The organism is Kribbella jejuensis, from assembly GCF_006715085.1.
GTDB lineage: Bacteria > Actinomycetota > Actinomycetes > Propionibacteriales > Kribbellaceae > Kribbella > Kribbella jejuensis.
On sequence record NZ_VFMM01000001.1, the window covers coordinates 3277118 to 3332675 of the forward strand.

The 55558-nt window shown below is 68.7% G+C and carries 56 protein-coding genes and 1 riboswitch (2 of these 57 cut by a window edge); of the genes, 25 read left to right on the forward strand and 31 right to left on the reverse strand.

Annotation, left to right across the window (positions count from 1 at the left end; translation table 11 throughout):
- Both FB475_RS16160 and FB475_RS16165 read right to left on the reverse strand, forming a co-directional pair.
- Positions 1-662 carry the beginning of a YhgE/Pip domain-containing protein gene (locus FB475_RS16160; RefSeq protein WP_141856849.1) on the reverse strand. 1402 nt of this gene lie to the left of the window's left edge, so 662 of the gene's 2064 nt are visible here — the first part of the coding sequence; the start codon lies at positions 660-662; its stop codon lies beyond the left edge, outside the window.
- Positions 659-1357 carry an ATP-binding cassette domain-containing protein gene (locus tag FB475_RS16165; protein WP_141856851.1) on the reverse strand — a complete coding sequence of 233 codons (699 nt, stop codon included), beginning with the start codon at positions 1355-1357 and terminating at the stop codon, positions 659-661. Before FB475_RS16165 ends, FB475_RS16160 begins: the two co-directional genes overlap by 4 nt.
- Positions 1358-1413: 56 nt before the next feature.
- On the opposite strand from FB475_RS16165, the gene FB475_RS16170 reads away from it, so the two are divergent.
- Positions 1414-2025: a TetR/AcrR family transcriptional regulator gene (locus FB475_RS16170; protein ID WP_141856853.1), complete on the forward strand. Its 612-nt coding sequence runs from the start codon at positions 1414-1416 to the stop codon at positions 2023-2025.
- Here FB475_RS16170 and FB475_RS16175 read toward each other — a convergent pair.
- Positions 2006-3538, reverse strand: a complete 1533-nt coding sequence (locus FB475_RS16175) for a molybdopterin-dependent oxidoreductase (RefSeq protein WP_141856855.1) — start codon at positions 3536-3538, stop codon at positions 2006-2008. The genes FB475_RS16170 and FB475_RS16175 overlap by 20 nt on opposite strands.
- Before the next feature lie 119 nt (positions 3539-3657).
- Complete coding sequence (locus tag FB475_RS16180; RefSeq protein WP_238332174.1) at positions 3658-4038, reverse strand: MarR family winged helix-turn-helix transcriptional regulator; 381 nt, start codon at positions 4036-4038, stop codon at positions 3658-3660.
- Between the two features lie 367 nt (positions 4039-4405).
- Here FB475_RS16180 and FB475_RS16185 point away from each other — a divergent pair, with 367 nt between their 5' ends.
- The 3 genes from FB475_RS16185 to FB475_RS16195 all read left to right on the forward strand — a co-directional run bounded on the left by FB475_RS16185 (position 4406) and on the right by FB475_RS16195 (position 7087).
- Positions 4406-5437, forward strand: coding sequence for an ABC transporter ATP-binding protein (locus FB475_RS16185; RefSeq protein ID WP_141856856.1), 1032 nt, complete (start codon positions 4406-4408; stop codon positions 5435-5437).
- Between the two features lie 77 nt (positions 5438-5514).
- Positions 5515-6285, forward strand: coding sequence for an ABC transporter permease (locus tag FB475_RS16190; protein WP_141856858.1), 771 nt, complete (start codon positions 5515-5517; stop codon positions 6283-6285).
- Positions 6278-7087, forward strand: coding sequence for an ABC transporter permease (locus FB475_RS16195; RefSeq protein WP_141856860.1), 810 nt, complete (start codon positions 6278-6280; stop codon positions 7085-7087). The genes FB475_RS16190 and FB475_RS16195 overlap by 8 nt, the downstream gene beginning before the upstream one ends.
- 36 nt (positions 7088-7123) lie before the next feature.
- On the opposite strand, the gene FB475_RS16200 is transcribed toward FB475_RS16195, so the two are convergent.
- Together FB475_RS16200 and FB475_RS37195 are read right to left on the reverse strand one after the other, a co-directional pair.
- Complete coding sequence (locus tag FB475_RS16200; RefSeq protein ID WP_238332290.1) at positions 7124-8029, reverse strand: transposase; 906 nt, start codon at positions 8027-8029, stop codon at positions 7124-7126.
- Positions 7948-8211, reverse strand: coding sequence for a hypothetical protein (locus FB475_RS37195; RefSeq protein ID WP_202878345.1), 264 nt, complete (start codon positions 8209-8211; stop codon positions 7948-7950). The genes FB475_RS16200 and FB475_RS37195 overlap by 82 nt, the downstream gene beginning before the upstream one ends.
- 309 nt (positions 8212-8520) lie before the next feature.
- On the opposite strand from FB475_RS37195, the gene FB475_RS16205 reads away from it, so the two are divergent.
- Together FB475_RS16205 and FB475_RS16210 are read left to right on the forward strand one after the other, a co-directional pair.
- A complete protein-coding gene (locus FB475_RS16205; RefSeq protein ID WP_141856862.1) occupies positions 8521-9348 on the forward strand; it encodes a DUF8175 domain-containg protein in 828 nt (275 codons plus the stop codon).
- Entirely contained in the window at positions 9348-10670 is a 1323-nt protein-coding gene (locus FB475_RS16210; RefSeq protein WP_141856864.1) for a hypothetical protein, read from the forward strand. The genes FB475_RS16205 and FB475_RS16210 overlap by 1 nt, the downstream gene beginning before the upstream one ends.
- A 173-nt stretch (positions 10671-10843) precedes the next feature.
- Here FB475_RS16210 and FB475_RS16215 read toward each other — a convergent pair whose 3' ends face one another.
- Positions 10844-11488 (reverse strand): GNAT family N-acetyltransferase, encoded by a 645-nt coding sequence (locus FB475_RS16215; protein WP_141856866.1) that lies wholly within the window; start codon positions 11486-11488, stop codon positions 10844-10846.
- Positions 11489-11540: 52 nt separating this feature from the next.
- Between FB475_RS16215 and FB475_RS16220 the strand changes: the two genes are divergently transcribed.
- The gene (locus FB475_RS16220) at positions 11541-12467 is read left to right on the forward strand and encodes a hydroxymethylglutaryl-CoA lyase (RefSeq protein WP_141856868.1); all 927 of its coding nucleotides are present in this window, start codon (positions 11541-11543) and stop codon (positions 12465-12467) included.
- 196 nt (positions 12468-12663) lie between these two features.
- Positions 12664-13428, forward strand: a complete 765-nt coding sequence (locus tag FB475_RS16225) for a helix-turn-helix transcriptional regulator (protein WP_238332175.1) — start codon at positions 12664-12666, stop codon at positions 13426-13428.
- Between the two features lie 14 nt (positions 13429-13442).
- On the opposite strand, the gene FB475_RS16230 is transcribed toward FB475_RS16225, so the two are convergent.
- Positions 13443-14138 carry an EcsC family protein gene (locus tag FB475_RS16230; protein ID WP_141856872.1) on the reverse strand — a complete coding sequence of 232 codons (696 nt, stop codon included), beginning with the start codon at positions 14136-14138 and terminating at the stop codon, positions 13443-13445.
- Positions 14139-14294: 156 nt separating this feature from the next.
- Between FB475_RS16230 and aat the strand changes: the two genes are divergently transcribed.
- Positions 14295-14960: a leucyl/phenylalanyl-tRNA--protein transferase gene (gene aat / locus FB475_RS16235; RefSeq protein WP_141856874.1), complete on the forward strand. Its 666-nt coding sequence runs from the start codon at positions 14295-14297 to the stop codon at positions 14958-14960.
- Here the strand turns inward: aat and FB475_RS16240 are convergent.
- Entirely contained in the window at positions 14953-15639 is a 687-nt protein-coding gene (locus tag FB475_RS16240; protein WP_141856876.1) for a TetR/AcrR family transcriptional regulator, read from the reverse strand. The genes aat and FB475_RS16240 overlap by 8 nt on opposite strands.
- Positions 15640-15751: 112 nt before the next feature.
- On the opposite strand from FB475_RS16240, the gene FB475_RS16245 reads away from it, so the two are divergent.
- On the forward strand, positions 15752-16219 hold the full coding sequence (locus tag FB475_RS16245; protein ID WP_185759270.1) for a nitroreductase family deazaflavin-dependent oxidoreductase: 468 nt from the start codon (positions 15752-15754) through the stop codon (positions 16217-16219).
- On the opposite strand, the gene FB475_RS16250 is transcribed toward FB475_RS16245, so the two are convergent.
- Positions 16216-18003, reverse strand: coding sequence for an ABC transporter ATP-binding protein (locus FB475_RS16250; RefSeq protein WP_141856878.1), 1788 nt, complete (start codon positions 18001-18003; stop codon positions 16216-16218). The genes FB475_RS16245 and FB475_RS16250 overlap by 4 nt on opposite strands.
- On the reverse strand, positions 17990-19690 hold the full coding sequence (locus FB475_RS16255) for an ABC transporter ATP-binding protein (protein ID WP_238332176.1): 1701 nt from the start codon (positions 19688-19690) through the stop codon (positions 17990-17992). Before FB475_RS16255 ends, FB475_RS16250 begins: the two co-directional genes overlap by 14 nt.
- Before the next feature lie 160 nt (positions 19691-19850).
- On the opposite strand from FB475_RS16255, the gene FB475_RS16260 reads away from it, so the two are divergent.
- Positions 19851-20909: an adenosine deaminase gene (locus FB475_RS16260; RefSeq protein WP_141856882.1), complete on the forward strand. Its 1059-nt coding sequence runs from the start codon at positions 19851-19853 to the stop codon at positions 20907-20909.
- Between the two features lie 17 nt (positions 20910-20926).
- Here the strand turns inward: FB475_RS16260 and FB475_RS16265 are convergent, their stop codons facing one another.
- The 6 genes from FB475_RS16265 to FB475_RS16290 all read right to left on the reverse strand — a co-directional run bounded on the left by FB475_RS16265 (position 20927) and on the right by FB475_RS16290 (position 26100).
- A complete protein-coding gene (locus FB475_RS16265) occupies positions 20927-21694 on the reverse strand; it encodes an ABC transporter permease (protein WP_141856884.1) in 768 nt (255 codons plus the stop codon).
- Entirely contained in the window at positions 21691-22671 is a 981-nt protein-coding gene (locus FB475_RS16270; protein ID WP_141856886.1) for an ATP-binding cassette domain-containing protein, read from the reverse strand. Before FB475_RS16270 ends, FB475_RS16265 begins: the two co-directional genes overlap by 4 nt.
- A gap of 147 nt (positions 22672-22818) precedes the next feature.
- A complete protein-coding gene (locus FB475_RS16275) occupies positions 22819-23514 on the reverse strand; it encodes a PadR family transcriptional regulator (protein WP_141856888.1) in 696 nt (231 codons plus the stop codon).
- 54 nt (positions 23515-23568) lie between these two features.
- Positions 23569-24582 carry an acyltransferase family protein gene (locus FB475_RS16280; RefSeq protein WP_185759271.1) on the reverse strand — a complete coding sequence of 338 codons (1014 nt, stop codon included), beginning with the start codon at positions 24580-24582 and terminating at the stop codon, positions 23569-23571.
- A 148-nt stretch (positions 24583-24730) separates the two neighbouring features.
- Positions 24731-25147 carry a GNAT family N-acetyltransferase gene (locus tag FB475_RS16285; protein ID WP_141856892.1) on the reverse strand — a complete coding sequence of 139 codons (417 nt, stop codon included), beginning with the start codon at positions 25145-25147 and terminating at the stop codon, positions 24731-24733.
- On the reverse strand, positions 25147-26100 hold the full coding sequence (locus tag FB475_RS16290; protein WP_141856894.1) for a GlxA family transcriptional regulator: 954 nt from the start codon (positions 26098-26100) through the stop codon (positions 25147-25149). Before FB475_RS16290 ends, FB475_RS16285 begins: the two co-directional genes overlap by 1 nt.
- Positions 26101-26182: 82 nt before the next feature.
- Between FB475_RS16290 and FB475_RS16295 the strand changes: the two genes are divergently transcribed.
- Positions 26183-26446, forward strand: a complete 264-nt coding sequence (locus tag FB475_RS16295; protein ID WP_141856896.1) for a hypothetical protein — start codon at positions 26183-26185, stop codon at positions 26444-26446.
- On the opposite strand, the gene FB475_RS16300 is transcribed toward FB475_RS16295, so the two are convergent.
- Both FB475_RS16300 and FB475_RS36790 read right to left on the reverse strand, forming a co-directional pair.
- Positions 26434-27603: a DUF418 domain-containing protein gene (locus tag FB475_RS16300; RefSeq protein WP_141856898.1), complete on the reverse strand. Its 1170-nt coding sequence runs from the start codon at positions 27601-27603 to the stop codon at positions 26434-26436. The two genes, FB475_RS16295 and FB475_RS16300, sit on opposite strands and share 13 nt — an antisense overlap.
- A gap of 81 nt (positions 27604-27684) precedes the next feature.
- Positions 27685-27825 carry a hypothetical protein gene (locus FB475_RS36790; RefSeq protein WP_185759272.1) on the reverse strand — a complete coding sequence of 47 codons (141 nt, stop codon included), beginning with the start codon at positions 27823-27825 and terminating at the stop codon, positions 27685-27687.
- A gap of 102 nt (positions 27826-27927) precedes the next feature.
- Between FB475_RS36790 and FB475_RS16305 the strand changes: the two genes are divergently transcribed.
- Together FB475_RS16305 and FB475_RS16310 are read left to right on the forward strand one after the other, a co-directional pair.
- Entirely contained in the window at positions 27928-28785 is an 858-nt protein-coding gene (locus FB475_RS16305) for a DNA-formamidopyrimidine glycosylase family protein (RefSeq protein WP_141856900.1), read from the forward strand.
- Positions 28786-28796: 11 nt separating this feature from the next.
- Complete coding sequence (locus FB475_RS16310) at positions 28797-29237, forward strand: DUF2871 domain-containing protein (protein ID WP_141856902.1); 441 nt, start codon at positions 28797-28799, stop codon at positions 29235-29237.
- On the opposite strand, the gene FB475_RS16315 is transcribed toward FB475_RS16310, so the two are convergent.
- Positions 29214-30047: a hypothetical protein gene (locus FB475_RS16315; RefSeq protein WP_141856904.1), complete on the reverse strand. Its 834-nt coding sequence runs from the start codon at positions 30045-30047 to the stop codon at positions 29214-29216. The two genes, FB475_RS16310 and FB475_RS16315, sit on opposite strands and share 24 nt — an antisense overlap.
- A gap of 110 nt (positions 30048-30157) precedes the next feature.
- On the opposite strand from FB475_RS16315, the gene FB475_RS16320 reads away from it, so the two are divergent.
- Positions 30158-30481 carry a rhodanese-like domain-containing protein gene (locus FB475_RS16320; protein ID WP_141856906.1) on the forward strand — a complete coding sequence of 108 codons (324 nt, stop codon included), beginning with the start codon at positions 30158-30160 and terminating at the stop codon, positions 30479-30481.
- Positions 30482-30530: 49 nt separating this feature from the next.
- Here the strand turns inward: FB475_RS16320 and FB475_RS16325 are convergent, their stop codons facing one another.
- Genes FB475_RS16325 through FB475_RS16335 form a run of 3 tightly spaced genes read right to left on the reverse strand, consistent with a single transcriptional unit; the run spans position 30531 to position 33389 of the window.
- Positions 30531-31670, reverse strand: a complete 1140-nt coding sequence (locus FB475_RS16325) for a sensor histidine kinase (RefSeq protein ID WP_141856908.1) — start codon at positions 31668-31670, stop codon at positions 30531-30533.
- Position 31671: 1 nt separating this feature from the next.
- Positions 31672-32832, reverse strand: coding sequence for a sensor histidine kinase (locus FB475_RS16330; protein WP_141856910.1), 1161 nt, complete (start codon positions 32830-32832; stop codon positions 31672-31674).
- Between the two features lie 26 nt (positions 32833-32858).
- Positions 32859-33389 (reverse strand): hypothetical protein, encoded by a 531-nt coding sequence (locus FB475_RS16335; protein WP_141856912.1) that lies wholly within the window; start codon positions 33387-33389, stop codon positions 32859-32861.
- Positions 33390-33545: 156 nt separating this feature from the next.
- Between FB475_RS16335 and FB475_RS16340 the strand changes: the two genes are divergently transcribed.
- From FB475_RS16340 to FB475_RS16350, 3 genes are all read left to right on the forward strand, one after another.
- A complete protein-coding gene (locus FB475_RS16340) occupies positions 33546-34205 on the forward strand; it encodes a response regulator (RefSeq protein ID WP_141858012.1) in 660 nt (219 codons plus the stop codon).
- Between the two features lie 84 nt (positions 34206-34289).
- Entirely contained in the window at positions 34290-37610 is a 3321-nt protein-coding gene (locus tag FB475_RS16345) for a phosphodiester glycosidase family protein (RefSeq protein ID WP_202878347.1), read from the forward strand.
- A 10-nt stretch (positions 37611-37620) separates the two neighbouring features.
- Entirely contained in the window at positions 37621-38526 is a 906-nt protein-coding gene (locus FB475_RS16350; protein WP_141856914.1) for a S66 peptidase family protein, read from the forward strand.
- Here FB475_RS16350 and FB475_RS16355 read toward each other — a convergent pair.
- Genes FB475_RS16355 through FB475_RS16365 form a run of 3 tightly spaced genes read right to left on the reverse strand, consistent with a single transcriptional unit; the run spans position 38498 to position 43862 of the window.
- Positions 38498-40276 (reverse strand): S9 family peptidase, encoded by a 1779-nt coding sequence (locus FB475_RS16355; RefSeq protein WP_238332177.1) that lies wholly within the window; start codon positions 40274-40276, stop codon positions 38498-38500. The genes FB475_RS16350 and FB475_RS16355 overlap by 29 nt on opposite strands.
- A 50-nt stretch (positions 40277-40326) precedes the next feature.
- A complete protein-coding gene (locus FB475_RS16360; protein ID WP_141856916.1) occupies positions 40327-42105 on the reverse strand; it encodes an ABC transporter ATP-binding protein in 1779 nt (592 codons plus the stop codon).
- Positions 42102-43862 (reverse strand): ABC transporter transmembrane domain-containing protein, encoded by a 1761-nt coding sequence (locus tag FB475_RS16365; RefSeq protein ID WP_141856918.1) that lies wholly within the window; start codon positions 43860-43862, stop codon positions 42102-42104. Before FB475_RS16365 ends, FB475_RS16360 begins: the two co-directional genes overlap by 4 nt.
- Positions 43863-44024: 162 nt before the next feature.
- Here FB475_RS16365 and FB475_RS16370 point away from each other — a divergent pair, with 162 nt between their 5' ends.
- Positions 44025-45431: an MFS transporter gene (locus tag FB475_RS16370; protein WP_141856920.1), complete on the forward strand. Its 1407-nt coding sequence runs from the start codon at positions 44025-44027 to the stop codon at positions 45429-45431.
- On the opposite strand, the gene FB475_RS16375 is transcribed toward FB475_RS16370, so the two are convergent.
- Complete coding sequence (locus tag FB475_RS16375; protein WP_141856922.1) at positions 45418-46431, reverse strand: GTP pyrophosphokinase; 1014 nt, start codon at positions 46429-46431, stop codon at positions 45418-45420. The genes FB475_RS16370 and FB475_RS16375 overlap by 14 nt on opposite strands.
- A 149-nt stretch (positions 46432-46580) precedes the next feature.
- Here FB475_RS16375 and FB475_RS16380 point away from each other — a divergent pair, with 149 nt between their 5' ends.
- A complete protein-coding gene (locus tag FB475_RS16380) occupies positions 46581-47774 on the forward strand; it encodes an ATP-binding protein (protein ID WP_141856924.1) in 1194 nt (397 codons plus the stop codon).
- A gap of 62 nt (positions 47775-47836) precedes the next feature.
- On the opposite strand, the gene FB475_RS16385 is transcribed toward FB475_RS16380, so the two are convergent.
- Positions 47837-48790 (reverse strand): hypothetical protein, encoded by a 954-nt coding sequence (locus FB475_RS16385; protein ID WP_141856926.1) that lies wholly within the window; start codon positions 48788-48790, stop codon positions 47837-47839.
- Between the two features lie 109 nt (positions 48791-48899).
- On the opposite strand from FB475_RS16385, the gene FB475_RS16390 reads away from it, so the two are divergent.
- The 4 genes from FB475_RS16390 (at position 48900) to FB475_RS16405 (ending at position 52700) form a co-directional block, all read left to right on the forward strand.
- Entirely contained in the window at positions 48900-49739 is an 840-nt protein-coding gene (locus FB475_RS16390) for a DUF3152 domain-containing protein (RefSeq protein WP_238332178.1), read from the forward strand.
- Between the two features lie 30 nt (positions 49740-49769).
- Positions 49770-50579: a hypothetical protein gene (locus FB475_RS16395; protein ID WP_141856928.1), complete on the forward strand. Its 810-nt coding sequence runs from the start codon at positions 49770-49772 to the stop codon at positions 50577-50579.
- The gene (locus FB475_RS16400; RefSeq protein WP_141856930.1) at positions 50576-51235 is read left to right on the forward strand and encodes an alpha/beta fold hydrolase; all 660 of its coding nucleotides are present in this window, start codon (positions 50576-50578) and stop codon (positions 51233-51235) included. The genes FB475_RS16395 and FB475_RS16400 overlap by 4 nt, the downstream gene beginning before the upstream one ends.
- A gap of 18 nt (positions 51236-51253) precedes the next feature.
- A riboswitch (TPP riboswitch) is annotated at positions 51254-51370 on the forward strand.
- Positions 51366-52700, forward strand: a complete 1335-nt coding sequence (locus FB475_RS16405; protein WP_141856932.1) for a purine-cytosine permease family protein — start codon at positions 51366-51368, stop codon at positions 52698-52700. It overlaps the preceding riboswitch by 5 nt.
- On the opposite strand, the gene FB475_RS16410 is transcribed toward FB475_RS16405, so the two are convergent.
- Positions 52642-53859: a cation:proton antiporter gene (locus tag FB475_RS16410; protein ID WP_141856934.1), complete on the reverse strand. Its 1218-nt coding sequence runs from the start codon at positions 53857-53859 to the stop codon at positions 52642-52644. The two genes, FB475_RS16405 and FB475_RS16410, sit on opposite strands and share 59 nt — an antisense overlap.
- 5 nt (positions 53860-53864) lie before the next feature.
- Positions 53865-54569: a flavodoxin family protein gene (locus FB475_RS16415; protein ID WP_141856936.1), complete on the reverse strand. Its 705-nt coding sequence runs from the start codon at positions 54567-54569 to the stop codon at positions 53865-53867.
- A gap of 99 nt (positions 54570-54668) precedes the next feature.
- Here FB475_RS16415 and FB475_RS16420 point away from each other — a divergent pair, with 99 nt between their 5' ends.
- Positions 54669-55349 (forward strand): class I SAM-dependent methyltransferase, encoded by a 681-nt coding sequence (locus FB475_RS16420; RefSeq protein ID WP_141856938.1) that lies wholly within the window; start codon positions 54669-54671, stop codon positions 55347-55349.
- Between the two features lie 92 nt (positions 55350-55441).
- On the opposite strand, the gene FB475_RS16425 is transcribed toward FB475_RS16420, so the two are convergent.
- Positions 55442-55558, reverse strand: partial view of a methylated-DNA--[protein]-cysteine S-methyltransferase gene (locus tag FB475_RS16425; protein WP_141856940.1) — the final stretch only. It continues 450 nt past the right edge of the window; 117 of the gene's 567 nt are visible here — the last part of the coding sequence; the start codon falls outside the window, past its right edge; it ends in the stop codon at positions 55442-55444.

Here is a 55558-nt window from a genome sequence, read left to right on the forward strand (position 1 = left end):
AGCTGCTGCTGTGCCGTGTTGAGCTGCTGAGCGCCCGTCTGCAGCTTCGTGACCCCGGCAGCTGCGGAGGTGAGCCCGTTCTGCAGCTTGGCAGCCCCTGCGGCCGCATTGCTCACCTGCGTGTGGATGGTGTTGTAGCCGGCCAGCAACTGCGAAGCGGCCGTCTCACTCACCTGTGACGCCACGGTCTTCGTCACCTGCGCGACGACCTGGTTGGCGATGGTGTGGGCGATGTAGTTGTTGGCGTCGTTCGTGAGCAGCTCCAGCTCCGCCTGCCGTGGCTTGAAGTCGGCGCTCGACGCCAGGTCCGACGAGAACGTCTTGGGCAGCACGAGCGCGAACTCGTACTTCCCGTCCGACACGCCCTGCGTCGCGTCCGCACGGTTCACCTGATGCCAGTCGAAGCTCTTCGACTTGACCAGTTCCTCCGCCACCTGGGGGCCGACGTCGAGCTTCTCGCCGGTTGTCAGCGTCGTACCCTCGTCCTCGACGACGACCGCGGTCGGAATCTTGTCGAGCCGGCCGTACGGGTCGTGGTTCGCGTACAGGTACAGGCCGCCGTACAGCACCGGCACCAGCAGCAAAGCGACCACGGCCAGCTTGGGCAGCCGTCCGGCCGTCAGACGCCGCAACTCACTCAGGGCCATCCGCAGCGCGGTCACGCCTCTGTCTCCTCTTCGTCCTCAATGGCAATAACCGGCTCAACAGGCGCGATCGGTGCAACCTGTACGGGGTCAGGCTGGTCCGTCTCACCCATTCGCGCAGCCTTGATGTCCAGCAACCGCGCAGACGCGTCAGCGCACGTGATGATCACGCCGTACCCCTGGGCCGCCAGTCCGCGCCCCAGCTCGAACCACTCATGCGGGTCACCGCCATGCCGATCAGGCATGCACAGAATGACCACCTGTACGTCGGGACGCGCGATGGTGAGCTCCGTGAGCAGTCTCGTCCGGACGGCGACCGGCAGGTGCTCGAACCGCTTGTCGGCGTGCTCCGCGGCGTCATGCTCGTTCAGCCACTCAAGCACGGCCTTACGCCCAGCCTTGCGGCCGGCGATCGCGAGCTCCTCGCCGACAACGGTCTGCACGGGTAAGGCGTCGTCCGGCTCGGTGATGCCAGGAGCGTCGACAACGGCGACCCGGCGCCGCAGTACGGCGGGGTCGGTGCTGCCGTCGAGCCGGACCCGTCCGGTGTCGGACTTGAGCCGCCCGGACAGCCCCAGCGCCGCGGCGACGTGCCCAGGGCCCGGATAACCGGTCAGCAGCACCACCTGGTGATCCGCGACCGACACCGACGTGGCAAGCAGCATCGGTGCGTGCGGTCCACGCACGCTGATCCCGGTGGCCTCGAGCTCCATCCTGCATCCCCGTTCAATACGGTTGTGTATTCAATACAGAACTGTATCCTACTCCTATGGAACCTCCCAAGCGGCGTCGTTCGAACACGCGGGCCCGGCTGCTCGAGGGCGCCCTCGAGGTGTTCGCCGAGCGCGGCTTCCACGGCGCGTCCGTGGAGGACATCTGCGAGCGGGCCGGGTTCACCCGCGGCGCCTTCTACTCGAACTTCGGGTCCAAGGACGAGCTGGTGCTCGCGCTGTTCCAGGCCACCACCGACCGGTTGCTGGAGCAGATCGAGGCGCTGCTCCCGGAGCTCGCGAGTCAGCCCGGATCGCTGCTGGACGCCGTACTCGGCCTGCTCGACGAGACCGTCCCGGACCGACGGCAGTGGCATCTGATCTCGGCGGAGTTCACGCTGCACGCGCTGCGCGATCCGGACGCGGCGCAGGCGCTGAACAAGCAGCGGGCGATGTTCCGCGAGAGCCTGACCCGGTTGGTCGAGCAGATCACCGAGACGAGTTCGCTCGAGCTGACCGTCCCGGCGGAGCAGTTCGTCCGGATGGTGATCGCCGTCCATGAAGGTGCGCGGTCGCAGAGCCTGCTGGAGCCGGACGAGGTGCCGGCCGGCTCGCTCGAGCACACGTTCCTGCCGATGGTGCTGGCGGCGGTCAGCCGACCTTCACGCTGACCGTGTGGAGGCCGGTCGCGCCGTTCGGGGCGGGATCGGCCGAGGACTCGACCTGTGGATTGCCCTGTGCGTCGAACGCCCGTACCTGCAGCAGATGCATGCCGTGCGGCGCGTTCCAGGTCCAGTGCCACTGCCGCCAGGTGTCGACCGACGGGTCCGTGGCGAGCGTCGCTTGTTGCCAAGGGCCCCCGTCAACGCGGACCTCGACCTTCGAGACGCCGACGTGCTGGTCCCAGGCCACGCCGGCCACGGTCACCGGGCCCGCCGGCACCTTCTTGCCACCAGGTGTGTCGATCCGCGACGACAACTTGATCGGTCCCTGCGCCGACCAGCCGCGGAGGGTCCAGTACGCGTCGAACTTGTCGAACCGCGTCACCTCGATGTCGACCAGCCACTTCGTCGCCGAGACGTAGCCGTACAGCCCGGGTACCACGATCCGCACCGGGAATCCGTGCTCGACCGGCAACGGCTGGCCGTTCATCGCGAACGCCAGCATCGCCTGCCGGTCGTCGAGCAGCGTCGGCAGCGGCGTACCGGCGGTGAATCCGTCCTGCGACGACGACTGGATCGCGTCCGCGCCCTTGGACGGCCCGGCCTCTTCGAGCAGGTCCTTCAGCACCACGCCGGACCAGAGCGCGTTGCCGATCAGATCGCCGCCGACCTCGTTGCTCACGCAGGTCAGCGTGACCCACTTGTGGATGACCTGGCGCTTCAGCAGATCGTCGAAGGTGAGGTTGATTTCGCGGTCGACCATGCCGTGGATGCGCAACTTCCAGTCCGCGGGGACGATCTGCGGTACGGACAGCGCGGTGTCGATGCGGTAGAAGTTCGCGTTCGGCGTGGCCCACGGTACGGCGCCTTCCGCCTGCACGCCGGCCGGCGGGGCGAGACTCGGAGGCTGCGGCAGCGTGAGCTGTTTGCGGGCGTCGGCGACCGCGGCGCGATTCCCGCCGACGACCTTCCCGAGTACGGCGACCGCGGCCGATCCGATCGCGACACCTCCGGACAGTTGCAGGAACCCGCGGCGGCTGACCGCGTCGTCTGGGAAATTCACGAGTGGCTCGAGTCTGCGGCTGAACAGGCGCAGGACGAGGAGCGCGGTGATGCCGGCCAGTGCCGATGGGAGGAAGCCGGTCTGCCCGGAGTCCGCGCGGGTGAACGCTGCGGCGACCGCGATACCGCTGAGCACGATCGTGATCAGCGCGCCGGCCCAGTACCGCCGTACGGCGAGGATGCCGCCGACCGCCGCCACCACCGCGATAACGATCAGAATGCCGACCCGGAGCGCGGTCTTGTCGTGGGTGCCGAACCAGGAGATCGCCAGGTCCTTCAGCCACGGCGGCACCCGGTCGATGAAGGCCGAACCGATCGCCACCACCGGCGTCTGCGGCGTACCGAGAAGTCCGGCCGCGAGACTGCCGACCGCCAGCCCGGCCAGGGCGGCCAGGATGCCGCCCGCCGCCCCGCGCCAACGAGTGCCACCAGCAGCCTTGGGGTCAGCCTGTTGCTTCACTTCTCAACCATCGCGCGACGGGGCGCCCGACACCAGTCGAGCGCCCCAACCGTTAGTCGCGGGTAATACGTGTAGTTCGGTTGTTGCGGGTAGCACGTGTCGTTCGGTTGTCGTGCTGGTCAGATCCGGTCGGGCGTGATCGGCCCCAGACCCGGGCGGCCGTTCGGCCACCGTCGGGCGTTGTCGCGGACCCGGCGGAGCTTGCCGAGAACGAGGTCGCGGTCGTCCGCCAACTGGGACATCCAGAGGCTGTCGATCTCGAGCAGGTGATCCGGCAGCGCTTCACGCAACCGCCGCTTCCCCTCCTCGGTCAGGACGGCGAACGAGCCGCGGGCGTCGTCGGGGCAAGGCTCCCGGCGAACCAGGCCGAGGTTCTCGGCACGGTCGACCAGTCGGGTGATGCCACCAGTGGTGACGGTCAGCTCCCGGGCAAGGGAGGTCAGACGCTGCTTCTCCCCGTTGCTACGGGCCAGCCGCAGCAACAGTTCGAACATTGCCATTTGCAGTCCACTGCGCTTCAGGGAATGGCGCATCAGGTGATCCAGCTCGGCCGCTGCTTCTCGCAGCAACCCGTAGGCCGTCAGCACGTCGCTTTCCCATGGTTCGGCAGCGCGAGTGGGTTCTGCATCGGCGAGCGCTAGGGGCGAGCAAAGCGAAGGCGCGATGGTCATGGGCGGACTCTATTAGCTGACCAGTTCACTTCGCTACACGGGGTGACCTTTCGGCTACTCATCGACCCGGAACCGTAAATCTTCTGAGCGTAGCGGGGCCGCTCGATCAAATCCGGTCTAGAACGGTGAAATTCGAACTGCGGGGCCGCCGCGACAGTGGGAGGATAACCGTTCGCGCTCACTGGGGAGGGTACGGATGGCAGTGATCGAGGCGGCCGATCTGGTCAAGGAGTTCAGCCGGCCCGCGGTCCTGCCGGGCAGGCTGCCGCGGCTCCGGGGGTTGTTCAGCACCAAACGCGACACCACCCGCGCCGTGAACGGCGTGAACTTCGAGATCGAGCCGGGCGAACTCGTCGGCTACCTGGGCCCGAACGGCGCGGGCAAGTCGACGACGATCAAGATGCTCACCGGGATCCTCACGCCGACCTCCGGCGTCTGCCGGGTGGCCGGGCTCGAGCCGTCCCGGGACCGCGCCCGGAACGCCCGCAACATCGGCGTCGTCTTCGGCCAACGAACCCAGCTCTGGTACGACCTGCCATTACGCGACTCCTTCGAAGTACTCGCGGATCTCTACGACCTGGACCGGACGACGTACCGAAAGCGCGTCGGCCTGTTCACCGAACTGCTCGACCTGTCCGAGTTCCTGGACACGCCGGTGCGATCGCTGTCGCTCGGCCAGCGGATGCGTGGCGATCTGGTCGCCGCGATGCTGCATGAACCGTCCATCCTGTTCCTCGACGAGCCGACCGTCGGCCTGGACGTGGTCGCGAAGGCCCGACTGACCGAGTTCATCGCCGAGACCAACCGGACCCAGGGCACCACGGTGGTGCTGACGACGCACGACATGGAGGACGTCGAGCGGCTCTGCCAGCGAATCATCGTGATCGACTCCGGCGCCGTCCTGTACGACGGCGACCTGTCCCGCCTGAAGGAACGCTTCATGCCCCACCGCTTCCTCGTCCTCACCCTGTCCGAACGCACCCCGGCGGTACGCGGCATCCGTCGGGGCGTGGACATCCCGTTTGCGACTGAGGTGGAGGCCGACGCCGTTGGCGCGGTGCTGCCGCACCCGGAACGCAGCGTCGTGCTGCGTTTCGATCCCCGGGAGGTCACCACCCCGGAGCTGGTCGCCCGGGCGTCGCAGGTCTACCAGATCGACGAACTGTCGATCGTCGATCCACGGCTCACCGACGTGATCTCCCAGCTGTACGACGGACTGCTGACGTGACCACGGCAGCCCAGCGCGGAGCGGCGCAGAGCCGACAGGCGCCGACCAGGGCGGCTCAGGTCAGAGCATTCCGTGGCATGACCCGGGCCGGCACCCGGTCCGTCCTGATCTACCGCGGGGACCTGATCACCGGAGCGGTCACCCTTGTCATCCAGGTCGTCCTCGCGATAGCGGTCTGGCGGATCGTGTACAGCGGACGTGGGCCGGTCAACGGCGTGGACGCTCGTACTGCGGTCGCGTACGCGGCGATCGCGGCGTGTCTGCAATCGGTACTCCTCCCGTGGCAGTTCTCGTCGTTGCCGATGCGGATCCGGAACGGTCAGATCGCGACCGACCTGACCCGGCCGCTCGGACTGATCTGGCAGGTCCTCGGCCAGAACTTCGGCGTACTGCTCGGCCGCCTGCCGCTCGGGGCGATCGGTCTCGCGGCCGCGGCGGTCATCGGCGCGCTGATGCTTCCGCCGGGCTGGGGTGCGTTCCTCCTCTCGCTCGTGGCGACGGCAGGGGGTGTCGTGGTGGCGATGCTGTGCAACCTGATCGTGTCGATGGTGACGTTCTGGACGTTCGAGGTCAGCGGGCCGCTGATCGTCTACCGGTTCGGGAGCGCGTTCCTCTCGGGGTCGCTGATTCCGTTGTGGTTCATGCCGGGGTGGCTGCGGTCGTCGGTCGAGTGGCTCCCGTTCCAGGCGCAGGTCTACACGCCGGTGTCGATCTACCTCGGCCGGACCCGGGGCGGCGAGGCGCTGGCGCTGGTCGCCGTACAGCTGGCTTGGGTTGTCGTGCTGGCGCTCCTCCTCGAACTGGTGTGGCGGCGGGCACGCCACAAGGTGGTGGTGCAGGGTGGCTGAACAGTCGTGGGTGCGGCAGTACGTGATCCTCCAGCGCGCCGCATTGCGTGCGCAGTTGCAGTACCGGGTGAACTTCTGGACGACTCTGATGGGCGGTGTCGCCTTTCAAGGCACCCAGTTGCTGTTCCTCGGCGTCCTCCTCGCAAAGTTCGGTGTGATCGCGGGCTGGGGCTTCCCGGAGGTCGCCTTCGTGTTCGCGATGCGACTCGCATCGCACGCGCTGTACGTCGTTCCGTTCGGGGCGTTGATGTTGACCGACGAGATCGTCCGCGACGGCGAGTTCGATCGGGTGCTGTTGCGACCGGTGAACCCGTTCCTGCAGCTGATCACCCGGCGGTTCTCGCTGATGTCGCTCGGCGACGCCCTGCTCGGTGTCGGCGCGCTGATCATCTTCAGCCGGCAGGCACCTGTCGACTGGGACGCGGTCAAGCTCGCCTATCTGCTGCTGGCGGTGCTCGGCGGCGGCCTGATCGAGACCGGCATCGCAACCTTCTTCTGCGGCCTGACCTTCGTCGTCACCTCCACCTTCTCGCTGCGGATCTTTGCCGACAGCTCGATCACCCAGTTCTCCGGCTACCCGCTGACGATGTTCGGCCGCACGACCTTCTACGCCTTCTGCACCGTCTTCCCGATGGCGTTCATCTCCTTCCTCCCGGCAACCGTCCTGCTGAACCGCACCTCCGAAGTCCCGCTGCCCACGTGGCTGACCCTCGCCTCCCCACTGGCCGGCCCCGTCGTGCTGGCGCTCGGCTATGCGTTCTTTTCCAAGATGATGCCGAGATACACGAGCCCCGGGAGCTGAACTTCGGCGCCTGATGCTCCTATAGACCCGGAGCCGTCAAGTCTGGGTTGTGAGCGCTTGGGTGATGAGGGGTAGGAGTTCGCGGCAGAGGTTGCGTTTGAGGCAGCGGATGACTTCTTTGGTGGTTTTGCCTTCGGCGCGTCGGCGGGCGACGTAGGCGCGGGTGGGCTGGTGGTGGCGCATGCGGACCAAGACGATGGTGTGCAGGGCGGTGTTGGCTTGGCGGTCGCCGCCGCGGTTAAGGCGGACGCGGTGGGTGCGGCCGGAGGCGACGGGAACCGGAGATGCCCCGCAGACGGCCGCGAAGGCGGCGTTGCTGTGCAGTCGGTGGGGGTTGTCGCCGGCGGTGGTGAGGAGTTGGCCTGCTGTTTCGGGGCCGAGGCCGCAGCGTTCGAGCAGGGCCGGTGCGGCCTGGTGGGTGAGAGTGCGCAGTTGGGTGTCGGCGTCGGTGACTTCCTCGGTCAGGTGCTGGCAGCGGCGGGCGAGGCGGCGCAGCGCGGTCTTGGTGGCTTGGACCGGGTCGGTCAGATCGGTGGTGGGGCGTAGTGCGGAGGTGGCGTGGATGAGTTGGTCGGTGGTGAGGCCGGCGAGTTGTCCGCGTAGTGGTTCCGGCGCGGTGGTGACGAGCTGGCGCAAGGTGTTGATGGCGGCGGTCCGGGCCTTGATCGCGCCGGAGCGGGTGGTACGCACGACGCGAATGGACTCCACGATCCCCGTACGGGTCTTCGGTGTGCCGGTCGCGGTGCCGGCCAGGACCGCTCGGGCGGCGGCCTCAGCGTCGATCGGGTCGGACTTGCCGCGGCGGCGGCGGTTCTGCCGGTTCGGTCGTGACACCTCCACCACCCGGACGTGTTCGGAGGTCAGCAGCCGGGCGAGGCCGGCGCCGTAGCTGCCGGTGCCCTCGACCCGACCACGGCAAGGTCGCCGAAACCCCTCAGCCAGGTCAGTAGCTGCTTCTCCCCGGCGTTGGTGGCCGGGAACTGGGCATGGGCAAGCAGTCGGCCGAGGTGATCCAGGCAGGCGGCGGTGTGGGTGTCTAAGTGGGTGTCGACCCCGCCGACGACTTCGCCTGATCCGGCGATGTCGGTGATGTCGAAGTGAGTAACGCCGATCGGGTCTGTCATCGTAGAGACAGCCGTCCTTCCGTTGTGCGAACCGACACGGGACGGCACGCACCGCCGGTCCGGGCGGACAGCACATGGACGGGCCTCTGCGACAGGCTCCTATCAGGTCACGTTCCGTCCGGCCGGTGCGTGCAGCTCGCCGGCCGGAGACGGATCAGCCCGAAGTCAACCCCTGTTGCCGGTGACGGTGGATAACTGAGTCATCCGGCCAGCGAACCCATCATCCATGTGGATAACTTCCGCGGCGGTCGGACGATTTTTGCCACCCTTGATTCGCGAGGTCATGGACCACCGGATCGGGGAGCCCGAATGAGCAAGGACAGCAACCAGAAGTCGCCGTACGGCGCCGGCTTCATCGCCGCCTGCATCGTCGTCGGGGCGGTCCTCGTCTGCGGTGCGCTGATGCTCATCGGCGGCCGGACGTCACCAGCCACGACTTCCTTGGACCGCGCCCAGCCCAACGCCGCGGAACAGACCCAGCCCGCGGGGCAGTCTCAGCCCGCCGGGACTCAGCCTGCGGGGACTCAGCCAGGGGCCGTCGAGCCCGTGGGGCCTGCGACTCCGGACGGTTCGACCGCCGCCGGGCGCCCGCGCAGCGGCACCGGTTGCAACCTCCCGACCGGTGATCAGACAGTGCCCGTCAAGCCGCCGGCGGTGGACGGCTGGGACGTCAGCCGGCGGGTCGTCGTACCCCGCTCGTCGACGTACGGGCCTGCCGTCACCGACTCCGACGGGTTCCGCCGGTGCTTCGCCCACTCGCCGACCGGCGCGGTCTATGCCGCCTACAGTGCCTTCGCGGCACTGTCCGATCAGGAGGTGGGGGTTGCCGCCGCGCGCAAGCTGATGGTTCCGGGACCCGACACCGACGCGCTGATCCGCGAGCTGCAGTCGGAGGACTCGTCGAGCGGGTACCCGGTGACGCAGCTGGCCGGGTATCACCTGATCGACACCGGTCCGGACCGCGTGGTCCTGATGCTCGCCACGCCGGTCCAGTCCGCCTACGCGAGCCTCACGCTCACCCTGATCTGGCACGAGGGTGACTGGCGGCTGAAACCGCCCGCAGTCGGCGATCCGGTCGGTGCACCGTTCGCCCAGCACCGTGACCTGTCCGACTTCGTTGCCTGGAGTGGTGTCTGATGTGCGGAAAGCTGGCGATCACCTGCCACGTCGAAGAGGCAATCCAGTCGGTAGCGACCAGTGCGATGGACCAACTCCAGGCTCAGGTGACCGCGGGCGCGCTCAGCACGCTGGACTCGATGACCTTCTGGCTCCGGCCGGGTACGCCCGCTCTTGCCGACCAGCACGACCGGGCGACCGGCACGGTCCAGTTCCTGCAGGGCAGCCTGCTGAGCGTCACCGCTGCCGTGTTCGCGATCGCGATCATCATTGCCGGCATCCGGATCGCCTGGGAGCAGCGGGCACAACCACTGCAGGAGCTGCTCAAGGCGATTCTGACGTTCGTCGTGGTGGGTACGGCCGGGGCCGCCACGATGCAGGTGCTGTCGGCCTGGTCGGACGGGTTCTCGGTCGCCATCATCGACCAGGCGGGCAAGGACCTGTCGCTGGCCGCGGCCTTCGGTGGCTCCGTCAGCGGTGATGGTCAGGCCCAGAGCCTGGTCGCCGACGGCATGCCGGCGCTGCTCGGTATCACCACCGGAATGAGCGTGATCCTCGCATCGTTGATCCAGATCGTCCTGATGCTCGTGCGGTCAGCGTTGCTGGTGCTGTTGGCAGGGGCGTTCCCACTCGCAGCCGCGGCGACGAACACCGAGATCGGGCGGAACTGGTTCAAGAAGTTCTGCGGCTGGTCGCTGGCCTTCATCGCCTACAAACCGGCGGCGGCGCTCGTTTATGCGGCGGCTCTCAAGGTGGCCCACGACCCCGCGATGAGCGCGGGCGACGCCGTGGTGCGGGCGATGACCGGGATGATGATGCTGCTGCTCGCGATCTTCGCGCTGCCGGCGTTGCTGCGCTTCATGGTGCCGGTGACCGCGGCGGTGGCGGGTGGCAGCGCGGGCATGGGCAGTTCCGTCGCCGACCCGGGCGGACTCGCGAGCGGTGCGGTCAGCGTCGGCAGTTCCGGCGCCGGGTTCGGCACCAGCCGTGGCGGCGGGAGTTCAGCCGGCGGCGCGACTGCGGGGGGCACCGGTGGAGCGACCGGCGGGGGTGCGACCGGTGCGACTTCGGTCGGTGCAAAGGCAGCGGGTGCGGCGGGTGCTGTGGCCGGCGCGGCAGCCATCGGCCTCGCCGCAAGCCGGAAGGCGGCCGGTGGTATAGCCGGTGCAGCGTCACACTCCGCCGGTGAGTCAGGCGGCGGTTCGATCACACCGCCGTCTGCCAGTGGACCAATGTCCCGCCGCCCAAGCCCCCGTACCTCGAGCTCCAACCACCGCAGCAATCCCCACCCATCAACCGAGCACCGCACCTCAGAACCCACCAGCCCCACCGGCAGCTGGTGACTGAGCGCCGGACTCCGGAATCCGCTGGCCCGACTGATAGCTGGTGACTCAGCACCGCACTGCGGAACCGCCGGCCCCAGCGCAGTTGGTGCCGGGGGCCGGTTTCCCCAGGGTTTTCCACAGGTGTGGATTTTGGGGCTGGTGGCAACAATCTGTTGATTGTTCATGCGGAGTTACTTGATGAGCAGGGCTTCGGAACCTATCGGCTTGTAGCCGGCCGCGAGGAACGTGCGGAGAGAGGCCGCGTTGCCGGGCGTGATCTGGGCCCAGATCGACGCAGTGCTGGGGATCAGGGCGCGGGCGGCCAGGGCCAGGCGGCGGCCGTGGCCTTGGAGGCGGGCGTTCGGGGGTACTTCGATGGCGCACTCGAGACGGTCCGCCAGACCGCGCCCGGTGAGGACCATGCCTTCGTGGGCGTCGACGTATGCCCGGACGTCGTCGCGGTAGCGCCATGCGCGGTCGACTCGAGGATGGGCGAGGTCGTGCAGCTCGGTGAGGCCGGCGGTCGCGGCGGTGCGTTCGGCCTCGTCGGTGAGCGCGGGCGCGAGCAGCATCGCGTCGAGCGCGCTGACCCGGCGGCCGGTGAGCTTCTCGAGGGCCGAGAGGAACGGCGGGTTCGTCGGGGCGGACAGGTCGCCGGGCGGTAGGTGCTCCGCAACCCACGCCGGGTCGACGTCCGCGGCGATCACGATGTGGCCGGTGAACGACACCACGCAGTACTCGCGGTCGGACGGCGGGGGTACGACGGAGACGCTGAGATCCGGGGGTGGGAACGTGCCGTGTTCGGCGGCGCGCAGAATGGCAGCGAGAGTTGTCATCAGGAGCATTGTCGCGGAGATCCCGTGGCGCGCTCGCAGAGGAGGCGGCAGGATGCGCGAACCGCAGCTGGTCACGGCCGAGGGGTTGCCCGAGCGGGTCACGATCTACGAGGTCGGTCCCCGGGACGGGTTGCAGAACGAGTCGGCGATCGTCGACGTGGCGGTCAAGGCGGAGTTCATCAATCGGCTGGTCGACGCGGGACTGACCACGATCGAGACGACCAGCTTCGTGCACCCGAAGTGGGTACCGCAGCTCGCCGACGCGGCCGAGCTCCTCGAACGGCTCGACCTGCCCGAAGGCGTCCGCGCCCCGGTGCTGGTGCCGAACGAGCGCGGGCTCGATCGCGCGCTGGCGGCCGGTGTCCGGGAGATCGCGATCTTCGCCAGCGCGACGGAGACGTTCGCGGGGAAGAACCTCAACTCGACGCTGGACGATCAGTTCGCGATGTTCACGCCGACGATCGAGCGGGCGCTGGGCGCCGGGCTGGCGGTCCGTGGGTACGTGTCGATGTGTTACGGCGACCCGTGGGAGGGCGACGTACCGATCGATCAGGTGGTCAAGGTCGGCGCGCGGCTGGTCGAGCTCGGGTGTCACGAGCTGTCCCTCGGCGACACGATCGGGGTCGCGACGCCGGGTCAGGTGAGCGCGCTGATCGAGGCGTTCGGTGCGGCCGGGGTGCCTGTGGACAAGCTTGCGGTGCACTTCCACGACACCTACGGGCAGGCTCTCGCGAACACCCTCACCGCGCTCCGCGAAGGCGTCACCACGGTCGACAGCTCCGCTGGCGGCCTCGGCGGCTGCCCGTACGCCGAGAGCGCCACCGGCAACCTCGCCACCGAAGACCTCCTCTGGCAGCTCGACGGCCTCGGCATCCACACCGGCGTCGACCTCGAAAAACTCGTCACCACCAGCACCTGGATGGCCGAACAACTAGGCAAACCGTCACCCAGCCGAGTGGTCCAAGCCCTGGCCGGCTGACCGCTGCCTCGCCCCTGCCCTTTCCGCTTCAAGTCTATCGATTCCCGCTTCACCTCAGCTCTGGTTATCCACAGGGTTGTAAACGGGTGAAAGTGTCGGTGGGGTGGGGGAAGCTGGGTGGGTGAGTGCGCAGCGGGTTGAGCTTGGGGAGTTTTTGAAGGCGCGGCGGGGGCGGGTGGCGCCTGAGGATGTCGGTTTGCCTGGGGGTGGGCGGCGGCGGACGCCTGGGTTGCGACGGGAGGAGTTGGCGCAGCTCGCCGGGGTCGGCGTCACGTGGTACACGTGGCTCGAGCAGGGGCGGCCGATCAACGTGTCGGGGCAGGTGCTGGACGCGGTCGCGACGACGCTCGGGTTGACGCCGGTCGAGCGCGAGCATCTGTACCGGCTGGCTGAGGCGACACCGATGCGGCTGCCGCGGACGACGGACTGCGCGAGTGAGGCGGTGTTCGAGGAGATCGTCGAGGCGCTCGATCCGCTACCGGCGGTGATCACCAACACCCGGTTCGACATCGTCCGGGCGAACCGTGCGTACAACGACCTGTTCCACGACTGGCACCGGCTGCCCTGCATCCACAAGAACCTGCTCTGGTGCATCATCACCGAGCCGACCGCCCGTGAGCAGCTGCTCAACTACGACACCGAGGTGCCGTACCTGGTCGGCCGGTTGAGGTCGGCCTACGGCGAGCACGTCGGCGACCCGGACTGGGAGACCGACCTCGCGCGGTTGCGCTCGATCTGTCCCGAGTTCGATCTGCTGTGGTCCAAGCACGAGGTGGCGGCCTGTACGCCGCGGGTACGCCGGATCGCCAACCCGGACGTCGGCGAGGTACGCCTCACGATCACCGAGCTGGCCGTGTCCGCGCACCCGGACCTGCTGCTGTTCATCGAGTCCCCCGCCGATGAGGAGACCCGCGCCAAACTCCCGCTGACCCGCCGGGAGGCCACGGCCCGACAGGTCTGACCTACCGGGAGCTGCTACTGCTCGATCGGGCGGCGGATTCGGCGGACTAGGCTTTTGTCGGCGAATTGGCCGACTCGGTAGGTGGACCAGCCGTCGACGCCGGCGCCGACGGCGCCGCCGAGGAGCGGGACGCGTCGGGTGATCGTGAGTGCCATCCGCTTGCCGCTGATCCGGCCGATGAGCTCGGCCACGACCTCGCCCGACACCTGGCGGTCGAGCTCCGGGTCGAAGACCGGGGCGGTCGCGATCGCCAGCGGCGACGAGACCAGGCTCGACTTCCGGAGCCGGTCGGTGACGCCCTCCTCGCCGAGCAGGCAGGTGATGACGGCGGTCCGGACCCGGGGGTCGTCCAGGTCGTACCCGCGCAGGTGGGCGATCGCCGCCACCATCCGGCACTGCACGACCGCGAGACCGGTCAGGTTCGCGGGCAGTGCGACCGGGAGCGTGACGAGACCGCCGATGCTGGTCGCGAACCCCTGGACGCCGGCCAGCCGGATGTGCTGGTCGATGACCGCGTCGATGGCGAGCGTGACGTCGCCGTCGCAACGCTCCAGCTTGGTGTCGGCGATCCGCTCCGCGCCCGGGAACCGCTGGTACCCGTCGATCGCGACCTCGAGGATCTGGCGCAACACGCCGCCCGCTGCTGTCGGGGCGAACCGCTGGGCGGCGGGCGCGAGACTACTGGCGACGAACCTGGCTACTCCGGCCACGGTGCTCCTTCCCGCCCGGCCCCACGCGTCAGAACCCGGACGTGTTTCAACTGTACGTGTCTCCCACCCCTACGCCACTCGGGACAAACCCTTGGTGTCCCCCGAGGGTGTGCCCTACGCCGGACCGAGCGACATGCCCTAGGTGAGAATGGATGCGTGCCGATCGAACCTGCTCCGTCTCAGTGGGACTTCCCGCCGGTTGGTGTGGCGGGGGCCAGTGACGTGGTAGCGGGCGGTGCCGATCTCGCCCCGGGGACCGTGCTGGCGGCGTACCGGCGGGGGCTGTTCCCGATGCCGGATCACCGGAATTCGGTGTTGTGGTGGTCGCCGGTGGACCGCGGCGTGATCGACGTCGCCGGCTACCGGCCGTCGCGGTCGTTGCGGCGCGCGCGGGCGAAGTTCGAGATCCGGGTCAACACCGCGTTCGACCAGGTGATCCGGGCGTGTGCGGACCCACGCCGCCCGGGTTCGTGGATCGACAGCGACATCATCGCGTCGTACACCGAGCTGCACCGGCTCGGTTGGGTGCACTCCGTTGAGGCCTGGGACGGCGACCAGCTGGCAGGCGGTCTGTACGGCGTGGCGATCGGCGGGCTGTTCGCAGGTGAGTCGATGTTCCACCACAAGACCGACGGCTCGAAGGCGGCCGTCGCGGGCACGATCGAGCTGCTCGACGACGAGTACGCCGCCGACCGGGTCTTCGACATCCAGTGGGTCACCGACCATCTCGCCACGCTCGGCGCGGTCTCGATCCCCCGTGAGACCTACGTACGACGGGTCACGCGCGCCCTCGACGTACCGCTCCCGAAGGCCTTCAGCTGAGCCCCACAAAGGCCGCCATCTGCCGGGAGGCCGAGGCGAAGAACTCGTCCGCCGGGTCCATCGATCCGACCAGCTGACCGAAGAGCTCGAAGCTCAGCATCCCGAACAGCTGGGTCCACACGATCACGGTCCGCACCAGGATCGCGGGCGGTACGTCGGGAGCCAGCGCGACCAGTACCTTCGTCTGCTCGGCCAGCACACCCGACGGTTCCGGGGCGTCCGGCGGCGTGACGAGCCGGCCCGTCGCCTGCGCACGCTGGAGCAGCCCGAGCAGCAGCAGCGGCACCCGGCTCGCCGGCTCGACCGTGGTTTGCGGCGCCTGGTACCCGCTGATCGGCGACCCGTAGATCAGCGCGTACTCCTGCGGATTGGCCCGCGCCCAGTCCCGTACGGCGGTGTAGATCGCGATCCACTCGTCGACCGGATCGCCCGCGCCGGCGGCTGCCTCCGCGGCCGCGCCGAGGGCGTCGTACGCGTCGATGATCAGCGCGGTGAGGAGCTCGTCGCGGCTCGCGAAGTACCGGTAGAGGGCGGACGACACCATGCCGAGCTCGCGGGAGATCGCCCGGAGCGAGAGCGCCTCGGCGCCGACGGTCGCCAGTTGCTGCCGCGCGGCCGCCTTGATCTCCTCCGTCAGCTCGGCCCGGGCACGCTCACGGGCAGTTCGTCCGGCGTTCATACCGCCAGTCTGCCACATAACCGAGAGCACTGCTCTTGACAGTGATCGGCGATCTAGGGTTCACTGATCACAACAGAGAGCACCGCTCTCGCAAAGACCGAAGGAACCCGACATGACCGAGTACAAGCAGACCTACGACAGCAAGCGCGTGATCACCGTCGCCGAGGGCAGCATGCGTGTCTTCAACCGCATCGTCGCCGGTCTGACGAAGCTCGGCATCAGCGTGATGGGCAGTCGGGTGCTCTCCGTCCAGGGCCGCAAATCCGGCGAGTGGCGCAGCACCCCGGTGAACCTCCTCACCGTCGACGGACAGCGCTACCTGGTCGCGCCACGCGGCCACACGCAGTGGGTGAAGAACCTGCGCGCCAGTGGCACCGGCCGGCTGCAGCTCGGTCGCAGGATCGACACCTTCCGGGCCGAGGAGCTTGCCGACGCGGACAAGATCCCGGCGCTGCGGATGTACCTGAAGGAGTGGTCCTGGGAGGTCGGCACGTTCTTCCAGGGCGACGTCACCAAGAACTCCCCCGACGAGGTCCTGCACCACATCGCCCCGGGTGTCCCGGTCTTCAAGATCAACTAGTGATAAGCGGCCGCCTGGATCCGGTAGAGGTCGGCGTAGTGACCGTTGCGGGCCATCAGCTCGTCGTGGGTGCCGGTCTCGACCACGTGGGCGCCGTCAAGGACCACGATCAGGTCGGCCATCCGCACGGTGGAGAACCGGTGCGAGACCAGGATCGTGATCCGGCCGTCGGTACTGTCCCGCGCGGCCGCGGCGTACCGCTCGAACAAGGCGTGCTCGGTCTCGGCGTCCAGAGCGGCGGTCGGCTCGTCGAGGACCAGCAGCAGCGGCCGGTCGCGCATGAACCCGCGCGCCAGCGCCAGCTTCTGCCACTGCCCGAAGCTGATCTCCGCCCCGTCCGGCCAGGTCGAACCGAGCTGCGTGTCCAACCCCGACTCCAACCGCTCCAGTAGGTCCTCCGCCCCGGCGCGCCCGACCGCGGTCGTCACCGCCGGTACGTCGTCCAGCCGCGGCAGGTCGCCCAGCCCGACGCTGTGCGCCGCGCGGAACTCGAACCGGAAGAAGTCCTGGAACGCCCCGGCGATCTTCTCCCGCCACGCCTCCGCAGGGATCCGGGCGAGCGGCCTGTCGTCGAGCAGGATCCGTCCGCCGGACGGCTCGTAGAGCTTGCAGACGAGTTTCACCAACGTGGACTTGCCCGCACCGTTCTCGCCGACGACCGCGATCACCTTGCCGGCCGGTAGCTGCAGGTCGACGTTCTCCAGCGCGGGCCGCTCGGAACCGGCGTACGAGAACGAGACCTGCTCGAGCCGGATGCCGTCGACGAGCCGCTCGGGCGCCGGCTGATCCGCCGTACGGTCGAACGAGGCCGCGTAGTTCTCCAGCCAGACGAGCCGTCGTGAACCGTCCAGCCAGATGCCGCGCAGGAAGCCGATCTCACCGACGGTCGCCCCGATGTACGACGACAGCCGTGCGCCGGCCGCGAGGATCAGCAACACCTGTCCCACAGAGCCGTGCAGGCCGGACGCGACGAACAGCACAGCACCGACGTACGCCGCTCCGAACACTGCCCAGGCGAGCCCGTGCCACACTGCGCTGGTCCAGCGGGCCGCGGCCATCGGCCGGTACCACTGCTCCCATTCGCGCTGCCGCCCGCGGACCAGGTCTGGGCCGATGCCGATCACACGCACCTCCTTGCCCGGTGCAGGTGTGGTCGCTGTCTTGAACAGGTGCTGCGAGAGACGGAAGTGGGCGGCGTACTGCTCCTCGACCTCGCGCTCGACGCCTGGTCGCCAACTGGAGCTGAGGACGGTCGGTAGTGCGAACAGAAGTAGCAGAGCGAGTGCCGGGTGGATCGACATGAGCAGAGCGACTGTCACACCGAGGCGCAGGATCCAGCCGCAGGTGGAGAACAGCGACATGTACATGTGGTCCAGTACGAACACCTGTTTGCGCAGCACCGACAGGCGGTCCAGGTAATCGCGTCGCTCGTGGTGCTCGACCGTGGCGACCGACGCCTGCAACCGGGCGACGTGTGCCTCCAGCATGATCGTCACGCGGTCGCGGAACCGCCGGGAGATCCTGGTGGACAACGTCCTGAGGAACCACGTCGCGGTGACCGACAACGCCAGTCCGCCCGCAGCCAGTAGTGCTGCCCGTCGGTCGTGGTGCAGTACACCGTCTGCGAGGAGCTTGAGCCACAAGGCCAGCAGTGCGTCCGGTACCGCGGCCAGCAGCGTCATCAAGAACGCCGCCAGCAGCAGCCACGGCTCGTGCTGGTAGCCGAGCTTGCACAGCCGCCACATCGCCGGCAGCGCGCGAGGCAGGTCGTCAGAGCGTGTCATAGCTGAGCCCCTCCTCGTCGACCTCGGCGGTGAAGCGCTGCGCCTGCAGGTCGAACATCGTGCGGTACCGGCCGCCGAGCGCCATCAGTTCGTCGTGGCTACCGAGTTCCACCACGCGACCGTGTTCGAGGACACAGATCCGATCGGCGTGCCGGACTGTCGAGAAGCGGTGGGAGATGAGGATCGTGGTGACGTCGCGGGTCGCGGTCAGGATCCGGTCGAAGATCGCCGCCTCGCCGCGGACGTCGAGTTGCGCGGTCGGTTCGTCGAGCAGTACGAGTCCGGCTCCTTGGCGTACGGCGCAGAGCGCCCGGGCCAGGGCGACCCGTTGCCACTGGCCGCCCGACAGGTCGGTGCCGTCGCCGTAGCCGGTGGCGAGCCGGGTGTCGAGGTCGGCGAGGTCCGCGGCGCCGGCGTCCGCGAGCGCCGCGCGGATGTCCTCCTCGGGCGCGCCGGCCGGTGCGACGTTGTCCCGCAGCGGGAGCTCGAGCTTGAGGAAGTCCTGGAAGACGGCGGCCACCCGGGTCCGCCAGGCGTCGATGTCGAGGTCCCGCAGGTCGGTGCCGTCGACGTGGATCGATCCGGAGTCGGGGTCGTACAACCGGCAGAGCAGCTTCGCCAGCGTGGTCTTGCCCGCGCCGTTCTGCCCGACGACGGCGAGGGACGATCCGGCCGGGATGGTCAGGTCGAGCCCGTCGAACACCTGCCGCTCGCCCTGTGGATAACCGAACCGCAGGCCGCGCAGCTGAACCTCGACCGCGCCTCGGCCGCCTGCGACGTGGCCCGAACGCAACGCCCCAGCCGGTGCCATCGCCGGCTCGAGCCGCTCGACGGCGACGACCGGTGCGGCCGCTCCGTCGAGCGCCCAGTTCAGCCCGCCGAACGCGATCATCCCGACACCGATCGCGACCTGCGCGAACACGACCAGCCGATCCAGCGGGAGATCACCGCCGATCGAGGCCGCGCCGAGTGCCCAGAACACCAGACCGTTGGCTACCACAACGATCAACAGGCTCCAGATCATTGGTCGTTCCCGCAGTCGAGTGGCGGCGTACTGCAGTTCGAACAGGCGCCGGCGCCGCTCGGTGAACCGCTGGACCGTCCAATCCGCGAGCCCGAACAGCCGTAGCTCCTTCGCCGCACCCGGCTCGACAGCCAGCTCGTACGCATAGTTGGCGTGCCGCTGCGCGGAGCGAACCTCGGCAGTGTTGCGGTCCTTCCAGACGCCGCTCTCGCGCAGCAGCCAGTGCGTGGCGCCCCACGCGACAACCAGTACGAGCGGCGCCCACCAGCTGAACCCGAACAACACGACCGCCGAGGCGATGCCTCCCACGAGCTCGACCAGACTGCCGGCGACGAAGTCGACGTTCAGATACATCGGCGGCCCGGTCTGCCCGTGGTCGAACTCCCGCGCCACCACGAGATCCTCGCTGAGCCCCGGATCCTCCAGATGCCCGATCCCCGGCGGGCCGACACACGCCTTCGCCAACGCGTCATTCAGGTACGACGACACCCGGCTACCGAGGTTGGCGCTGACGGCCTGATGCACCGGCGTCAACACCTGCAGCAACACGAACGTCGTACCCATCAACCCCAACGGCGCCGCCAGCGCGTCCCCGTGCTGAACCGAACCGACCAACCACCCCATGGCAACCGCGAACACTGCCGGCAGCGCACCCCGAGCCACCAGCAACACCCACCAAGCCACCGCAAGCCCCCGATCAGCCCGCGGCAACACCGCAAAGAGCCGCCACTCCCGCCGACCCCGCAACCACCTGCCCATCCCCCCACGATGACACCACCCACACCCCCCGTCTTGAACGTTTGCCGGATGGCACTATGGCTGGATGATTACGCCTGAGCTGTTGAATGCGGCGCCGAAGGTTCTTCTGCACGACCATCTGGATGGTGGGTTGAGGCCGGGGACGGTGTTGGAGCTGGCTCGGGAGGTGGGGCATCGGTTGCCTCGGGGGGAGGCGGCTGAGCTGGGGGAGTGGTTTGTGGAGTCGGCGGACTCGGGGTCGCTCGAGCGGTACTTGGAGACGTTCGATCACACCGTCGCGGTGATGCAGACGGCTGAGGCGATCAAGCGGGTGGCCAGTGAGTGTGTGCAGGATCTGGCGGCGGACGGGGTGGTGTACGCAGAGGTTCGGTATGCGCCGGAGCAGCACCTGACCAAGGGGCTGACGCTCGAGCAGGTGGTGGATGCCGTGCGGGAGGGGTTCGAGCACGGGATGGCGGTTGCCGAGCGGCCGATCGTGGCACGGCAGTTGCTGACCGCGATGCGGCACAAGGCCCGGTCGATGGAGATCGCCGAGCTGGCCGTGGCGTACCGCGACGCCGGGGTCGTCGGGTTCGACATCGCGGGAGCCGAAGCCGGGTACCCGCCTACCCGGCACCTGGACGCGTTCGAGTACCTGCAGCGGGAGAACGCGCACTTCACCATCCATGCCGGCGAGGCGTTCGGGTTGCCGTCGATCTGGCAGGCGATCCAGTGGTGCGGGGCGGACCGGCTCGGGCACGGCGTCCGGATCATCGACGACATCACCCACGACGGCGACAAGGTCGAGCTCGGGCGGCTGGCGGCGTACGTCCGGGACCGCCGGATCCCGCTGGAGATGTGCCCGAGCTCGAACCTGCAGACCGGCGCGGCCGCGTCGATCGCCGAGCACCCGATCGGGCTGCTCGCCAGGCTCCGCTTCCGGGTCACGGTGAACACCGACAACCGGTTGATGAGCGGTACGTCGATGAGCCGCGAACTCGCACTGCTCGCGGAGGCGTTCGACTACGACCTCGCCGACCTGAGGTGGTTCGCGATCAACGCGATGAAGTCCGCCTTCATCCCCTTCGACGAACGACTCGCGTTGATCGACAACATCATCAAGCCCTGGTACGCCTCAAACTGAGGGAAGGAAAGTTCGCGTCAAACTGAGCGCTGGTACGTGCGGAACGCTCGGGTGGAGAGCCAGGCCACGATCAGCGTGAAGGCCAGCAAATAAACGCAATGCCGCCAGACCGTCGACCAGTCCGGCGAGGCGGCCAGGGACTGGCGGGCGGCGATGGTGGCCCAGTCGACCGGGTTGAAGCGGGCCGCGACGTTCACCCAGTGCGGCGCCACCGTCGGGTCGATCATGATCGACGACATGAACGTGAGCGGCAGCGACACGAACTGCGAGATCCCGATCAGTGCGTTCTGCTGCCGGGTGAGCAGCGCGACCGCGTTCGACAGCGAGCCGAACCCGAGCCCCACCAGTACCGATGCAAGGATCGTCACCAGATAGCCGCCGACCCCGCCGTCGTACCGCGCGCCCGCCGCGAACCCGATCAGGAACACCAGCACGGTCTGGATGAACGTCGTCGTCGCGTTGCTGAGCAACTGCCCCGCCATCAACCCGCCGCGGCTGACCGGTGACGCGAGCATCCGGTCCATCACCCCGCGCTCCATGTCCTGCACGAACGACGTACCGCTCCAGCCGCTCGTCATCAGCGCCGTCATCATCACGATCCCCGGCGTCAGGAACGCGATGTACGACGAGTCGCCGAATCCAGGAATGCGTACGACGCCCTGGAACAGCTGCCCGAACAACAACAGCCAGATCGCCGGCTGCACCAACGTGAACGCGATCAACGCCGGCTGCCGGTACGACGCCCGCGTCCACCGCCCGAGAACGAGACCGGTGTGCGTGATCATGCCGCCTCCTCCGCAACCTTGAACGAGCGACCGGTGTACTGCAGGTACACGTCGTCCAGCGACGGCCGCGACACGGTCACCGCGACCACCGGAATCGCCTTGTCCTCAAGGACTCCCAGCACAGCCGGTACGGCGGTCGCGCCGTGGTCGACCCGTGCCCGCAAAGTGTTGCCCTCGACAACGATCTCGCCGATCCCGGGCAACTGCCGCAACAGCGAACGAACGGAACCGTCGGTATCCGGATCGACCAGCTCGACATGCACCGAGTCCCCGCGCAGCGCCGCCTTCAACGTCTCCGGGGTGCCCTCGGCAACAATCTTGCCGTGGTCGACGATCGCCAACTGCCCGGCCAGCCGATCGGCCTCCTCGAGGTAGTGCGTCGTGAGCAGCACGGTCAGCCCTTCCTGACCGGACAAGCGCAGTACTTCGTTCCAGAGATCGGCCCGCGCCTCCGGGTCGAGGCCCGTGGTCGGCTCGTCCAGGAACAGCACCTTGGGCCGGTGCACGAGCCCGAGCGCGACATCCAGCTTTCGCTGCATGCCACCGGAGTACGTGCGAACCGGCCGCGAGCCGTGCTCCGCCAGATCGAACCGCGTGAGCAACTCGCGCGCCCGCTGAACAGCCTGGGAACGGGACAGCCCGAAGATGCGCCCGCTCAGTACGAGGTTCTCCAGGCCGGTCGCCATCGGGTCCGAGCTGGACTTCTGCGGTACGTATCCGATCGCGTGCCGGACCTTGTCCTGATCACGCTGTACGTCGTACCCGGCGACCCGCGCGCTGCCCGAGTCGGCCCGGGACAGCGTCGTGAGGATCTTCACCGTGGTCGACTTGCCCGCGCCGTTCGGCCCGAGCAGGCCGAGGACGACGCCCTCCGGCACGGTGACGGTCAGCCCGTCGAGCGCCCGGAGCGGTGGTTTCTTCCGGCCGGCCGGGTACGTCTTGACCAGGTCGACCGCTTCGACGGCATGCGTAGCCATCAGATTGACTCCCTTGTGGGTGCGGGAGCCGGTCGTCGGGCTGGCTATCCTGATGTGTGCGCCTTGGGTGCCAGGTCTTCGGACCGACTCGAGGAACCGCGGCCCTTGATCCTGGTGTTGCCGCACCGTGGATCGAGGGCCGCCCAACTATCGTGCTTCCGGCGGCACCGCCTGCATCCAGGCGAACTCCTCCCCGAAGTACTTCACCGGATCCTTCAACTGCTCGCCCGGCGGGATGCCCTCCTCCAGGTAGTGCTTCCAGGCCATCCGCCAGTACCTGGACCCGCCGAGCGTGTCGGTCCGGATCTCGTCGACCAACTCGTGCACGTACGCCGACTCCGCGCGCAGCAGCGCCAGCCGGAACTCCGACTCGACCCAGAAGATCCGCGGGAACTCCGCCCCCGCCATCTTCTCGTGCGTCGCGACGGTCTCGGCGATCTCGTTGTCGACCGCCGTCAGCCGCTGCTCGAGCAGCTCGACGGCCCGGTCCGGTGACAGCGCGGGCAGGTAGGCGAGCCCCGCCTCCAGCGGGTGGAACTCGCGGGACGGCGTACCGACCAGCTCGACCAGCCAGTCCTCGAACTCGGCCTGCCCGGCCTCGGTGATCCGGTACACCGTCCGCTCCGGCCGGTTTCCTTCGCGGACCGTCTCCAGCGCCTCGATGAAGCCGTGCTTCTCCAGACTGGACACGATCGAGTAGAGCGATCCGTAGTTCACCTTGATGCTCTGGTCCTTTCCGCGGGCCCGGAGCATCGTGGAGATCTCGTAGGGATGCATGGGCCGCTCGCCGAGACTGCCGAGCACGGCGAACGCCAACGGGTTGCCGACCTTGCGCCTGGCCATCACACCTCCATCGCTATTACTCGAAATCGAGTATTAGCGACCGGGTATTCGATGTCAAGTATTGAGCCAGGCGAACGCCCGCGCCCCCAGACCGCGGATCCGGAGCGCTGCGAGGGCGCGGTACGCCGGCTCCTCGACGTACTTCGTGAGCAGCCAGGCAAGCCCGATCACGCCGAGCGAGGCGCCGGCGATCTGGGTGAACCGGCCCGCGCCAAGCTCCATCAGCCGGTACGCGATCAGGTACCCGACCACCTGGTTGAGCAGGTACAACCCGAACGAGATCCGCGCCAGGAACTGGATCGGCCGCCGGAACCGCGCGAACACGGTCCAGTCCCGCCCACGGGCGGCCAGCGCGACGAGCACCAGCAGTACGCCGATGCCGAGCGACGACGGCAGGTCCGAGGTGTGCGCGTGCTGGGCGAAGACCGTGGCGACAATGAGCGCGGACAGGTGCAGTACGCCGATCCGCCGCTGTGACCACAGCCAGATCGCGATACCGATCGCGAACAGCTGGAGCCGATGCAGGCCGAGGCCGTTCCACGCCTGCACCACCCAGAACGGGCTGTGGTCGATCCGGCCGTTCCACTGCAGTGCGACCGGCGCGACGATCATGATCCACAGCAGCGTGGTGATCCGCGGTCCGAGGCCGCGCGGCCACAGCAGTGCCGCCGCGCCGAAGGCCATCAGCTGCAGCGGCAGCGTCCAGTACGAGCCGTCGATCAGCTGCACGCTCGGGTCGAACGACGCCGCGAGCGTCAGATTCGCCCACAGGTCGCGGCGGGTGGGCAGGATCCAGTTGTCCGGCCCGAAGTAGATCAGCAGCGTGTACGTGATCAGTACGGCGGCCAGGTACGGCGGGAGCACCCGGCAGACGCGCCGCCACAACCACCTCGACGTGGAGCCCTTCCGGATCGTGACGCAGACGAAGTACGCGCTGATCACGAGCAGCACGCTGGCGCCGACCTGGAACGGGTACTTGCCGAGCGGCGCACCGAGCTCAGGATGCAGGAACGGACCCATGTACGTCGTGTGCGTGAACATCACCGCGAGCACCGCCAGCACGCGCACGACGTCCCAGCTCAACCTCCGTGCGGATCTGCCCGGGGGCCGGTCCGGCGTCGTCACAACCACTCCATCTACGTCGCTGCTACCCCCTGCGACCCTAGGCAGGGCAAGGGGTGGCGACGCAAATTCGTTCGGTGATGCCTTCCTCACATCACAGTGGCTTGACCCACCGGGACCATTCGGGCTGGGGTGCATAGCCGGCCGTGGACCAGACGCGGTGCGCTTGGGTGTTGTCGTCGAGCACCATCGCGTCGGCGCGGGTTCCGCCGTACGACGTGAACGTCGCTTCGGCGCGGGCGACGAGTTCGCGGCCGATGCCCTGCCGACGGTGCGTCGGCGCGACCGCCAACCGGTACAGGTGGCAGCGCCAGCCGTCCCAGCCGACGATGATCGAGCCGACCACGGAATCGTTGTCAATGGCAAGGATCAGCGCCTGCGGATCGCGCGCGATCAGGCGCAGGACGGCGTCGGTCGAGTCCGGCGGACGGTGTGAGTCCTCGGCGGCAGTCGCCCAGAACTCCAGCACTGCAGGGGCATCGGCGGCGACGGCGTTGCGGTAGCTGACCATCAGCCTGCGGTCTGGAACGTACGACGGTAATCCTGTGGTGGCACGCCCACCACTCTACGGAAGTGGTGCCGGAGCAGGGCGGCCGTTCCGAATCCTGATTCGGTGGCGATCTGTTCGATGCCCATCCGGGTCTGTTCGAGCAGCGTGCGGGCGCGCAGCACGCGTTGGGTGGTAACCCACTTGAGCGGCGTCGTACCGGTTTCGGCGACGAAGCGGCGGGCGAAGGTCCGTTCGGACATCTGCGCGCGCCGGGCCAGGGCCGGCACGGTGTGCTCGATGGTCAGGTTGTCGACCATCCAGTTCAGCACGGGCTGCAGGCTCTCCGCGGAGCACTCCGGCACCGGCACCTCGACGTACTGCCGCTGGCCGCCGTCGCGTTGCGGCGGGACGACCATCCGGCGGGCGATCCGGGTCGCCACCGCGCTGCCGAGCTCGCGCCGCACCAGGTGCAGGCAGGCATCGATCCCGGCCGCCGTACCGGCGCTGGTGATGACGTTGCCGTCGTCGACGAACAGCACGTCCGGGTCCATCTTCGCGGTCGGGAATTCCCGGCGGAACCGATCCACGTACCTCCAGTGGGTCGTGCACGGCCGGCCGTCGAGCAGCCCGGCCGCGCCGAGCACGAAGGCGCCCGAGCAGACGCTGAGCAGGATCGCGCCGCGCGCGGCGGCCTTCCGGAGCGCGTCCAGGACCCGTTCGTCGTACGCCTGCCGCCAGTTCGTGGCCGGAACCGCGACCAGGTCGGCGTCCTCGAGCTCGTCCAGCCCATACGGCGCGATCACCTGGGAGTGGCTGCTCGTCTGCATCGGGACACCCGGCGTGGTCGAGCAGACCTTGAAGTCGAACGGGGGCACGCCGTCGTCGGTGCGGTCCAGCCCGAACACCTCGGCCAGCACGCCGAACTCGAACAGGGCGATGTCCTCCATCAGCACGACGGCGATCTTGCGCAGCATCCGACCAGTATGGCAGGAATTTGTCGGACTATGTCAATAGCGCCACTGGTGGCAGGATCTAGAAGGTAGAATTATTACTGCCATGACCGGATACGTAGTTCTCGTAGTTCTCGTCCTCGCCGTGATCGCCGCGCTGGAGCTCAGCAACCGGCGCAACGCGGGCGGTCCGGCTGCCGGACCGCGGGGCTCCTGGGTCGCCGACGACCGCGACGTTGCCCGCACCAAGCTCGACCTGCTCGCGCTCGGCGCGGCGGCCAAGCCCTTCGCCCACAAGCCTGCTTCGACCACCGGCACGGTGCACAACATCCGCACCGCCCGGCTGCACGACGGCCGTCACGCCGCCTGAGTTCGCCAGCTGGGGGCGGTCGCGTTGGTGACCGCCCGCAGCACCCCTTCGACCGGGCCGTACCGGAAGGTGCCGAGCCAGATGTGGCTGAGCATCACCTGCAGTACGAAGATCCCGACCGCGAGACCCGTGGTCTCCAGTGGCGAGACCTGTCCCACCAGACCGAACCCGACGCCGGTGAAGATCAGCAGCGTCGCCACCGATTGCCCGAGATAGTTCGAGAGCGCCATGCGACCTGCCGGTGCCAGTAGCCGACGGAGGTCCTCGCCGCTCTGGGAGTGCATGATCCGCAACAGCGAGGCGACGTACGCCGCCGTCAGGAACGGTGCCGTCATGACACTCATCAGCACGGCCCTGGTGTCACCGTTGCCGCCAAAGGCGTAGACGATGCCGCCGGTGATGCCGATCGCGAACCCGATCAGCTGGATCAGCCGGAGGAGGGCGTCGGAGCCCTCGATGTTCTGCAGCAGCTTGCGCCGGCCGGCGACCATGCCGATCAGGAACGCAGCCAGTGTGGTCGGGCCCTGCACAGTGAGTAGCGACAGACCGTACGTCGGCAGGGCACGAATATGCTCGCCGATGACGTCGCTGAACGAGCCCGCCAGGTTCGCGGCAGTCCCCTGTGCTGCCGTTACCGCTGTCGCCGGGTCCAGTACCGCTGACGTGTCCAGGAAGACCGCGGCGACCGCCAGAGTGATGAACAGGTACGCGTAGATGGCTCCCGCGACCACTAGCGCCGTACGGTCCTTCACTCGACGCATGGCGACCAGTACGAGCCCCAGGATCGCGTAGACGCTCAGGATGTCGCCGGTGATCAAGAAGACGCCGTGCAGTACGCCGAGCACCAGCAAGCCGCCCAGCCGCCGCAGCATGCGCGGGCGGAACGCTGCGCCGGCCCGCTGAGCCGCCTGCATCTGCAGCTGGAAGCTGTACCCGAACAGGAACGAGAACAGCAGGTAGAACTTCATGTCGACGAACGCCGACGACAGCCACCGCACCGAGTGATCCAGCCAGGAGTTGTACGCCGGATCCTCGGCCACGTGAATCGGATACCCGGACGCCGCGAACGTGATGTTCACGACCAAGATGCCCAGCAACGCGAACCCACGCAGCGCATCGACGTCCTGTATCCGCGTCCGCTCCAGTACCTGACCCATACCCCCAGCACACCAGCGCGGCCTGCGGAAAGCAGTCGCACTGGGTCCTCTTCGGGGGTGGAGCTACCTCTACCTCAAGCCTCAGTGCGCGCGGCGCTGCTGCACCTTCTGGAACGCCTGCTTGATCTTGGCCTGGTTCTCCGGCTTGCTGAGTTCGCGCTGGGCGACCTGCACCAGCTTGGCGACCACAGCGCCCTTGACCAACGTCTTAACAAACCCCATCAGGGCCTCCCAACTCGGTTACCCCCGAAACTACCGCCCGTCACAACCACCCTCCATAGGTGATCCACCGGAACTGTCCCTGGCGTCGGGCACACTAGGGGTATGCCTGAGTTGCCGGAGGTCGAGTCGCTGGCCGTGTTCCTGCGGGAGCGCGCGGTGGGGCATGCCTTCGTCCGGGCCGACATCACCGCGATCAGCGCGCTGAAGACGTACGATCCGCCGATCTCGGCGATGGTCGGACTGCTGATCGACGACGTGCAGCGGCACGGGAAGTTCCTGGACATCTCGGCGCAGGGCGTGCACCTGGTGATCCACCTGGCCCGGGCCGGCTGGCTGCGCTGGAAAGAGGAACAGAACACCGGGCTCGTCCGCCCGGGCAAGGGCCCGATCGCGCTCCGGACCGTGCTCGACGACGGCGCCGGGTTCGACCTGACCGAGGCCGGCACCCAGAAGAAGCTCGCGGTGTACGTCGTCCGCGACCCGAGCGAGGTCCCCGGCATCGCCCGCCTCGGACCGGATCCGTTCACGCTGTCGCTCGACGACTTCGGCGCGATCCTCAAAGGCGCGGGCCGCGTCCAGCTCAAGGGCGTGCTGCGGAACCAGTCCGTGATCGCCGGCATCGGCAACGCGTACTCCGACGAGATCCTGCACGTGGCGAAGATGAGCCCGTTCAAACCGGCCTCGAACCTGTCCGACGACGAGCTCAAGACGCTGTACGAGGCGATGCGGGAAACGCTCAAGGACGCCGTCGACCGCTCCGCCGGACTGGCCGTCCAGGACCTGAAGTCGGAGAAGAAGTCCGGCTTGCGGGTGCACGGCCGCAAGGGCGAGAAGTGCCCGGTCTGCGGCGACATCGTCCGCGAGGTGAGCTTCGCCGACTCCTCCCTGCAGTACTGCGCGACCTGTCAGACCGGCGGCAAGCCGCTGGCCGACCGGAGGCTGTCGAAGCTGCTCAAGTAGGTTCCCGCCTTATGCGGAAGATCTACGTGGCAGCACACGTGTACATGATTCTGGGGCTCATCAGCGGGCTGTACTACCGCGAGCTGACCAAGGCCAAGGACTTCACCGGCGACTCGCAGCTCGGCGTCGTCCATACCCACATTCTCGCGCTCGGCATGCTGTTCTTCCTGATCGTGCTCGCGCTGGAGAAGCTCTTCACGCTGACCGACGGGAAGCTGTTCACCGCGTTCTTCTGGGTCTACAACGCGGGCCTCGCGCTGACCGTCGGCATGATGCTGCTGCGCGGCACGATGACCGTGCTCGGGCACCAGCCCGGCGCCGCCCTGGACGGCATCTCCGGCCTGGGCCACGTCACGATCACCCTCGGCCTGATCTTCTTCTTCATCAACCTCGGCAAGTGCCTGCCGGCCAAGGAGCAGGCCGAGCGGTCAGAGGTGCATGACGTACGGTGACGATGCCGACCGCCTGCCCGCCTCCAAGCGGGCTCGGAGTTCCGCGGCGCCGGCGCCCGCGACCGGGGTGACCCAGCCGATGGAGCGTCCCGGTTCGAGGCCGTCGAACGTCCACGTCTGCTCAGCCGCGGACCAGCCCGCCGGCAGCGGGAGCTCGACCTCGCCGCGGACGGTCGTACGGCCGAAGTTCGTCACGACGACGGTGACCTCGGCGCGGCCCGGGTGGATCGACGCCAGCACCGTCCCGACCGGGGCAACCAGCACCCGCCGGACACCGGCCGGTACGGCGAGCGGTACGACGCGGCTGTCCGGCATCGGGAACGGGCCGATCGTGGTGCGGGTGAGTTCATGACCGGTCACGCCGTACCGCCGACCGGCCAGCCGGACCTGATGCCGGCTGTCCGGTTCGGCCATGCCGACGAACCGTACGGCGACGTCGGCCGCGCGCCGCGCCACCAGGTGGGCCGTCGGACCGGTCGGCGTGAGGTCCCAGACGCCGTCCGCGTTCGCCGTGACGGTGTCCTGCGGGACGATCCGCAACTTGCCCGCGAGCGCGACCCGGACCACCGGCGGCTCACCGGTCTCGGGTAGCCGGACGACCAGGTCGGCGCCGTCGCGACGCCAGGTCAGTGCCTTCCCGGTGTGGTCCTCGACCACGTGCCGCGGTGACGTCGCGAGACCCGGCAGCCGTACTTCGTGGTCCGGCGGACGGCGCGCGATCCGCAGCAGCAACAGCTCACGACTCCGCAGGATCGCCTCACCCCACGGTTGCGGATCGAACTCTCCCGGGATCCCCTGAATCAGCGCCACCGCAGCCTCCTTCGAGCCACGGTCCGTCCCCGGCCCCCCGGTGTCAACGCCCGTCCCGGGTTCCGGAACCGGTGGGCTTCCGGCTGGTCACCGTCTGACATGCTTGGGGCATGTTCCGGAACCAAGAGATTCCCTCGGTCGTGGTGAGCGAGCTCGACGACGCGCTGCTGGCGGAGGCGTTCGTGCTCGACGTCCGTGAGCCGGACGAGTGGGATCGCGGCCACATCGACGGCGCCACCCACATCCCGCTCGGCGAGCTGCAGGAGCGCGTGGGCGAGGTGCCGCTGGACCAGAAGGTGCTCTGCGTCTGCGCGGTCGGCGGCCGTTCCGGGATGGCCACCCAGTTCCTGAACCAGCTCGGCCGCGAGGCGATCAACCTCGACGGCGGCATGCACGCCTGGGAGATCTCCGGCCGCCCGATCAGCACCAACTGAACGCGGTCAGCACGAACTGACCCGCGGTCAGCACCCAGCTGGCCCGCGGTCAGCCGCGGCCGCCGAGCGCGACGCGCTGATGGTCGCCGCCTGGCATCGTCGCCTCGACCAGCCAGCCGTCGGCGACCGGGCCAGCGACCAGTTGGCCACCCAGCTCCTGCACGCGCTCGCGTAGCCCTGCCAGCCCGCGTCCCGTGCCGGACAGCCGCGGCGACTGCTGGACCGCGTGCCCGTTCGCCACCCGTACGGTCAACTCGCGCCCGGCCCCGTTCACCACAACGCGAACCGCAGCACCGGGCGCGTATCGCAACGCGTTCGTCAGGCTTTCCTGGACGACGCGGAACGCGGCATGCGCCACCGGTGCCGGCACCCCGTCACGCGATCCCTCGAACCGGCACGACACGTCGAGCCCGCTCCGCGCCGCGCGCGTGACGACCTCCTCGATCAGCGACAGATCCGGCCCGCCAACGGCCGTACCTCCGAGCAGCTCGACCAGCCGCCGCAGATCCTCGTGGCCCTGCCGCGCCGACTCCGCCAGCCCCGCGAACACCTGCGCGGCCCCGACCGGATCACGCCCCACCAGCCGCTGACCGGCCGCCGCCTGGATCACCATCACGCTGATCGCGTGCCCGACGATGTCGTGCAGCTCGGACGCGATCCTGGCCCGCTCGTGCCGTACGGCGAGCTCGGCGAACAGCTCGCGCTCCTCCTCCAGCTCACGCCCGCGCCGCGTGAGCTCCGCCGCCGACTCCCGGTGCAACCGCAGGACCGTCCCCGCCAGGAAACTCGGCACGCTGAACATCACCAACGGCACCTCGCTGTTGTTCCCGAGCGCCACCCACATCGTGAACAGGAACACCACGAACGCGCCGGCCGCGACCCAGGCCGCCCACCCCGACCACCCGAGCGCCGCGACCAGCGTCACCACCGCGAGGATGGCGAACGTCGTGTCGGGAAACCATCCGTAGCCGGACAGGACCGCGGTCAACAGCAAGAAGCCAGCACCCACCACCGCGACAGCCCGCGGGTGGGTCCGCCACCACAACAACGTCAGTCCGCTCGCCAGCAGCCCGCCGGTGAACACGTTCCCGATCACCGTCGTCGGCCAGCCGTGGATCGCCGTCGGCAGCGCGACGAGCGCGGCCACCAGGGCCACGATCCCCGCCTGCTCGAGCCGGCCCGCGTTCATCTCAACCGACCACCGGCAGTTGCGCGATCGCGCCCGCATGGCCCTTGCTGACCTTCACGTCCACCGATCCGCCGAGCAACTTCGCTCGCTCCTTGGCGCGGACCACCGCCGCCTTCAGCGCGGCCGCCTCGCCCACCCGTCCGTTCACCCGGATCTCGAGCGCATCGGCCTCGAACCGCACGCTCACCACGATCGGCGCGTCGGCCAGCGCCGTCACCAGGTGCTCGACGATCCGGTACGCCGAAAGCTCGACAGTGGCGGGTAACGCTCGCGGGTCGCCGGTCACGGTCAACTGCGAGTGCGACGTACGGAGCCGGGCGAGCAACGTGTCGAGATGGGCGACTGTCGGCGTCGGGGCGATCGCGAGGTCGTCGCCGCGCAGCAACCCGACGATCTCGCGCATGTCGTCGAGCGTCTGCCGGCTGCCCGACTCGATCGACTCCAGCGCGGCCTTGGCCTCGGCCGGCGCGAGCCCGTTCGCGGACTCGGCCTCGGTGGTCAGGCCGGCGAGCCGCTCCTGCAGCAGACCGTCGAGCTGCCGCGACAGCCGGGCGCGGTCGTCGGCGACCTCCAGCGCGGCCCGCTCGTCGCGCAGTTGCCGCAGTTCCGCCTCCCGATCCGCGAGCTCACGGTTCAGCGCCGTACGCCGCCGGGCCGCGAGCCCGACGCCGAACACGATGCACACGATCGGCAGCGCCAGGACGATCGCGCTCGGGCCGGTCGTCGCGTCGACCACGAGCACCAGCACGGTCAGTACGACGCTGAGCCCGCACACGAACCACCGGGTCGTTCGCTGGGCCGCGAGCGCTCCGAGGAACGCGATCACGAACGCGAGCGGGAGACCCGCGCCGCAGCGGGTCACCCACCCGAACAGCAGGTCGTGCACGGCCATCACCAGCACGGAGACCGTGGCGACGGCGAGCACGCTGCGCCGCCACCACAGCACCGGAAGGGCCGCCGCTACGAACACTGGGATCATCCAGAGCGAGTGCGAGCTCTGTGCGTGCACCATCGATCCCTCCGCGATGGCGTTCCGCACCTGCGCTGCGGAGGTCTGGACGTTCTCGGTCATCAGCACGATGCCGAGCAGGGTGAGGCCGCCCGCGATCCCCCAGTCGCGGAGCCTGACTCCCTTGAAGACTGCCCCGAAGACCTCACCCATGGCCTGCTCCCCACCACCAGTCCCGCTCAGGCGTGCACGGCCGCCGGCGCCGCGGACTGCTTCGTGACTCGATTCTGCACGAACGCGCCGACCGCGTAGAAGAGCGCGACACCGGGCAGCGCGATCACGAGCGCTCCGGCGACCGAGTCGATCGAGGAGTCGCGGAACAGCGTCACCAGCTGGATGACGACGATGCCGGCCAGCCCGGTGACCTGGTTCCGCCAGGATCCGGCGAACCGCGCGACGGCGTACGCCAGCGCGAAGGTCAGCGGCAGCACGAGCCCGCAGCGCGTCAGCCAGCCGAACACGACCACATGCGCGATCGCGGTCAGCGCCGTGATGCCGACGACCGCGAGGACACTGCGGCGCCGCCACAGGATCGGCAGCGTCACCAGCAGGAACGCCGGCACGATCGCCCAGCTCGTCGTCGACAGCGGATGCGGCAGGTTCGCGTCCAGGGCGGCGGTGTTCTCGTACATCATCAGCACGCCGCCGGCCGTCATCAGGCCGGCCAGTACGTAGTCGAGGGGCCGGATTCCCTTGAAGATCTCGTTCATCGGATTGTCCTTTCAGTCCGGGCCATGTCCTGACCGTAGATTTCGGCCGCTGTCGGCCACGTCTGGCGCGAGGACGATCCCGATCCTCCGCGCGGATGATCCGTCTCGTCCGCACGGATGACCCGGTTCCGGCACAATCGGGCTGTGCCCGATGAGATGTCCGACAAGATCCGGGTGCTGGTCGCCGACGACCAGACGCTCGTCCGTACCGGCTTCCGGGTGATCCTGGAGGCCGAGGGCGACATCGAGGTGGTCGCCGAGGCTGACACCGGTACGGCGGCCGTCCGGCAGGCGCAGCTGGTCGCGCCGGACGTGATCCTGATGGACATCCGGATGCCCGAACTCGACGGGCTGTCCGCGACCGAGCAGATCCGCCGGCAGCCGGATCCGCCGACGATCATCGTGCTCACCACGTTCGACCAGAACGAGTACGTCTACCGCGCGCTCCGGGCCGGCGCGGCGGGCTTCCTGCTCAAGGACTCGCCGTCCAGCCGCCTGATCGCCGCGGTCCGGGCCGCCGCGACCGGCGACTCGCTGATCGAGCCGGCCATCACCCGCCGGCTCGTGGAGCGGTACGTCGAACCTGTCGAGCCGAAGGGCATGCCACCCGAGCTGGCCACCTTGACCGAGCGCGAACTCGACGTACTGCGGTTGATCGCCGCCGGGCTGTCCAACGCCGAGATCGCGGCCGAGCTCGTGGTCGCCGAGACGACGGTGAAGACGCACGTCGCACGGCTGCTCACCAAGCTCGGGATCCGGGACCGCGTGCAGGCGGTCGTGGTCGCTTACCGGACCGGGTTCGTCAAACCCCGCTGAACAACAGGTGAAAGATCTTCCGATTGGCGGGAGAAGCGGTTAGTTTGTCACAGCTTGCCGCGTCCGTCCGTTGGGGAGGCTCCTGTGTCGCTCATCCGTCCTTTCAGCACAGCGATCGGCGTGGGGGCCCTGTTGGCCGGCGTGCTGGTCAGTCCTGCGGTCGGACAGTCCGAGGGGATCACCGATGCCGCGATCGCCGAGAACGGCGTACTGACGTCGCGTTCCGACAGCCCCGTCGCGCCGGGGGTGAACTACACGTCGTTCGAGCGGCTCGATCCGAAGGGCTGGCAGCGCGGCGACATCCTCGACACCGACCTGGACAAGCACGGCGTGACCGTGGACCTGGTCAACGGCGGCAAGGTCTCCGGCGGGCAGCCGCTCAGTCAGCAGCTCGCCCGCAAGGGTGCGATCGCGGGTGTCAACGGAGACTTCTTCGACATCAACGACACCACCGCGCCGCTGGGCGTCGGCGTGGAGTCCGGCAAGCTGCTGAACGCGCCGGCCGACGGTCACAACGACACCGCGGTGATCGGCAAGGACGGCCTCGGCAGGATCGCGCAGTTGTTCCTGCAGGGCACCGTGACCGACGGCGCCGTCAAGCTCGAGCTGACCAACCTCAACTCGCCGGCCGTGAACGCCGGCGGGATCGGCCTCTACACCCCGGACTGGGGCGACGCCGCCCGGACCCGGACCGTCGACGGCCTGCCGACCGTCCGCGAGGTGATCCTTCGGGACGGAGTCGTCGTCTCGTCCGCCACTACTCCGGCCACCACCCCGCTGGCGGCCAATGAGCAGGCGCTGATCGGCCGCGAGGCCGGTGCCGACGCGCTGACCGCGCTGCAGGTCGGCGACAAGGTCGACGTCGCGTACGGCCTGCGCCCGGACGCCGCCGACGTCGCGGCGGCGGTCAGCGGCAACTACCAGCTGGCGAAGGACGGTCAGGTGCCGGCCGACGTACCGGACGCCGATCTCGCGCCCCGCACCGCGATCGGCTTCGACGCCGACGGCAGCCGGATGATCCTGCTGACCGTGGACGGCCGCGCGACCGGTTCGCGCGGCCTGTCGCTGAAGGAAATGGGTCAGCTGATGATCAGCCTCGGTGCTGACGACGCGCTGAACCTGGACGGTGGCGGCTCCTCTACGATGCTCGCCCGGACGCCGGGCAAGGCCGCGCCGGACGTCGTCAACGACCCGTCCGACGGCAGCGAGCGGCTGATCCCGAACGGTCTCGGCCTGGTCCCGACGAAGGGCAGCGGCCGGCTGAACGGCTTCCGCGTCGAGTCGGTCGGCACGTCCGACCAAGGCCCGGACACCGACATCTCCCGTAGCTCCCGCGTCCTCACCGGCCTCAGCCGGGTGCTGAAGGCCACTGGGTACGACGAGACGTACGCGCCCGCCACCGGTACGCCGTCCTGGTACGCGGGAAGCAACGTCCGCGTCGACCAGCAGGGTGTGGTCACCGGCCGCCGCGCCGGCGACGTGATCGTCACCGCCACCCGCGGTACCGCTAACGGAAGGTTCGCGATGACCGTCCTCGGTGCGCCGGCCCGCCTCGCCCCCTCCACCCGCCAGGTATCGCTCGCCGACTCCGGCGCGACAGGCTTCTTCGAGATCGACGGGTACGACGCCGACGGGTTCGGCACCTGGATCGAACCGCGCGACGTCAAGCTCGGCTACGATCCCGCACTCCTGAAGATCGTTGCTTCGCGCAACGGGTTCGAAGTAAGTGCTGTTGGCAACGAAGCCACGTCGGCCGTGATCACGGCGACCGTCGGCACGTTGACCACACAGCTCAGTGTCACCGCTGGTCTGACGAGCACCGTCGTCGACGAGCTCGACGACGTCACCAAGTGGGCCGCGAACGCCGTACCGGCCGGGAAGGCCACGGCGTCGCTGTCCGCCGCCGAAGGTCACGACGGCGGGCAGGCGATCGCGCTCGACTACTCGTTGACGGGCAGCACCGCCACGCGGGCGGCGTACCTCTCGCAGACCCCGCAGCAGACGCTGCCCGGGCAGCCGCAGAAGCTCGGCGCGTGGGTGTACGGCGACGGCAAGGGGGCCTGGCTGCGCGCGAACGCGTACGACGCCGCCGGCGGTACGGCGCAGACGCTCAACCTGGCCGCCGCGGTCGACTGGACCGGGTGGAAGTACGTCGAGGCGGACATCCCGCCGGGACTGACGTACCCGCTGCGGTTCTGGCGGATCTACGTGGTGGAGACCTCGCCGACCCGGCAGTACTCGGGCCGGATCGTCGTCGACGACCTGACCGTCCGGAGTGCGCCGCCGGTCACGATGGCTCCGCCGGCGAAGGTGATCGACCCGATGGTGGTCACCGACGGGACCGTGGTGACAGGCAGCCGCTGGCGGTTCGCGGTGATGTCGGACGCGCAGTTCACCGCCGACGACCCGAACTCCGACTACGTGCAGCAGGCGCGGCGGACGATCCGCGAGGCGCTCGCGCAGAACCCGGACTTCCTGGTCATCAACGGCGACTTCGTCGACCGCGCGTTCGGGCCGGACATCGCGCTGGCCAAGCAGATCATCGACGAGGAGGTCGCGGGCAAGGTGCCGGTGCATTACGTACCGGGCAACCACGAGACGTACGGTCCGGGCGACCTGTCCGAATGGAAGAAGGTCTTCGGCGCCGCGACCAGCACGTTCGACCACAACGGCACGCGCTTCATCCTCCGTGACTCGTCGCTCGGGTCGCTGCGGGCGGGCGGGTTCGACCAGATCCTCGACCTGCGGTCGCAGCTGAACGAGGCCGCGACGGACAAGTCGATCAAGAACGTCGTGGTGATGGCGCACCACCCGATCGACGACCCGTCGCCGACGCAGAACTCGCAGCTCGGCGACCGTAAGGAAGCCGCGATGATCGTGAAGTGGCTCGCCGACTTCCGCGCTGCGACCGGCAAGGGGGCTGCGTACATGGCCGGACACGCGGGCACGTTCGCCGCGACCCGTACCGACGGCGTACTGCTGCCGCTGACCGGCAACTCGGGCAAGAGCCCGGCCGCCGCACCGGACGCAGGTGGCTTCACGGGCTGGGCCCTGGTCGGCATCTCGAAGTCGGCTGGTCAGCCGTGGTTCCAGGTCGAGCTGCGGCCGCATGTGGACTCGCTGGAGCTCGCCGCGCCGGCCGCTCTGCGTCGCGGGCAGACCGGGACGGCCGCGGCGACCGTCGTACAGGACAGCCGCCGGGTGCCTGTGTCGTTCCCGGTGTCGGCGGACTGGTGGGGTTCGTCGACGATGCACATCGGTACGGCGAAGAGCGCGCCGTTCTGGGCGGTCGCGTCGTACGACCCGGCCACCGGTGTGGTGACCGCACTGCGCCCGGGCACTGCCCAGCTGGGCGTGACGGTGAACGGGGTCTCCAAGAGCACGACGCTACGCGTGGATTGGTAGCGTCGGGCGGGTGACTGACGTGGTGGTACCGCAGCGGCTGCGGAGTGGAGACCGGGTCGCTGTGGTGGCGCCGTCGGGGCGCGTGGACGCTGCGCGGCTGGCTGTCGGCGTGGAGCATCTGAAGGGCTGGGGCATCGAGGTGGACGTGATGCCTTCGGTGCTGGCCGGGGACGAGCGGCTGCGGTACCTCGCCGCGGACGACAAGGCCCGCGCTGCGGACCTGCGGAACGCGTGGCTCGACCCGCAGTACGCCGCGGTGTTCTGCGCGCGTGGTGGCTACGGCGTGCAGCGGATGATCGAGTACGTCGACTTCGACGAGCTGGTCGCCGTACCGAAGTGGTTCGTCGGCTTCAGCGACATCACCGCGCTGCACGAGGCGCTGAACGCACGCGGTCTCGTGACGCTGCACGGGCCGATGGCTGCGGCTGTGGAGCAATTGGCTGTTGAGGAGGGGCGTGAGCGGCTCAGGGCCTTGCTGTTCGAGCCGGAGACCGTCACTGACCTCCTGCACGGTGCTCGCACTGTCGTTGGTGGCGTGGCGGAGGGCCGGCTGCGTGGTGGCAACCTGGCGTTGCTGGCGGCCAGTGTCGGTACGCCGACGTACGCGCCGCCGGCTGGTGTCGTCGTACTCGAGGAGGTCAACGAGGAGGCGTACCAGGCGGATCGGCTGCTCACGCAGCTCTTGCGGGCAGGGTGGTTCGACCAGGTGACCGGACTGGTCATCGGTGACTTCAGCAACGGTGGCGTGGGGGTCGACGACACCATCCGCGAGCGGCTCGAGCCGCTCGGGCTGCCGATGGTGGAGGGTGCGGCGATCGGGCACGAGCCGTTGAACCTCGCCGTACCGCTGGGCCTACCGGTACGGCTCGACGCGACCGCCGGAACCCTTACGCCAGGTGCTCTCGCAGGAAGCTGAACGCCTGCGGGTACGCGTCCAGGCGGTTCTTGAGCTTGGCCAGACCGTGGCCTTCGTCCGGGTACACGAGCAGCCGGCACGGTACGCCGCGGCTCGTCAGCGCCTCGGTGATCTGCTCGGCCTCCGACAGCGGGACCCGCGGGTCGTTGGCGCCGTGGATGACGAACAGCGGCGCGCGGATGTCGTCGACCCGGCTGAGCGGACTCGCCGACTCCAGGAACTCGCGGTCCGTGGCCAGGTACCCGTACTCGCGCTCGCGCATCGCCCGCCGGTAGTCCGACGTGTTCTCCAGGAACGTGACCAGCGAGGCGATGCCGACGATGTCCACACCGGCCGCCCACAGCTCCGGCTGGAACGAGACGCCCGCCAGCACCATGTAGCCGCCGTACGAACCGCCCCAGAGCGCAGCACGCTTCGGGTCGGCGCCGATCGTCGGGAGCCACGCGTTGATCGCGGCCAGGTCCTTGACCGAGTCCAGCCGCAGCTGGCGGTCGTCGAGCGAGTACCAGCGCTTGCCGTAGCCGGCCGAGCCCCGGACGTTCGGTACGACGACCGTGTGGCCCTCGCCGGCCAGCGCCGAGATGATCGGGCTCCAGATCCGCATCGCGGCGGCTTCCGGTCCGCCGTGCACGTGAACCACCGTCGAGCCGAGGTCCGGAGCCGTCGGGCGGAATACGAACGCCGGCACCTGCTCGCCGTCGAACGAAGGGACCCGCAGGCTCTCCGGGTGCTGCAGCTCGGCCGGAACCTCGACCTGGTTGATCGCCGTCAACTCACCGTTCGGCATGAACCGGTACACGGTCGGTGGGACGACCGGCGAGTTGTAGGTGATCGCCGCGAACGAGCCGTCCGCCGACCAGATCGGGTCCGGCGTCGCCATCGTCAGCGCCGCGCAGCCGCCGGCCGGCAGACCGACCGGCGCGATCGCCGTACCGTCCTCGAGCCGGTGCAGCGCGAGCGTCACCTCGCCGTCCTCGAGGACGGCGATCAGTTGGTGCTCGCCGTCCGGTGACGGCCACGCGGCGAGGTCACGTGCGTCGTCGACCAGTACGTCGGTCCACACCGCGTCGGCCACGTCGTACCGGCGGATCGCCTTCCGGTCGCGACCGGCATTGCTGGAGACCACGAACGCGGACGAGTCCGGGAGCCAGGCGACCGGGCCCTGGTCGTTGTGGGCATCCTCCGGCGTCAGCTCGGTGACGGCCCGGCTCGACGTATCGACGAGCAGCAGCTGCATCGAGTTCGCGGTGCTGGAGGCCTTCGAGAGCACGACCCACTTGTCGTCCGGCGACGGGTCGACGGCCATCACCCAACCGCCGGCGTCGTACAGCACGGTGTCGCGGCCGGTCGCCAGGTCGCGGGTGACCAGGTCGAAGTCCACGCCGTTGCGGCGGTTGGTCGTGTAGAGAATGCGTCCGGCACGAGCGGCGACCAAGTGGTGGATGTACTCCGCGTCGTGCACCAGCGGGGTCAGCGCGGGCAGTCCGTCGTCGGCGAGGTCCAGGATCGAGAGCTGGCCGCGTTCGTCGCCGCCGGTGTCGTGCTCGACGACCACCTGGCTGCTGCCCGGCACGAACCAGGCGCTGCGGCAGGTGTCGCCGAGATCGGTCAGCGCACGCCACGTCCCGTCCGGCGCGACCTCGTTGACCTGGCGGGTGCCGGTGCCGTCGTACAGCACCAGCATCCGGCCCTCGTCGTCGATGTCGAGGGCCAGCGTGGTGGGCAGAGAAAACAGCGTTGTCAGCAGCACACCAGCAATCCTCACACGCTGAGGAGGGCGTCAGCCGCCCTCCTCACACGTCAGCGGTCGCCGTGCCAGGAGTGCCAGAGGGCGGCGTACGCACCCTGGGCGTCGACGAGCTCGTCGTGGCCGCCCAGCTCGACGATCTTGCCGTCCTCGACGACGGCGATCACGTCGGCGTCGTGCGCGGTGTGCAGCCGGTGTGCGATCGCCACCACGGTCCGGCCCTCCAGCACGGTCGCGAGTGACCGCTCGAGGTGGCGGGCCGCGCGCGGGTCCATCAACGAGGTCGCCTCGTCCAGGACCAGCGTGTGCGGGTCAGCCAGCACCAGCCGCGCGAGTGCGATCTGCTGAGCCTGCGCAGGTGTCAGCGAGACCCCACCGGAACCCACCTCTGTGTCCAGCCCGTCGTCGAACCCGGCGACCCACCCGTCGGCGTCGACCGACCGAAGCGCCGCCCACAGGTCCGCGTCGGACGCGTCCTGCCTGGCCAGCCGCAGGTTGTCCCGCACGCTGCCCACGAACACGTGGTGCTCCTGGTTGACCAGGGCGACATGGCTGCGCACCTGCTCCGCGGACATCCGGTCCAGCGCCGCACCGCCCAGCGTGATGTCGCCGACGCGCGGCGAGTAGATGCCGGCCAGCAGGCGGCCGAGCGTCGACTTGCCCGCACCGGACGGGCCGACCAGCGCGACGCGAGCACCCGGCTCCACGGTCAGCGTCACGCCGTGCAGCACGTCGCGGCCCTCGAGGTAGCCGAAGCGGACGTCGTCGGCCAGCACGGTCCGCCCGTCCGGCTCTGCCTCGCCCTCCTTGACCGCCTCCTCGACCTCACGGACGCCGACCAGCCGCGACAGCGACACCTGCGCGACCTGCAGCTCGTCGTACCAGCGGATCATCATGTTGACCGGCTCGGCGAGCTGCTGGATGTAGAGCGCGCCCGTGGTCAGCGCACCAACGGTGAGCCAGCCCTGGATCGCGAACCCGCCGCCGATCACCAGCACCGCCGCCAGCGCGACCGTGTGGGTCATGTTGATCACCGGGAACAGGATCATCCGCAGGTACAGCGTGTACCGCTCCCAGGCGACCCACTGGCCGATCCGGGTGTCACCGAACTGGATCCGGCGGCCACCGAGCCGGTGCGACTCTACGGTCCGGCCGGCGTCGACGGTCTCGGCCAGCGCCGACGCGACCGCCGCGTACCCGGCGGCCTCCGACCGGTACGCCGATGGCGCACGGCGGAAGTACCACCGGCCGCCGACGATCAGGATCGGTGCCGCGATCACGACCGCGATCGCGAGCGCCGGAGCGGTCACGACCAGCGCGCCGATCAGCAGCGACGCCCAGATGATCGCGATCGTCAGCTGCGGTACGGCGTCGCGCATCGCGTGCGACAAGCGGTCGATGTCGGTGGTGATCCGGGACAGCAGGTCACCCGTCCCGGCGCGCTCCAGTACGCCCGGCGGCAGGCCGACCGCGCGGACCAGGAAGTCCTCACGCAGGTCCGCGAGCATCTCCTCACCGAGCACCGCACCGCGCAGCCGGGTCAGCCGGACGAACACGGTCTGCACCAGCAGCGCGATCACGAAGCCGATCACGACGGACGGCAGCTTCACGTCGGTGCGGCCCTCGGACAACTTCTGCACGACGTTGCCGAGCAGCCACGGCCCGACCATGCCGCTGAGCGCCGCCACCGTGTTCACCACGGTCAACCACAGGAACTGCCGCCGGTGCCGGCGGAACAGGGTCTTGACGTAGGCACGAACCGTCGCGCCTTGCGCCACCGGCAGCCGCACTACCTCCTGCGGGGCTGCCGGGTCGTACACAGGGCGCTTCACAGTGACTCCTCGAACGTTGCTTCTTCTTCACGGGTCACGACCGCGCGGTACTGCGCGTTGCCGTGCAGCAGCTCGTGGTGCGTACCGACCGCGGCCACGTGGCCGTCCGGCACGAACACCACCCGCTCGGCGCGGTCCAGCATCAGCGGGCTCGACGTGAACACCACGGTGGTCCGCCCGTGGCGCAGCAGGCGTAGACCGTCTGCGATCCGCGCCTCGGTGTGCGCGTCCACAGCACTGGTCGGCTCGTCCAGCACGAGCACCTGCGGGTCGACGTACAGCGACCGGGCGAGTGCCACGCGCTGGCGCTGGCCACCGGACAGGGACCTGCCCCGCTCGGTCAGCACCGCGTTCATCGCGTCGGACTCACCAGCGGGCAGTGACTGCCGCAGTACGTCGAGGATGTCCTCGCACTGCGCTGCGTCCAGGGCAGTCTCCGGAGAGATCGCACCACTCGCCGGTACGTCGAACAGCTCGCGCACCGTCCCTGACAGCAGCACCGGGTCCTTGTCCTGCACCAGCACCACAGTGCGCGCCGACTCCAGCGGGAGGTCGTCCAGCGCTACGCCGTCGAGCAGCACAGAGGCCTCGCCGGCAGCGGACGGGCTGTGACCACCCAACCGGTCGGCCAGCAGACCGCCCGCGTCAGGGTTGCCACTGACGACCGCGGTGAAGCTGCCGGCCGGCACGTGCAGCCCGGTGACCGGGTCGAGCAGGTCACCCTCCGGCAGCTGTGCCTCGCCGGTGGCCTTGGTCTCGTCGGTGCGCTGCAGCGACAGCACCCGCGCGGCCCGGCGCGCCGACACCTTCGAGAAGATGAACGCGCTCGCGGTCTCCTCGAAGGTGTGCAGCGGCACCAGCATGAACGTGATGAAGCCGTATGTCGTGACGAGCTCGCCCACCGATATGTGGCCGGACGTCACCAGCCGGACGCCCATCCACACCACGAGCACCAGGAACAGGCCGAACAGCAGCACCTGCAGGGCCGCGATCAGCGACCACATGCGCGCACTGCGCACCGCACTGCTCCGGTACTGCTGGGAGGCCTCGCGGTAGCGCTGCAGGAAGAGCTGTTCACCGCCGATGCCGCGCAGCACGCGCAGACCGGCGACGGTGTCGGCGGCGAGCTCGGTGGCCCGGCCGCCCTTGGCCCGCTGCTCGTCCGCGCGGCGCTCCGCCGGACCCATCAGCGGGACGATCGAGAACGCGAGCACCGGTACGGCGACCGCGACCACCAGGCCGAGCTGCGGTTCGTACAGCAGCAGGCCGATGACGACCGCGAAGCAGGTCAGCAGCGCGGCCACGAACCGGCCGAGCACCTCGACGAACCAGCCGATCTTCTCGACGTCGCCGCTGCTCACCTGGACCACCTCACCGGCGGCGATCCGGCGGGTGAGCAGTGAGCCGAGCTCCGCGGCCTTGCGGAAGAGCAGTTGCTGCAGCCGGGAGGCCGTGCTGATCCAGTTTGTCACGACGGCCTGGTGGAAGAACGAGTCGGCGCCGGCCTTGGCCGCGCCGAAGGCGAGCAGCAGCACACCGGACAGGATCAGCTTCGGCCAGGACAGGTCGATCGCCGCCTGGACGGCGAGCCCGACCGCGACCGGAGCAGCGGCGATGCCACCGAAGTACACAAGTCCCCAGAAGACCGCTAAGGCCTGCCCGCGAAGCTGCTGGTGCTCCAGCCAGAGGATGAGTCGGAGGCCGGACCGGGTATCGGGCACACCCGGATCGGCGAACGGAATGAGGCGCAACGACATGACGTCTCGCAATGAGGCATAGAAGGGGTGAGCAAGGAGCCTGACCAGGCGAATGGATCAAGCCTAGGTGCCGCCGCCGACAGTCCCCAAACCGTTTTCCGGGACAGCCGGGAACCGTTTCCAACACGGGTAGTACAGTCTTCAACAGACGAAGGGAGCCGGGTGGAGGAGCTGACGCGCGGGCGGCGGCTGCTGGTGCTGGCGATCTGTTGTTCCAGCCTGTTCATCGTCGGGCTGGACTCGACGATCGTGAACCTGGCGCTCCCGGCGATCCGGTCCGAGTTCGGGGCGCCGGTCGAGAAGCTGCAGTGGACGATCGACGCCTACACGCTGGTGCTCGCGAGCCTGTTGATGGTGTCCGGGTCGACCGCGGACCGGGTCGGCCGGCGGCGCACGTTCCAGTCCGGGCTGGTGCTGTTCGGCATCGGTTCGTTGCTGTGCGGGGTCGCGCCGACGATCAACCTGCTGATCCTGTTCCGGGTGCTGCAGGCGGTCGGCGGGTCGATGCTGAACCCGGTGGCGATGTCGATCATCACCAACACGTTCACGAATCCGCGGGAGCGCGCGCAGGCGATCGGGGTCTGGGGCGGCGTGGTCGGGCTGAGCATGGCGGTCGGTCCGGTCGTCGGCGGGTCGCTCGTGGACGCTGCGGGCTGGCGGTTCATCTTCTGGATCAACGTGCCGGTCGCGGTGGCCGCCGTACTTATGACGGCGTTCTTCGTACCCGAGTCGCGGGCCGCGGTGCCCAGGCGGATCGACCCGGTCGGGCAGGTGCTCGTCGTACTGCTGCTCGGCGGGCTGACGTACGGGATCATCGAGGGGCGCTCTGCGGGGTGGGGATCGCCGCTGATCATCGGGTGCTTCGTGGTGTGCGTGCTGGCGCTGGTCACGCTCGTGTACTACGAGAGCCGCCGGGAGGAGCCGCTCCTCGACCCGCGGTTCTTCCGGAGCGCACCGTTCTCCGGGGCGACGCTGATCGCGGTGTGTGGGTTCTCGGCGCTGTCCGGGTTCCTGTTCCTCAACTCGCTCTACCTACAGTCCGCCCGTGGTTTCAGTGCATTGCACGCCGGTCTGCTGACGCTGCCGATGGCTGCGATGACCGTGGTGTTCGCACCGGTCTCCGGGTGGCTGGTGGGTCACCGTGGTCCGCGCGTACCGCTGGTGGTGGCTGGGGTGATGCTGACGAGCGCAGGGCTGCTCCTGTCGCGCCTTGACCTCTCTACCTCGACGCTGACGCTCTCTGTTGCCTATCTGATCTTCGGACTCGGCTTCGGCATGCTGAACGCTCCCATCACCAACGCAGCCGTCTCCGGCATGCCCCGTGCCCAGGCCGGCGTCGCAGCAGCCATCGCCTCCACGAGCCGCCAGGTCGGCGCCTCCCTCGGCGTAGCAGTCGCCGGCACAGTCCTCACCGCCCGCCTGGTCGGTCCCTTCGAGAAAGGCTTCGTGGACGCCGCCCTGCTCTGCTGGTACATCATCGCGGGCTGCGGCGTACTGGTCCTCGCCCTCGGCCTCATCACAACCAGCCGCTGGGCTCGCAGTACGGCCCCGAGCGTCATGGCACAGTGAGGCCTGCTCGGGTCAGGGCTTTGAGGCGGCCTTTCAGGATCTTTTGGCGGCGGTCTTCGTCCGGGAACAACTCCAGGTAGGCAGAGCCTTTCGCGGCGAGCAGGTCGTCATCGAGGCGTCGTACTGTGCCGGCCGGGGCGCGGTGGGTCATCGCGGCCTGTACTGCTTCGCTGTCGATGTCTGTGAGCAGTTCGGTGAGCTGTTCCTCGGTGGTGACGCCCAGGCGATGCAGGATGCCCAGGATCCACGTGTAGTGCGTCGTCTTCGCATGCGGCGCGTCCGGGTAGCGGCGGTTCAGGTACGTCGTCAGCGTCGCCGTCGTGAGGTCCAGCGGGGCCTTGTCCGGAGCGGACGCGGCCAGCTCGCGGTACAGCCGGTCGATCTCGGTGAACTCGTTGTCGGCCAGTTCCATCAACGCGGCCGCCAGCAGGAACCGCCGGTCGAACTCGGGCTTGCGGTCCGGCGGGATGTCCAGCTTGTACCGGATGTCGTGCTCGAACTCGGCCCACGCGTGCTGGACCGCGGTCCGGACCTGGATCTCCATCACCAGGTTCTTGAGCACGGCGTACTCCGGGAGCTCGCGGCGGTGCTCGTTCAGCCGGACCAGGTAGTGCTTGCTCGCGTACCCGAAGACGCCCTGCGCGCGGGTGTGCGCGCCCATGTCGGTGTGCTCGACGATCTCGAACTCGGCCTCGATCACCTCACACACCCGATCCACCGCCTCGACCAGGAACGTGATCACCCGGGCCGCTACCAGGTCGGTGATCTGGTTCAGCGGGTCGTCGTACTTCGGCCGGGTGGGATCGTCCGGATGCGGCTTCGACGCTTTCGCCAGGAACGACTCCGGGTCCTTCGCCCGGGCGGTCGCGCTGAGGTAGTTGATGCCTTCCTCTTCGCCGATCAGCTCGTTGATCAGCGCCTCGAGCTTGCGCGCGCCACCGACGTACTGCTGATGCACCCGTTCGTACAACGCCCCTGCCTGCGGAGCCCACTCCACCATGGCGGAACCATAGTGGTCCCGAGCTCGCTCGTGGTGTCTATCGCTTTCTAGTCATTTCGCTAGAAAGCTGTAGAAGGCCAGAGCGACACGCTCTGGTTCTTGATCGGTCAATCTACGGAAAACGCTAGACGGACTCATACAGTGAAAGCATGGATCCGATCCGGAATCCCTATGCGCCCGGCGCCGGTCAGCGGCCGCCTGAGCTGGCCGGACGCGACACCGAGGTGCGGCAGTTCGAGGTGGTACTCGAACGGGTCGCCGCAGGCAGACCGGAGCGGAGCCTGGTGCTCAGTGGACTCCGGGGTGTCGGCAAGACCGTGCTGCTGAACACCCTGCGCTCGCAGGCGATCAAGCGCGCGTGGGGCACCGGGAAGCTCGAGGCCCGGCCGGACCAGAGCATCCGGCTGCCGATCGCGCAGGCGTTGCACACCGCGATGCGCGAGCTCGGCCACCGGCACCGCGACGACGAGAAGGTCGACCAGTTCAGCGCCGTACTGAAGGCCTTCGCGCTCCGTACGGCGGCCAACGACCGGAAGGGGATCCGCTGGCATCCGCCGGTGGACGTGGCCGCGGCGAAGGGCCGGGCCGACTCCGGTGACCTGGAGATGGACCTGATCGAGCTGTTCACCGATGCGGCCGATCTGGCCGGGGACCTGACCGTCGGCGTCGGCCTGTTCATCGACGAGATGCAGGACATCAGCGCCGACGACCTGTCCGCGCTGTGCGCAGCGTGCCACGAGATCTCCCAGCAGAGCGCGCCGCTTGTCGTCGTGGGCGCCGGCCTTCCACACCTGCCCGCCGTACTGTCCGCCAGCAAGTCCTACTCGGAGCGGCTGTTCCGCTACGTCCGCGTGGACCGCCTGTCGCGGGACGCGTGCGACCGCGCGCTGATGATCCCCGCGGAGAGCGAAGGAGTGCAGTACGACGAGGAGGCCCTCGACGAGCTGTACGCGCAAACCGACGGATATCCGTACTTCGTCCAGGCCTTCGCCCACTCCACCTGGGACCACGCCCCGGCCTCGCCGATCACCATCAAGGACGTGTCGGTGGCAGCCCCCGAGGCCTCCGCCGAACTGACCGTAGGCTTCTTCGGCTCCCGCTACGAACGAGCCACCCCCGCCGAACGCGAGTACATGCGCGCCATGGCCGAACTGGGCATCGGCGTCGACGACGGCTCGGTCCCCACCGCCGAGGTAGCCAGCACCCTCAACCGCAAACCCCAGTCCCTCTCCCCCGCCCGCGACGGCCTGATCAAAAAAGGCCTCGTCTTCTCCGCCGAACGCGGCACCGTAGCCTTCACCGTCCCCCACTTCGGCAAATTCCTCCGCACCCGAACGGCCTGAGAAGCCCCACGCGCGCTACGCAGCCATGCCGCGCACCTGAAGCGACGTCCAGCGCCCCGACCTCACAGCGAAACGGGCCGCTCCTGCACGGGCCGACTCAACTGGTCGCGGTAAGCGCCGGCCACCTCCTGGCAGAAGGCAAGCAACTCCTGAACCCGTTCCGGCCTTAACCAGCCGGGGGACGTGCGCGCCAGTTGCTCAGACCCGTTGAATCCGAACAGTTGATCCGCCCTGCGCCGGAAGTCTGCGGTCACCAGTGCCTCGATCGGGATACCACTGTTCATCCCGCCGTACGAGCCGAACGGCACGAGGACGCGGCCGTCGGTGTACAGAACGACAACCGTCCGGACGCGGCTCTTCGCCGGTCCCCTCGCCTCGAGCACGACCTGGTTGGGTCCGAACCGGCGGCGCTGGCCGGCGGCGTCCCATTCAGCGACAACCTGCCGCACGGCGTTCCAGACCTCGGCGCTGCTGAGCCGCTCGAACTCGTCGAGACTCGACAGATTGCCGGGCTGACGGGTCCGCTCTACCTCGGCGGCGAAGTCGTTGGGCTCGATCACAGCCGTGAAGAGCGGCGCCCAGGCACTCTCGTCGACTCTCACTGCCCGCGCCTCGACGAGCCAGACGCTGATCCCACGGGCCGAGTCGAGGACGGCCAGATCGTTCAGGTATTCGGCCAGCGCACGAAACTCGTCCTTGTGTTCCTCGGCCACGACGATCAGACCGCGAGCACGCCGGGCGACGGCGTACGCGAGTCCCCGCGTCAGATGATCGTGATCGGCGCGACCGTACTGATTCTCGATCACGAACTCGGAGCCGTCCGCGACCTGGGCGACGATGTCGATGCGTCGGCCGCCGGTGGTGAGTACCTCGGCCTCGCCGGCGGCCGTCAACTCAACCCCGATGGCCTCACCGAGTTGGTCGAGTCGGTCCACGAGCAACGGTGTGAAATCCGTCGCCTCTCCCCGCCAGGCCTCGGTCAGTCGACCGAAGACCAGCCGCCCCATTGTCGTCATCAGATCTATTTAGCACGTGGTGGCGTCCTGGTCAGTAGCCGCGGTGTCGCACGTTGTTGTATGCAGCCGGGCTTTCGTGGGGTGGGGGTAGTCGGTAGGGTCGAGTGTCATGACCTCCCGGTGGCGTGGCCAGCAGTTGGGGGTGCGTGGGCGGCACAGCCGGCGGAAGGGGTATCGCGGGCAGTGGGTTGTGGTGACCTTGCTTGCGGTGCTGGCGACTGTGGTGGTGGCGCATCCTGATGTGGCGCATCGCGACAGTCTTGCCGCGCAGGTGGTTGCGGGGGTCAACGATGTGGCGGACGAGGAGCCGGTCGCGTCGGTGACTCCGACGCCGGTGGCTACGCCGACGCAGAAGTTCACCACGCCGCTGCGGCCGGCGCCGACCTTGACGCGGAAGCCCAAGGGTGCGAAGCCGAACGTGCTGGTGTCGAGCGGGAAGCTCGCCGTGGTGCCCGGGTTCAGTAAGGCGAACGGGGTCCGCGACAAGCTGACCTACCGCGTCGAGATCGAGCAGGGCATCACCGTGAACGGTGCCGCGGTCGCGGCGGCGATCCACAAGACGCTGACCGATCCCCGTGGCTGGCAGGCGTTGCACCCGGTGAGCTTCGAGCGGACCGACAAGCCGGACGCCGACCTGCGGATCATCCTCGCCACCCCGACGCTGACAGACAAGCTGTGCCTGCCGCTGGACACCGGCGGTGAGGTGTCCTGCCGCGTGGAGGACCGGGTCGTCCTCAACGCGAAGCGGTGGATCTACGCGATCCCGGCGTACAACGGCAATGTCGAGCTGTACCGCAGCTACCTGGTCAACCATGAGGTCGGGCATGCGCTCGGTCATGGGCACTCGACCTGTACGACGCCGAAGACCCCCGCGCCGGTGATGATGCAGCAGACCAAGGGCCTGGCCGGCTGCCTACCGAACGCCTGGCCCACGGTCAAGGCCACCTGAGACACTGGGCACGACGGGAAGGAGCGAGCGATGTCGTCACAGGACTTCCCGACGTACGGCCGGGGCGAGGATCCCGACAAGCAGGTGCCACCCGGCGAGGAGCACCACTACGCTCCGCCCACGCCGTACGGCGGCGGCAGCTACGCCGGCGGGCAGCAGCCGCCGCCGGAGCAGTTCCCGTACGCGCCACCCCAGCCGTACGGCGGCCAGCAACCGCCCGCGCCGACCAACCCGGCGTACCACCAGCCACCGGCCTACCGCCCTGGCACGCCGTTCGGTCCGCCGGCCAACCCGCAGCCGCATGAGCTGCCGACGTACGGCCGTGAAGCACCACGTGACGCCCGAGCCTCCCGCGTCGTCGGGCTGGCGACGTTCATCGCGACGATCTACGGCCTGCTCGTGCTGACGGTCCAGCGGGTCGCGCTGCGCGACATCTCCCAGGCGCCGGGCTCCCCGCTCAACCACCCGCTGCGCACGGACGTACTGGATGCGATCGGCCAGCTCATGCTGGTGACAGTGGGCATCGCCGCGCTCGTGCTGTGGATCCGTGACGTCCTGGCGCGCCGGAAGGTCGGCCGCAACCCGGACGCCGCCGAGCTGGTCGGCCTCGGCCTCGTGGCGGTGTCCGTGGTCCCGATCCTGGTCTGGCTGATCATCGTGCTGTCGACCGGTCTCGGCAGTGACGACGACGCGGTCCATCGGCTGCCCACGGCGTACGGCTGGGGTGGTTTCGGCCTGCTGATCCTCGCCGTCGGCCTGTTCCTCGGGTACCGCGAACTGAAGCCCGACGTACCGAACCCGGTCGTCAAGGCGCCGCCGGCGAAGGCTCCGTGGGAGTGAGCGCACCAGTCGTCCTGGTACCGGGTCTGGGCCTCGGCCCCGAGTCCTACGAAAGGACAACCGAGCACCTGATCTCGCGGTACCACGTGGTCACCCTCCCCGGGTACGGCGAACCCGCAGGCGCCCGTGAGGACCTGCACCCGCGTGCGCTCGCGGTGGCGCTGGCGGACAAGATCCGCGAGCGGGCGGTGCTCGTGGGCCACTCCGCGAGCTGTCAGATCGTCGTGGAGACCGCGATCCGCTACCCGGAGCTCGTCCATGCGCTGGTCCTCATTGCTCCGACCGGCGATATCCGGCTGTCGAGCTGGATCGACCGGGCGGTACGGCTCGTCGGGTCCGCCATCCCGGACGCACCGAAGCTGGTCCGGATCAGCCCGCAGTATGCCCGCACGACGCTGCCGTCGATCGCCCGCGCCGGGGAGGCGTCCCGGCAGCACGACCTGGCCGCGGTGATGTCCCAGGTCAAGGCGCCGGTGGTCCTCGTCCGCGGTAGGTACGACCTGATGTGTACGGCAGATTGGTTGGAAAAGCTCGCGGAGCTCAGTCACGGTGAGGCACGCACCCTGGACAGCGGGTCGCACATGCCCGTCGTCACCAACGGCCCGGAGCTGGCCGCTCTCATAGAACGAGCCGCCGCTCTTCCCGAAACCGGCTGACGCGTTAAGCTTTCCAGCACCAACCTATGCGGGAGCTCGCACCGACAAGCGCGGGCTGAGAGGGCGACAGCTGGGTCGCCGACCGCCTGAACCTGACCGGGTAATGCCGGCGTAGGGAGTGGGGTCACTCATGACCGATACAGTTGTTCGTCCTGCAGACAACGCCGACAAGGCCGAGGCGCCGCTCGTCCTGACCACGGACGCCCCGCGGACGCTCGGGTTCCTGACCCAGTTCACGCTGTGGGGCAACTTCGGCATCTCGCTGTTCGGGCCGGTCACCGGCGCACTGGTGGCGGCCTATACAGGCTCGCTGTGGCAGGGACTGCTCGCGGTCGTCGTCGGCTGCGGACTCGGTGCGCTGGTGCTCGGCGGCTCCGCCGTGTTCGGCTCGCAGACCGGTGCACCGGCGATGGCCGCGCTGCGCGGGCTGTTCGGGCGGCGCGGGTCGATGGCTCCGACGGTCCTGAACATCGCGCAGAACATCGGCTGGGCGACGATGGAGATCATCGTCATCTCACAGGCCGCCGTCGCGGTGACGAGTGACAAGTGGCGCTGGCTGTTCGTCCTGCTCGCGGGCGCGATCGCGACGACGATGGCGGTCCGGCCGCTCGGCAGCGTCAGAGTGCTCCGCAAGTTCATGGTCTGGCTCGTGCTGATCGCCTCTGCGTACCTGTTCGTCCAGGTGCTCAGCAAGCCGGCGCACGCACTGCCGCAGGACAGCGTGTACGGCTTCTGGCCGGCGGTCGACCTGGCCGCAGCCGGTGTGGTGTCCTTCGCGCCGCTGGCCGCCGATTACACCCGGCACTCCCGCACGAACAAGGCCGCTTTCGCGGGCTCCTCGCTCGGCTACGGGCTTGCCGCGATCATCTACTACGCGCTCGGTGTCGTCGCCGTGGCGACCCTGCAGACGAACACCGACAACGTGATCACCGCGCTCGTCACACTGCCCGCCGGGGCGATCGCGCTGTTCGTACTGCTCGTGGACGAGGTCGACGAGGCGTACGCGAACGTCTACTCGACGACGATGTCGCTGCACAACCTGATCGGCCACATCGACCGGCGCTGGATCTCGGTCGCGATCGGGGTCGTTGCCACCGGCATCGCGCTGTTCATTGACCTCGGCAACTACACGCAGTTCCTGTACCTGATCGGCTCGGTCTTCATCCCGTTGTTCGCGGTCGCGATCGCGGACTTCTTCGTGGTCTGCAAGATGAAGTGGGACGTGTCCGACACGGCGAAGTTCCGCTGGCAACCGACCGTCGCGTGGCTGATCGGCTTCGTCGCGTACCAATTGGTGAACCCCGGCACGGTCGCCGGCTGGTCCCCGTTCTGGACCAAGACCCAGCAGGCACTCTTCAACCACCACGCCGTACCCGGCTGGCTGGGCGCGACCTACACCTCGATCGTCATCTCGATGATGGCAGCGATTCTGCTGGGCCGGATCGGTCGTCGGCCGGCCGCTTGAGCAGGGCCAGTGCGATCGCCGGAAACAGCAGAACGGACAGCAACCCGGCGCAGACCAGCGCGGCGGCGGTCACCGGTTTCATCAGGCCGGTGACCACGCCGATCTGCGTCGCGGTGACGATGAACGGCAGCGACGTCGCCTGCAGCAGTCCGATCGCGGCCGTCGATCGGGTGCCGAGCTCACGCACCGACAAGAACGCGGGTATGCCACGCACGATCAACAGCGCGAGCAGGAACAGCGGGACTCGGGCAAGGGCCGCCGGGTTGTGTACCAGTCCGCTGAGATCCAGCCGCAACCCACTGGTCACGAAGAACACCGGGATCAGGAAGCCGTAGCCCAGCGCCTCCAGCTTGATCCGGAACCGGGGATGCGACATCGCGTCCCGATCTACCAGGCCGACCACTGCACCGGCGAGGAACGCGCCGAGGATCGTCTCGAGGCCGAACCGTTCGGCCAGCGCGGTGAACGCGACCAGCAGCACCATGGCAGCGCGGACCCGGATCTCCGCCGTGGTGTCCTGCAATCTGAACAGCACGCCTCCGATCCGTTCCGACCGGCCGGCACGCGCAACGACGAGGCCGACGACCGCGACCAGTGCCGCGAACAGACCGACCATCACCAATCGCTCGCCCGCGCTGCCACCCTCGGTCGAGAACACCAGCGAAACCACCAGGACCGCCGCGAAATCCGCCACCGAGGCAGCCGCGACGGTCGAGCGGCCGACCGCGCCCTCGGCCTGACCCGCGTCCTTCAGAACCGGCACCACCAGCCCGAGCGAGGTCGCCGACAACGTCACCGCCAGCAGCAATGCGCTCCGCACCCATCCGGCGGCCGAGAATCCGAGCCCCGCGATCCCACCGAGCACCAACGTGATCAGGTAGCCGAGCACCGCGAGCCGCAGCACCTGACCGCGGAGTCGGTGCACATCGATCTCCAGCCCGGCCAGGAACAACAGGAAGGCGAGCCCGAGCAGGGACACGATCTGTACCGGCTCGTCGACCGCGACCAGCCCGAGCGCGTGCGGGCCGACCACGATCCCGGCCACGATCTCCAGCACCACGGCCGGGACGCGGAGCCGTGGCGCCAGTCCGAGCAGCAGTGGTGCGAGTAGCGCGATCAGCGCCACCGAGAACAGGTTGGTGAACTGCACGCCCGGCATGCCGGTCAGCGGTACTCGGGGTTCTCGAAGTCGAAGCGGCAGCCGGCGTCCCACTCGGAGCGTTGGTTGCCGTGGGCGGGGATACCGCCCGCGTCCTTGAGCATTCTTGCCAGGTGCAACAGATTCCAGGTCATGAAGGTGGTGTTCCGGTTCGTGAAGTCGTTGTCCGGTCCGCCGGATCCCTCGTCCAGGTACGACGGCCCCGGCCCCGCCTCGCCGATCCACCCGGCGTCGGCCTGCGGCGGCACCGTGTACCCGAGATGCTGCAGCGAGTAGAGGATGTTCATCGCGCAGTGCTTCACGCCGTCCTCGTTCCCGGTGATCAGGCAACCGGCGACGCGGCCGTAGTACGCGTACTGCCCGTGTTCGTTGAGGATCGAGGAGTTGCCGTACAGCCGCTCGATCACGCGTTTGGTGACAGAGCTGTTGTCACCGAGCCAGATCGGTCCTGCGATCACCAGGATGTCGGCCGCCATCACCTTCTCCTGGATCGCCGGCCACGCGTCCGTCGCCCACCCGTGCTCGGTCATGTCCGGCCACACGCCGGTGGCGATGTCATGGTCCACGGCGCGGATCACCTCGGTCGCAACGCCCTGCTTGTCCATGATCTGCCGGCTCACGTCCAACAGCCCCTCGGTGTTGCTGCGCTCGGGAGACCGTTTCAGCGTGCAGTTGACGAAAAGTGCGCTCAGATCCTGGTATGTCGTCACAGGTCTCAGTGTGCGTCGGGGTGACCGGAGGGGCTATTACGGGACGCTTTCCGGATTCGCGACTGGCACTGACCCGCGCGGACGGAGATACTGACGCCCATGCTGAACTCCGCACTGCGCAGCCGGGCCGAGTACGCAGAACTGGGCGCCGACGGGCTGGCCGCGCGTACGACGCCTGAGCGGGACGCGGCGATCGTCAAGGCGGTCGAGGAGTTGCTGGTCGGGCGGGAGTCCGTGCTGGACCTGTGCTGCGGGTACGGGCGGGTCGCGCTGCCGCTGCGCCGCGGTGGCAAGGTCGTGCGCGCGCTGGACATCTCGCCGAACCTGATCGAGGCCGGCCGCGCGCAGGCCGCCGCGGAAGGGCTCGCGATCGACTGGGCGATCGGTTCGATGACCGACCTGCCGTACAAGTGGGACTCGTTCGACGCGGTGATCTGCCTGTGGACCGCGTTCCACGAGCTGTTCGCCGAGGACGAGCAGATCTCGACGATCTGCGAAATCTCCCGGGTGCTGAAGCCGGGTGGGATCGCGATCATCGAAGGACCGGCCTGGGGCCCGGCGACCGCGGCCGAGATCGCCAACGGGATGCGGCAGGGACCGGAGCACCGGATCGTCACCACCGAGCACGACGACAACCGCAGCAGCGTGCACTTCATCCACGACGAGATCAGCTACGGCCGGCTCTGCGCGGCCGCCGGAATCGACGACTACAAGGTCTACAAACGCGACTGGGGCGGCCGCCGCAGACTGATCCTCGAGATCCACGCCCCGGCAAACTAGCTGACACGTAAAGAAGCAGATCCCCACTCCACACTGGGGATCTGCTTCTTCTTGCGTTCAGTCTAAAACCGCTTCCGGCGATTCCGGAAACGTCAGCTTTTTGCTTCCAGATTCAAGAGAAAACGCTTCGCATCCAGCCCGCCGGCATATCCGGTGAGGGCACCGTTCGAGCCGATCACCCGGTGGCACGGCACGACGACGCAGACCGG

Excerpts from the sequence above, each read along its gene's own strand:
- FB475_RS16165 (WP_141856851.1), bottom strand. The coding sequence starts at position 1,357 with ATGGAGCTCGAGGCCACCGGGATCAGCGTGCGTGGACCGCACGCACCG.
- FB475_RS16170 (WP_141856853.1), top strand. The coding sequence starts at position 1,414 with ATGGAACCTCCCAAGCGGCGTCGTTCGAACACGCGGGCCCGGCTGCTC.
- FB475_RS16180 (WP_238332174.1), bottom strand. The coding sequence starts at position 4,038 with ATGGCAATGTTCGAACTGTTGCTGCGGCTGGCCCGTAGCAACGGGGAG.
- FB475_RS16185 (WP_141856856.1), top strand. The coding sequence starts at position 4,406 with ATGGCAGTGATCGAGGCGGCCGATCTGGTCAAGGAGTTCAGCCGGCCC.
- FB475_RS16190 (WP_141856858.1), top strand. The coding sequence starts at position 5,515 with ATGACCCGGGCCGGCACCCGGTCCGTCCTGATCTACCGCGGGGACCTG.
- FB475_RS37195 (WP_202878345.1), bottom strand. The coding sequence starts at position 8,211 with ATGACAGACCCGATCGGCGTTACTCACTTCGACATCACCGACATCGCC.
- FB475_RS16205 (WP_141856862.1), top strand. The coding sequence starts at position 8,521 with ATGAGCAAGGACAGCAACCAGAAGTCGCCGTACGGCGCCGGCTTCATC.
- FB475_RS16210 (WP_141856864.1), top strand. The coding sequence starts at position 9,348 with ATGTGCGGAAAGCTGGCGATCACCTGCCACGTCGAAGAGGCAATCCAG.
- FB475_RS16215 (WP_141856866.1), bottom strand. The coding sequence starts at position 11,488 with ATGACAACTCTCGCTGCCATTCTGCGCGCCGCCGAACACGGCACGTTC.
- FB475_RS16220 (WP_141856868.1), top strand. The coding sequence starts at position 11,541 with ATGCGCGAACCGCAGCTGGTCACGGCCGAGGGGTTGCCCGAGCGGGTC.
- FB475_RS16240 (WP_141856876.1), bottom strand. The coding sequence starts at position 15,639 with ATGAACGCCGGACGAACTGCCCGTGAGCGTGCCCGGGCCGAGCTGACG.
- FB475_RS16245 (WP_185759270.1), top strand. The coding sequence starts at position 15,752 with ATGACCGAGTACAAGCAGACCTACGACAGCAAGCGCGTGATCACCGTC.
- FB475_RS16250 (WP_141856878.1), bottom strand. The coding sequence starts at position 18,003 with ATGACACGCTCTGACGACCTGCCTCGCGCGCTGCCGGCGATGTGGCGG.
- FB475_RS16260 (WP_141856882.1), top strand. The coding sequence starts at position 19,851 with ATGATTACGCCTGAGCTGTTGAATGCGGCGCCGAAGGTTCTTCTGCAC.
- FB475_RS16265 (WP_141856884.1), bottom strand. The coding sequence starts at position 21,694 with ATGATCACGCACACCGGTCTCGTTCTCGGGCGGTGGACGCGGGCGTCG.
- FB475_RS16270 (WP_141856886.1), bottom strand. The coding sequence starts at position 22,671 with ATGGCTACGCATGCCGTCGAAGCGGTCGACCTGGTCAAGACGTACCCG.
- FB475_RS16275 (WP_141856888.1), bottom strand. The coding sequence starts at position 23,514 with ATGGCCAGGCGCAAGGTCGGCAACCCGTTGGCGTTCGCCGTGCTCGGC.
- FB475_RS16285 (WP_141856892.1), bottom strand. The coding sequence starts at position 25,147 with ATGGTCAGCTACCGCAACGCCGTCGCCGCCGATGCCCCTGCAGTGCTG.
- FB475_RS16290 (WP_141856894.1), bottom strand. The coding sequence starts at position 26,100 with ATGCTGCGCAAGATCGCCGTCGTGCTGATGGAGGACATCGCCCTGTTC.
- FB475_RS16295 (WP_141856896.1), top strand. The coding sequence starts at position 26,183 with ATGACCGGATACGTAGTTCTCGTAGTTCTCGTCCTCGCCGTGATCGCC.
- FB475_RS16300 (WP_141856898.1), bottom strand. The coding sequence starts at position 27,603 with ATGGGTCAGGTACTGGAGCGGACGCGGATACAGGACGTCGATGCGCTG.
- FB475_RS36790 (WP_185759272.1), bottom strand. The coding sequence starts at position 27,825 with ATGGGGTTTGTTAAGACGTTGGTCAAGGGCGCTGTGGTCGCCAAGCTG.
- FB475_RS16305 (WP_141856900.1), top strand. The coding sequence starts at position 27,928 with ATGCCTGAGTTGCCGGAGGTCGAGTCGCTGGCCGTGTTCCTGCGGGAG.
- FB475_RS16310 (WP_141856902.1), top strand. The coding sequence starts at position 28,797 with ATGCGGAAGATCTACGTGGCAGCACACGTGTACATGATTCTGGGGCTC.
- FB475_RS16320 (WP_141856906.1), top strand. The coding sequence starts at position 30,158 with ATGTTCCGGAACCAAGAGATTCCCTCGGTCGTGGTGAGCGAGCTCGAC.
- FB475_RS16325 (WP_141856908.1), bottom strand. The coding sequence starts at position 31,670 with ATGAACGCGGGCCGGCTCGAGCAGGCGGGGATCGTGGCCCTGGTGGCC.
- FB475_RS16330 (WP_141856910.1), bottom strand. The coding sequence starts at position 32,832 with ATGGGTGAGGTCTTCGGGGCAGTCTTCAAGGGAGTCAGGCTCCGCGAC.
- FB475_RS16335 (WP_141856912.1), bottom strand. The coding sequence starts at position 33,389 with ATGAACGAGATCTTCAAGGGAATCCGGCCCCTCGACTACGTACTGGCC.
- FB475_RS16340 (WP_141858012.1), top strand. The coding sequence starts at position 33,546 with ATGTCCGACAAGATCCGGGTGCTGGTCGCCGACGACCAGACGCTCGTC.
- FB475_RS16365 (WP_141856918.1), bottom strand. The coding sequence starts at position 43,862 with ATGTCGTTGCGCCTCATTCCGTTCGCCGATCCGGGTGTGCCCGATACC.
- FB475_RS16375 (WP_141856922.1), bottom strand. The coding sequence starts at position 46,431 with ATGGTGGAGTGGGCTCCGCAGGCAGGGGCGTTGTACGAACGGGTGCAT.
- FB475_RS16380 (WP_141856924.1), top strand. The coding sequence starts at position 46,581 with ATGGATCCGATCCGGAATCCCTATGCGCCCGGCGCCGGTCAGCGGCCG.
- FB475_RS16385 (WP_141856926.1), bottom strand. The coding sequence starts at position 48,790 with ATGACGACAATGGGGCGGCTGGTCTTCGGTCGACTGACCGAGGCCTGG.
- FB475_RS16390 (WP_238332178.1), top strand. The coding sequence starts at position 48,900 with ATGACCTCCCGGTGGCGTGGCCAGCAGTTGGGGGTGCGTGGGCGGCAC.
- FB475_RS16395 (WP_141856928.1), top strand. The coding sequence starts at position 49,770 with ATGTCGTCACAGGACTTCCCGACGTACGGCCGGGGCGAGGATCCCGAC.
- FB475_RS16405 (WP_141856932.1), top strand. The coding sequence starts at position 51,366 with ATGACCGATACAGTTGTTCGTCCTGCAGACAACGCCGACAAGGCCGAG.
- FB475_RS16410 (WP_141856934.1), bottom strand. The coding sequence starts at position 53,859 with ATGCCGGGCGTGCAGTTCACCAACCTGTTCTCGGTGGCGCTGATCGCG.
- FB475_RS16420 (WP_141856938.1), top strand. The coding sequence starts at position 54,669 with ATGCTGAACTCCGCACTGCGCAGCCGGGCCGAGTACGCAGAACTGGGC.